Annotated in this window: 48 protein-coding genes (1 of these 48 only partly in view); 31 read left to right on the top strand and 17 right to left on the bottom strand. The window is 43.8% G+C overall.

What is annotated here, in order from left to right:
* Window positions 1-335: 335 nt before the first annotated feature.
* Window positions 336-2,555 carry a TonB-dependent receptor gene (locus ACW689_RS12460; RefSeq protein WP_476291794.1) on the bottom strand — a complete coding sequence of 740 codons (2,220 nt, stop codon included), beginning with the start codon at window positions 2,553-2,555 and terminating at the stop codon, window positions 336-338.
* 472 nt (window positions 2,556-3,027) lie between these two features.
* Window positions 3,028-5,355 (bottom strand): DEAD/DEAH box helicase, encoded by a 2,328-nt coding sequence (locus ACW689_RS12455; protein ID WP_476291792.1) that lies wholly within the window; start codon window positions 5,353-5,355, stop codon window positions 3,028-3,030.
* A 300-nt stretch (window positions 5,356-5,655) separates the two neighbouring features.
* On the opposite strand from ACW689_RS12455, the gene ACW689_RS12450 reads away from it, so the two are divergent.
* On the top strand, window positions 5,656-6,489 hold the full coding sequence (locus ACW689_RS12450) for a M90 family metallopeptidase (RefSeq protein ID WP_476291790.1): 834 nt from the start codon (window positions 5,656-5,658) through the stop codon (window positions 6,487-6,489).
* A 106-nt stretch (window positions 6,490-6,595) separates the two neighbouring features.
* Complete coding sequence (locus tag ACW689_RS12445) at window positions 6,596-9,772, top strand: amidohydrolase family protein (protein WP_476291789.1); 3,177 nt, start codon at window positions 6,596-6,598, stop codon at window positions 9,770-9,772.
* A gap of 162 nt (window positions 9,773-9,934) precedes the next feature.
* Here ACW689_RS12445 and ACW689_RS12440 read toward each other — a convergent pair whose 3' ends face one another.
* From ACW689_RS12440 to pspF, 10 genes are all read right to left on the bottom strand, one after another.
* The gene (locus ACW689_RS12440; protein WP_476291788.1) at window positions 9,935-10,534 is read right to left on the bottom strand and encodes a hypothetical protein; all 600 of its coding nucleotides are present in this window, start codon (window positions 10,532-10,534) and stop codon (window positions 9,935-9,937) included.
* 238 nt (window positions 10,535-10,772) lie between these two features.
* Window positions 10,773-11,027, bottom strand: coding sequence for a helix-turn-helix domain-containing protein (locus tag ACW689_RS12435; protein WP_476291787.1), 255 nt, complete (start codon window positions 11,025-11,027; stop codon window positions 10,773-10,775).
* A 344-nt stretch (window positions 11,028-11,371) separates the two neighbouring features.
* A complete protein-coding gene (locus ACW689_RS12430) occupies window positions 11,372-12,583 on the bottom strand; it encodes an ABC transporter permease (RefSeq protein WP_476291785.1) in 1,212 nt (403 codons plus the stop codon).
* An 8-nt stretch (window positions 12,584-12,591) separates the two neighbouring features.
* Window positions 12,592-13,914 (bottom strand): ABC transporter permease, encoded by a 1,323-nt coding sequence (locus ACW689_RS12425; RefSeq protein ID WP_476291783.1) that lies wholly within the window; start codon window positions 13,912-13,914, stop codon window positions 12,592-12,594.
* A gap of 386 nt (window positions 13,915-14,300) precedes the next feature.
* Window positions 14,301-15,062 carry an ATP-binding cassette domain-containing protein gene (locus tag ACW689_RS12420; protein WP_476291781.1) on the bottom strand — a complete coding sequence of 254 codons (762 nt, stop codon included), beginning with the start codon at window positions 15,060-15,062 and terminating at the stop codon, window positions 14,301-14,303.
* Window positions 15,047-16,054: a peptide ABC transporter ATP-binding protein gene (locus ACW689_RS12415; RefSeq protein WP_476291779.1), complete on the bottom strand. Its 1,008-nt coding sequence runs from the start codon at window positions 16,052-16,054 to the stop codon at window positions 15,047-15,049. Before ACW689_RS12415 ends, ACW689_RS12420 begins: the two co-directional genes overlap by 16 nt.
* The gene (locus ACW689_RS12410; RefSeq protein WP_476291777.1) at window positions 16,054-16,947 is read right to left on the bottom strand and encodes an ABC transporter permease subunit; all 894 of its coding nucleotides are present in this window, start codon (window positions 16,945-16,947) and stop codon (window positions 16,054-16,056) included. Before ACW689_RS12410 ends, ACW689_RS12415 begins: the two co-directional genes overlap by 1 nt.
* Window positions 16,934-17,968, bottom strand: coding sequence for an ABC transporter permease (locus ACW689_RS12405; protein WP_476291775.1), 1,035 nt, complete (start codon window positions 17,966-17,968; stop codon window positions 16,934-16,936). The genes ACW689_RS12410 and ACW689_RS12405 overlap by 14 nt, the downstream gene beginning before the upstream one ends.
* Complete coding sequence (locus tag ACW689_RS12400) at window positions 17,968-19,572, bottom strand: ABC transporter substrate-binding protein (RefSeq protein WP_476291773.1); 1,605 nt, start codon at window positions 19,570-19,572, stop codon at window positions 17,968-17,970. Before ACW689_RS12400 ends, ACW689_RS12405 begins: the two co-directional genes overlap by 1 nt.
* A gap of 2 nt (window positions 19,573-19,574) precedes the next feature.
* On the bottom strand, window positions 19,575-20,657 hold the full coding sequence (gene pspF / locus ACW689_RS12395) for a phage shock protein operon transcriptional activator (protein WP_476291771.1): 1,083 nt from the start codon (window positions 20,655-20,657) through the stop codon (window positions 19,575-19,577).
* Between the two features lie 187 nt (window positions 20,658-20,844).
* Here pspF and pspA point away from each other — a divergent pair, with 187 nt between their 5' ends.
* From pspA to ACW689_RS12350, 9 genes are all read left to right on the top strand, one after another.
* Window positions 20,845-21,507: a phage shock protein PspA gene (gene pspA, locus ACW689_RS12390; protein ID WP_476291769.1), complete on the top strand. Its 663-nt coding sequence runs from the start codon at window positions 20,845-20,847 to the stop codon at window positions 21,505-21,507.
* A gap of 73 nt (window positions 21,508-21,580) precedes the next feature.
* Window positions 21,581-21,814, top strand: coding sequence for an envelope stress response membrane protein PspB (gene pspB, locus ACW689_RS12385; RefSeq protein ID WP_476291860.1), 234 nt, complete (start codon window positions 21,581-21,583; stop codon window positions 21,812-21,814).
* Window positions 21,811-22,212 (top strand): envelope stress response membrane protein PspC, encoded by a 402-nt coding sequence (pspC, locus tag ACW689_RS12380; RefSeq protein WP_476291767.1) that lies wholly within the window; start codon window positions 21,811-21,813, stop codon window positions 22,210-22,212. The genes pspB and pspC overlap by 4 nt, the downstream gene beginning before the upstream one ends.
* Window positions 22,213-22,296: 84 nt before the next feature.
* Window positions 22,297-23,703, top strand: coding sequence for a YcjX family GTP-binding protein (locus ACW689_RS12375; RefSeq protein ID WP_476291765.1), 1,407 nt, complete (start codon window positions 22,297-22,299; stop codon window positions 23,701-23,703).
* On the top strand, window positions 23,700-24,734 hold the full coding sequence (locus tag ACW689_RS12370) for a TIGR01620 family protein (RefSeq protein WP_476291763.1): 1,035 nt from the start codon (window positions 23,700-23,702) through the stop codon (window positions 24,732-24,734). Before ACW689_RS12375 ends, ACW689_RS12370 begins: the two co-directional genes overlap by 4 nt.
* Window positions 24,735-24,874: 140 nt before the next feature.
* Window positions 24,875-26,053 carry a methionine gamma-lyase gene (gene megL / locus ACW689_RS12365; RefSeq protein ID WP_476291761.1) on the top strand — a complete coding sequence of 393 codons (1,179 nt, stop codon included), beginning with the start codon at window positions 24,875-24,877 and terminating at the stop codon, window positions 26,051-26,053.
* A 217-nt stretch (window positions 26,054-26,270) separates the two neighbouring features.
* On the top strand, window positions 26,271-27,068 hold the full coding sequence (gene phhA / locus ACW689_RS12360; protein WP_476291759.1) for a phenylalanine 4-monooxygenase: 798 nt from the start codon (window positions 26,271-26,273) through the stop codon (window positions 27,066-27,068).
* 11 nt (window positions 27,069-27,079) lie between these two features.
* Window positions 27,080-27,424 (top strand): 4a-hydroxytetrahydrobiopterin dehydratase, encoded by a 345-nt coding sequence (locus ACW689_RS12355; protein ID WP_476291757.1) that lies wholly within the window; start codon window positions 27,080-27,082, stop codon window positions 27,422-27,424.
* Between the two features lie 110 nt (window positions 27,425-27,534).
* Window positions 27,535-28,278 (top strand): pteridine reductase, encoded by a 744-nt coding sequence (locus tag ACW689_RS12350; protein WP_476291755.1) that lies wholly within the window; start codon window positions 27,535-27,537, stop codon window positions 28,276-28,278.
* 71 nt (window positions 28,279-28,349) lie between these two features.
* Here the strand turns inward: ACW689_RS12350 and dapD are convergent, their stop codons facing one another.
* From dapD to map, 3 genes are read right to left on the bottom strand one after another with little or no spacing between them, the layout of a single operon-like run.
* Complete coding sequence (dapD, locus tag ACW689_RS12345) at window positions 28,350-29,177, bottom strand: 2,3,4,5-tetrahydropyridine-2,6-dicarboxylate N-succinyltransferase (RefSeq protein WP_476291753.1); 828 nt, start codon at window positions 29,175-29,177, stop codon at window positions 28,350-28,352.
* 11 nt (window positions 29,178-29,188) lie between these two features.
* On the bottom strand, window positions 29,189-31,807 hold the full coding sequence (glnD, locus tag ACW689_RS12340) for a [protein-PII] uridylyltransferase (RefSeq protein ID WP_476291751.1): 2,619 nt from the start codon (window positions 31,805-31,807) through the stop codon (window positions 29,189-29,191).
* A 9-nt stretch (window positions 31,808-31,816) separates the two neighbouring features.
* Window positions 31,817-32,602 carry a type I methionyl aminopeptidase gene (gene map, locus ACW689_RS12335; RefSeq protein ID WP_476291749.1) on the bottom strand — a complete coding sequence of 262 codons (786 nt, stop codon included), beginning with the start codon at window positions 32,600-32,602 and terminating at the stop codon, window positions 31,817-31,819.
* A gap of 270 nt (window positions 32,603-32,872) precedes the next feature.
* On the opposite strand from map, the gene rpsB reads away from it, so the two are divergent.
* The 19 genes from rpsB (at window position 32,873) to ACW689_RS12240 (ending at window position 53,648) form a co-directional block, all read left to right on the top strand.
* On the top strand, window positions 32,873-33,601 hold the full coding sequence (gene rpsB / locus ACW689_RS12330; protein ID WP_070984234.1) for a 30S ribosomal protein S2: 729 nt from the start codon (window positions 32,873-32,875) through the stop codon (window positions 33,599-33,601).
* Between the two features lie 104 nt (window positions 33,602-33,705).
* Window positions 33,706-34,557 (top strand): translation elongation factor Ts, encoded by an 852-nt coding sequence (tsf, locus tag ACW689_RS12325; RefSeq protein WP_476291747.1) that lies wholly within the window; start codon window positions 33,706-33,708, stop codon window positions 34,555-34,557.
* A 148-nt stretch (window positions 34,558-34,705) separates the two neighbouring features.
* Window positions 34,706-35,443 (top strand): UMP kinase, encoded by a 738-nt coding sequence (pyrH, locus tag ACW689_RS12320; protein WP_476291745.1) that lies wholly within the window; start codon window positions 34,706-34,708, stop codon window positions 35,441-35,443.
* 23 nt (window positions 35,444-35,466) lie between these two features.
* On the top strand, window positions 35,467-36,024 hold the full coding sequence (frr, locus tag ACW689_RS12315; protein WP_476291743.1) for a ribosome recycling factor: 558 nt from the start codon (window positions 35,467-35,469) through the stop codon (window positions 36,022-36,024).
* 76 nt (window positions 36,025-36,100) lie between these two features.
* Window positions 36,101-36,874, top strand: coding sequence for an isoprenyl transferase (locus tag ACW689_RS12310; RefSeq protein ID WP_476291741.1), 774 nt, complete (start codon window positions 36,101-36,103; stop codon window positions 36,872-36,874).
* A 12-nt stretch (window positions 36,875-36,886) separates the two neighbouring features.
* Window positions 36,887-37,753, top strand: a complete 867-nt coding sequence (locus tag ACW689_RS12305; RefSeq protein ID WP_476291739.1) for a phosphatidate cytidylyltransferase — start codon at window positions 36,887-36,889, stop codon at window positions 37,751-37,753.
* Entirely contained in the window at window positions 37,750-38,943 is a 1,194-nt protein-coding gene (gene ispC / locus ACW689_RS12300; protein WP_476291737.1) for a 1-deoxy-D-xylulose-5-phosphate reductoisomerase, read from the top strand. The genes ACW689_RS12305 and ispC overlap by 4 nt, the downstream gene beginning before the upstream one ends.
* Window positions 38,944-38,945: 2 nt before the next feature.
* Window positions 38,946-40,298 (top strand): sigma E protease regulator RseP, encoded by a 1,353-nt coding sequence (rseP, locus tag ACW689_RS12295; protein WP_476291735.1) that lies wholly within the window; start codon window positions 38,946-38,948, stop codon window positions 40,296-40,298.
* 73 nt (window positions 40,299-40,371) lie between these two features.
* Window positions 40,372-42,843 (top strand): outer membrane protein assembly factor BamA, encoded by a 2,472-nt coding sequence (gene bamA, locus ACW689_RS12290; protein ID WP_476291733.1) that lies wholly within the window; start codon window positions 40,372-40,374, stop codon window positions 42,841-42,843.
* A 10-nt stretch (window positions 42,844-42,853) separates the two neighbouring features.
* On the top strand, window positions 42,854-43,372 hold the full coding sequence (locus ACW689_RS12285) for an OmpH/Skp family outer membrane protein (RefSeq protein WP_476291731.1): 519 nt from the start codon (window positions 42,854-42,856) through the stop codon (window positions 43,370-43,372).
* Complete coding sequence (lpxD, locus tag ACW689_RS12280; RefSeq protein ID WP_476291729.1) at window positions 43,372-44,412, top strand: UDP-3-O-(3-hydroxymyristoyl)glucosamine N-acyltransferase; 1,041 nt, start codon at window positions 43,372-43,374, stop codon at window positions 44,410-44,412. The genes ACW689_RS12285 and lpxD overlap by 1 nt, the downstream gene beginning before the upstream one ends.
* Before the next feature lie 14 nt (window positions 44,413-44,426).
* Complete coding sequence (fabZ, locus tag ACW689_RS12275; RefSeq protein WP_476291727.1) at window positions 44,427-44,879, top strand: 3-hydroxyacyl-ACP dehydratase FabZ; 453 nt, start codon at window positions 44,427-44,429, stop codon at window positions 44,877-44,879.
* 3 nt (window positions 44,880-44,882) lie between these two features.
* Window positions 44,883-45,653 carry an acyl-ACP--UDP-N-acetylglucosamine O-acyltransferase gene (lpxA, locus tag ACW689_RS12270; RefSeq protein ID WP_476291725.1) on the top strand — a complete coding sequence of 257 codons (771 nt, stop codon included), beginning with the start codon at window positions 44,883-44,885 and terminating at the stop codon, window positions 45,651-45,653.
* 81 nt (window positions 45,654-45,734) lie between these two features.
* A complete protein-coding gene (gene lpxB, locus ACW689_RS12265) occupies window positions 45,735-46,889 on the top strand; it encodes a lipid-A-disaccharide synthase (protein WP_476291723.1) in 1,155 nt (384 codons plus the stop codon).
* Window positions 46,879-47,475: a ribonuclease HII gene (gene rnhB / locus ACW689_RS12260; protein WP_476291721.1), complete on the top strand. Its 597-nt coding sequence runs from the start codon at window positions 46,879-46,881 to the stop codon at window positions 47,473-47,475. Before lpxB ends, rnhB begins: the two co-directional genes overlap by 11 nt.
* A gap of 2 nt (window positions 47,476-47,477) precedes the next feature.
* Window positions 47,478-50,969 (top strand): DNA polymerase III subunit alpha, encoded by a 3,492-nt coding sequence (dnaE, locus tag ACW689_RS12255; protein WP_476291719.1) that lies wholly within the window; start codon window positions 47,478-47,480, stop codon window positions 50,967-50,969.
* A gap of 16 nt (window positions 50,970-50,985) precedes the next feature.
* Window positions 50,986-51,942, top strand: coding sequence for an acetyl-CoA carboxylase carboxyl transferase subunit alpha (gene accA, locus ACW689_RS12250; RefSeq protein WP_476291717.1), 957 nt, complete (start codon window positions 50,986-50,988; stop codon window positions 51,940-51,942).
* A gap of 52 nt (window positions 51,943-51,994) precedes the next feature.
* A complete protein-coding gene (tilS, locus tag ACW689_RS12245; protein WP_476291715.1) occupies window positions 51,995-53,314 on the top strand; it encodes a tRNA lysidine(34) synthetase TilS in 1,320 nt (439 codons plus the stop codon).
* Window positions 53,307-53,648 carry a hypothetical protein gene (locus ACW689_RS12240; RefSeq protein ID WP_476291858.1) on the top strand — a complete coding sequence of 114 codons (342 nt, stop codon included), beginning with the start codon at window positions 53,307-53,309 and terminating at the stop codon, window positions 53,646-53,648. The genes tilS and ACW689_RS12240 overlap by 8 nt, the downstream gene beginning before the upstream one ends.
* A 41-nt stretch (window positions 53,649-53,689) precedes the next feature.
* Here the strand turns inward: ACW689_RS12240 and ACW689_RS12235 are convergent, their stop codons facing one another.
* A complete protein-coding gene (locus tag ACW689_RS12235) occupies window positions 53,690-54,586 on the bottom strand; it encodes a GGDEF domain-containing protein (RefSeq protein ID WP_476291713.1) in 897 nt (298 codons plus the stop codon).
* Window positions 54,587-54,730: 144 nt separating this feature from the next.
* Between ACW689_RS12235 and ACW689_RS12230 the strand changes: the two genes are divergently transcribed.
* Entirely contained in the window at window positions 54,731-56,698 is a 1,968-nt protein-coding gene (locus ACW689_RS12230) for a monovalent cation:proton antiporter family protein (protein WP_476291711.1), read from the top strand.
* Between the two features lie 17 nt (window positions 56,699-56,715).
* Here the strand turns inward: ACW689_RS12230 and ACW689_RS12225 are convergent, their stop codons facing one another.
* On the bottom strand, window positions 56,716-57,671 hold the 3' portion of the coding sequence (locus ACW689_RS12225; RefSeq protein WP_476291709.1) for a patatin-like phospholipase family protein. Its footprint extends 199 nt past the window's final position; 956 of the gene's 1,155 nt are visible here — the last part of the coding sequence; its start codon lies beyond the right edge, outside the window; its stop codon occupies window positions 56,716-56,718.

Genomic DNA, 57,671 nt, shown 5'->3' with positions numbered 1-57,671 from the left:
TAATACTCATTCTTCGATTTATTTTTTGGGAAGCGTACAGACTAAGGAAGATTAAGTAGAGCCTCCCGTTGCTCTCATTTACACCTTTTAAGAGTAAATGTGCAATTTGGCCCCAAAACAATACCACAAAAAACTATGAAATATTTTCATATTTCATAGTTTTTTGTTTATTGAATTGGTTTTAACTCAGTTAGCTGTGACAAGTAGTAACTAGGGCTGTTTTTATAACGACGAGCTTAGTAAAGGCTGCTTGGACTGAGAAGCGATAAGAGGCAAGTGCTTTTCTGAGCAAACTGCCGGTTCTGGTGAGTCGGCAGTTTGCTTTGTGACGTGAATTAGAAAGTTGCTTTGTAGCGCACACCAAACTCGCTGGCATCGTTACTCTTGATCACTAGGATGTAATCGCCAGTGTTCAAACGAGCATCATCATAGCGCTCATCAAAGATATTACGACCATACAAAGAGATGTCCCAGTTTGCATTCATTGGTGAGTAGGTAATATCGAAGTTAGTTGTTGTACGCGAGTCAATTTGCGTCATACGACGAGGATCTGAACTTGGCTCACCATACATGTCATCGCGGTATGAAATGTCCATACGCGCGTTCACTGTTGCGCCACTGTTTAATTCAAACTCATAAGATGGGCTGATTGATGCAGTCCACTCAGGTGTTAGCGGTGCCACAGGTTTAACCCCGTTTTGCTCTTCTACATCAACATCCATAAAGCCAAAGCTTGAGTGTAGCGTAAAGCGGTCTGTTACGTAGTACGTACTTTCAAATTCAACCCCGCGTGATGTTTGCTCAACAATCAAGTTGTTGGTATCAAAACCCGCGTCTGTGACGACGTTAACTTGGTATGGTAAATCGTCATATTCAGTATTGAAAAATGCCACACTCATGCTGAAGTCATCAGTTAACTGACCTTTGAAACCCGTCTCAAAGTTAATCGCACTGATGTTGTCACTTGCCATAAATGCATTGTTTGCACGTACCGCAGCAGCGGCTTCTTCTTGCTTATCAAAGCCACCAGCACCGAAGAACTGACCGATTAAGAAGTAAGGACGTGCAGGGTATTGACCTGATTGGTAACCCGTTTGTACTGTACCATACCAGTTTAAGCCATTTTCGAAGGTGTAGTTGGCCGCTAATTCCCAAGAGATTTCATCCCAATCACGGCTTGAGTAAATAGTACCTACCGGGTCGAATACATTGGTTGAAGCAGACTTTTCGTCTTCTGTATAACGCATACCACCTGAAATACGTAAATCGTCAGTGGCGTCGTAGCCTACGTTGATAAATACTGCTCGACTGGTTGTTTCTTGGTCGAGCTCAAGTTTAGTTGGACCACCATCAAAGCTTGCTTCAGAAGAATCTTGGCGGTTTGAACCTTCTTCATTAAACCAGTAAACACCCGTAACAAAGTCAGCACGGCCCAAGTAACCAGTTAATTGTAACTCAACAGAAGTCTGGTCCGCAGTGCCGCGCTCTGGGTAGTGGTCAAGTGCAACGGCTGTGCTGTCGTCATCAAGACCTGCTTTATATTCAGATGAACGCTTAGAGAAAATAAACTTAGTACCAAAATCAGCATTAATATCGTATTCAGCCGTTAAAGACACACCGTTAGCACTGTTAGAAACGGTAGATGTTGCCATTGTGCTTGTTGCACTGTCGTATGGGTCGATAGTTGTATCTGAATTGCGCAAACCACTTTGATATAAGCGACCATTTGGTAATTCATCAATCAATGTTGTGAAAGGGCGTGTGCCACCTTCACCATCGTTCGCGTCAGCAGTGAATACTAGGCGTAGGTCTTCGCTTGCGTTGTATTTAATTGACACACGACCGTGGAATTCTTGGTTTTCACCGACATCGTATTCGGCATTCGGTAAGTTAATAAACTCACCTAAGCCGCCACGGCGGTTAAAGCCCATGTTAAAGTTAAAAGCAAGATCTTCATTCACCGCTTGGTTTGTGAAAATACTGCCTTTTAAGCGACCGCGAGTACCAACTTCTGCACTTACTTTCGTGACGGCATCTTGATCTGGTTGCTTGGTGATGATGTTAATCGCACCACCAATTGAGTTACGACCATAAAGTGTCCCTTGAGGACCACGCAATACTTCGATACGTTCGATATTTGCAAGGTTCCAGTTTTGGCCAACTTGGCGGCCTAGGTAAACACCGTCAACATAAACACTCACGCCCGGATCCGTTGTGATAAGGTGATCTTGCAGACCAATACCACGAATAAATGGGTTAGCAGATGAGTTATGACCTGCTGAAAAACCTGTGATATTTAGGTTTGGAACAAATTTACCTACATCAGTGATGTCTGAGATACCTTGTGAATCTAGGTCATCACCAGAAAAGGCACTCATCGCAATTGGTACTTCGTAAATCACTTGCGAACGCTTAGTAGCGGTTACTGTGATTGCTTCAATTTTTGATTTTTCAGCTTGTGCTTCTTCTGCCATTACTGATGTAGAAGATAAGCTTGCTAGTGCTACTGCCAAAGCGCCGGCAATAGGGGATAAATTGCGTACAGTGATGCTCATATTTGTTCCTCAGAAACGGTTAAACTTTTAAATCTCGTGTGTTTGGTTTCATGCGAAGGAACTCGCTGCGCGTGACATCGCAGTGCGGGAACTCGCCAACCGTGAATGCAACCGCAGACCAATTAACTTTGTAAAACGCGCGCGCAAAAAAACGCAATCATCCAAGGGAGACTGCTATTTACTTTTTATTTTACGAAACGGCAATTACAAAAAATGAAAGGTCAGCAAAAAAGCTGCTATTCGATTGGGAGGGTATACTACTACGCGATGTACGAAAAAGGCAAATTTTTTTGCGAAAAACGGGGTGTTTTTAGTGCCTTTTTCAAAAACATCTGTTATAAATGGAAGGTTTGCTAGGTTTATAGTTAAGTTAAAGTTGCAAAACCCACCTTTGTAGGCTCCATACTAAGATGGAAGCAACGATGAGCATGATTTACCAAACGGCTCTCTGTGGTTTTTATGCTATTTTCAACTACTTTACATCCACAACTTTACTGGCTTTTTTATACCTAATTTTAAAGCCAGACCAGGCGGGGAGTTCCCATTTTTTTGGTGCGTCTTTTCTATTGCCACTGATATGAGTGAGTAGAATACGTTTACCTGTAAACGAGTATTCCACTTGCATGAGCATATCATTGAGCTGTACTTGCAACGGGTGCTTTTCGATAAATGGGTCTAGCTCCCAAGGCTCGACTTGTTGAAAGAACAAATCCTGTGGCTCTAGCAGGAGCAGATCATCTTGCTCAGCAATGCCGACTTCTTGCAGTTTTTGAGTGAGGTATTGCTGCGGTGTTTGCTCTCCAAATGGTATGTTTTGCGCTTGAAAATAAAGCTGGTGCTGCGCCAAAGACTGGCTAATTTGCTCACCTGCTGGCGCGAGTAATTCGCCCTTTAATATAAGTTCTACGAGGGCGGGGATGAGCAACTCTCCAGACGCTTCAACAAGCTGTTCATTTAACTCAAGGCCCGCGTAAACGCAGCGTATGTTCGCCATGACTCGCTCATCAATTAAGCATGCGCCTGTAAACTGCTGCTCACCCAAGCCAAGATTGGAGACGATATTTAGGCTCACAGGGGCATTTAAAGTGGCCAAGGTCATGGCTTGTTTGGTGCCTTTTCCCGCGAGTGCATAGGTATCAAGCACCAACATGGCTTGGCACTGTTCATTGATGCGTGTTTCTTTGGCTGGCACTACTTCGCTTTGGCCATTGCCAAACGCACCTCGGCGATTGGTCCGTTTTACATATAGCCAATCAGGTTTGGCTTTGGCGATGGCTTCAACAAGCAAGTTTCGGTCATAACTTGCGGCGTGTTTACGCTCAGGTAAATCGAATACAATGCGTAATTGGTCGCTAAACTGTTTCGCTTCGTTGAGCGCATCAGGCTCAGCTTTGACGCAGTCTAGTTGATCACGCACCAGCGCAATGACGAGTTCAAGGTCGCAGTGGTTGGGCAGTTGTTTATTTAACACATCTACGTGCTCTGGTGCATTAGGTAATTGATATACACGTGCGGGTACGCTCAGTACCGCAATGGCATCTATTATCGCTTGTTGCAAAGGTTTAGTCGGCATCGCTTGGATCAAATAGGCCAGTTCTGCATCGACGGGCAGCGGATAGAGCATTTTACCCAGCGCTGTTGCTTTTTGATTACTATCAATTGCTTTAATGCGTGTCAGCTTTTCAATGGCTTGCGATTTTGAAGCGCGGGGAAGCGGTTCTATAAACGTCAAGCTGTTGACCCCATCGCTTGAACAACCAGCGGCAAGTACCAGTTCGGTGAGGCTTTCTCGGTGTATTTCTGGCGGTGTCGTGTCAATCAACGGCGCATGTTCACCGTAAAGGCGAATACATAAACCTGATTGCGTGCGACCAGCTCGGCCTAATCGCTGTTTAGCTGAGTCTTTGGCGATGGCTTCAAGGTTGAGTACGGTTTTGCCCGCTCGTAAATGGGTGCGCCGTTCAAGACCCGAATCAATCACACAGCTGACATTGGGTATGGTTAACGAGGTCTCGGCAACATTGGTCGCGAGAATAATACGTTGCTGATCTTGAACATTGAGTGCCAGTTTTTGTTGCTCTGCACTACAGCCACCATATAAGCGCACGACCAATGCATCGAGATGAGAAAGCTGGCCCGCTGCGGCTTGAATTTCTCCTTTGCCGGGCAGAAACACCAAAATATCACCACTGGTATTGGCAAGCGCATAGTCGCACGCCTCACAAATACGTTCGCTTAAATCATATTTGCTTGGCATTGCACGGGTGTCATTGCTGAAAAAGCGCTCTTCAACTGGGTACATTTTGCCTTCGCTGTGCAGCGCTGTGGCGTTCAAATAGTTTAAAAGTGGGGCTGTATTCAGCGTGGCAGACGTTACAATTAAACGGTGTTGATTATGTGTTTTTAGCAGCGCGAGTAATAAATCCATATCCCATCGACGTTCGTGAAATTCATCCAGCATCACCACTTGATAGTCACTAAGTTGATTTTCAAAGTACCAGCGCAGCGCCACCCCTGGCGTGGCAAAGATCACTTGCGTACTGTCGTTAAAATGATGCTCAAAACGAATGGCATAACCAATACTTTCTCCCACTTTTTGTTTGGCTTGAAGGGCTAAAAATTCAGCGAGTGACGTACAGGCAATGCGCCTTGGTTCAATCACCAATACCTTACCTTGCTGATTTGCCCACAAAGGCAAACAGGTTGATTTACCTGAGCCTGTGGCCGCACTTACAACAACATTGTTTTGTTCGAGTGTGGTTAAAAATTCAGATTTAATGGCTTCAATGGGTAAGGTCATAATTCAAATACGGGTATACAAAAAGAAGACAAATATTATCAAAGCTATATTGAAAATGCCGCTGTTTGTACCAACTATGTTTAAAAAGATGAATAGGTAACCTCAACTTCGGATAAGCGAATTTGCCCAATAAAGCTATTTTGCCCATTCTCAGCGTTGTTTTCACTTGTAATAGACCGCTATTACCGCGTAAAAACGCCTTGATACTGAACAAAATATCATCATTGGATTGAAGTTAAGGCCAACTTGCAAAACATTGCTTGTTTCAAAACTCTTATCCAAACTTGAGGTTAAGTCATTATGATAAACGGTTTATTGTTGGTTGCGCTGGTGGCCTTTGTGGTGACGTATTGGCGCTGGCAAGACATCCAAAACATATTGTGGGCGAAGAAATATCAAGACCACGCCTTGTCTGATATGGACAAGCGAGTATTGCTCAACTACATGCCCATTTATAGGGCAATGACGGACGCCGATAGAGCGGCATTAGAAAAACACATTATTTGGTTTTTAGATCAAAAACGCATTGTTGGTCGTGATGGTTTAAAGGTAAACCGAGCGATGGCGTTGATTGTAGCTGCGGATGCCTGTTTGCTGGTGCTCAAACAGTCATGGCCGTTGTACCCGAATGTTAAAGAGGTGCTGTTGTATCCGAGTAGCTATTATGTGCCGCAAACCAATACTGACCAAGCAGGGTTAGTCAGCTACCACACGGCAGTTCGTCAAGGTGAGTCTTGGCCCGGGGGGACACTGGTGTTGAGTTGGCACGATGTTTTGGAAGGTAACCGCTTACCCGGAGATGGGCATAACTTGGTATTTCATGAGTTTGCCCATCAACTGGACCAACAAACAGGGCAAACCAATGGCACGCCTCAATTAGCAACTAAGCAAGACTATGCTGATTGGTCGCGTGTATTTAGCCGCGCATTTACCAATTTAAAAAGCCATGTTGCTTATCAAATGCCCCATGTGATCCATAGTTATGGCGCAACCAATGAAGCGGAGTTTTTTGCTGTATTAACAGAAACATTTATTGAAAAGCCAGCTCAGCTCAAAAGCTATGATCCAGAGCTTTATCGCTTACTCATGCGCTACTTCCAATTCGACCCAACCGCGTGGCAACCTCATGCTTAATCGGCCTAAGATCGCCGCGTAATTTCGTTATTGATGGCATTTTACTGGTAACTGAGCTGATTTTTTGTTGAGATGTGGCCACTTTAAGTTGAGAGTAATAAGAAATATGAAAAAACAGTTTTACAGCGCGCTGTCGCTCTCTATTGCATTAGCTTTGGGCACGGCTCAAGCAGAAGAAAAATCAGAAAAATGGCAAGTTGACGCACCGCAAGGTGAATTCACCGATGCCAAAATCTCGGTGTCACAAGGCACTTGGATGAACGTGGACATTAGCCCTGATGGCAAAACACTGGCATTTGACCTACTCGGCGACATTTACACCATGCCAGTTACAGGTGGCGAAGCCAAACAACTTACCAGTGACATTGGTTGGCAAATGCAACCACGCTTTAGCCCAGATGGCCAGTACATTGCGTTTACCTCAGATCAGGGTGGCGGCGATAATATTTGGATAATGAAGGCTGATGGTTCAGAGCAAAAAGCAGTGACCAACGAAACCTTCCGTTTGTTGAATAGCCCAGCTTGGAGCCCAGACGGTGACTTTATTGTCGCGCGTAAGCACTTTACGGCAACACGTTCATTAGGTGCTGGTGAAGTATGGATGTATCACAAATCAGGCGGTACAGGCGTAAAACTGACTGCCCGTGCGAACGATCAAAAAGATTTAGGCGAGCCTGCATTCTCACCAGATGGCCGTTATGTGTATTTTTCACAAGATGCGACACCGGGTAAAACGTTCCACTATTCAAAAGATTCTGTATCAGGCATTTACAAAATTAAGCGTTTTGACCGTGAAACGGGCGAAATTAAAGTGATTTTGTCAGGCATGGGTGGCGCGATTCGTCCAACGCCATCACCGGATGGTAAAACGCTGGCGTATGTGAAGCGTGATGATTTCCAATCAAGCTTATATCTATATGACTTAGAATCTGGCAAAGAAACCAAGCTGTACGGCAATCTTGAACGCGATATGCAAGAAACATGGGCGATTCATGGCGTATATCCAACCATGGCTTGGACACCAGATAACCAAAATATTGTATTCTGGGCGGGCGGTAAAATTCATCAAATTGACGTCGCAGACAAGTCAATTGACACCATTGAATTTAGCGTAAACACCACCAAAAAAGTGCAAAAAGCACTGCGCTTTGCGCAAAATATCGACCAAGAGCAGTTTGATGTAAAAATGCTTCGTAATGTACAGGTTTCACCAAACGGTGATACAGCCGTGTTTGAAGCCATGGGACATATTTACAAGCGTGATCTTGAGTCAGGTAAAGTGGCACGTTTGACCACACAAAATGACCATTTTGAGTTCTTCCCGCAGTTTTCTCGCGACGGTAAGAAGCTGGTTTACACCACGTGGGATGACAACAAGCAAGGTGATGTGCGTGTTATTTCTATCGGCGGTGGCAAAACCGGTAAGGCAATTACAAAAGAGCCGGGTAAATATGTAGAGCCAACCTTTAGCCCTGACGGAAAAGTCGTAGTATTCCGTAAAAGCAGCGGTAGCTCGTTACTTGCGCCTGAATGGTCATTAAAACCGGGCTTGTATCAAGTACCGAGCAAAGGGGGTGACGTACAGCTTATCAGTGAAACTGGTTATCAAGCCCAGTTTGCTGATAGTAACGACACCATTTACGTGATGGCGCAAGGCCAACATCCAGAGCTGCGTTCAATTGATTTAAAAACCAAAGAGTCAAAAACACTTTACGATGCTAAGCATGCGACGGAATATCGTGTTTCTCCGGATGGTAAATACCTTGCATTCGCAGAGCGCTTTAAAGTATATGTAACGCCATTAGTTAAAGCGGGCAGCAAAATCTCGATTTCTCCAACGGATAAGCAATTCCCAGTTGAGCAGTTATCTGTACGAGCGGGTGAAAATATTAGCTGGAGTGCAAAAGGCGACAAGCTATATTGGAGCTTAGGCCCAGAGCTTTATCATGCAAACTTAGATGGTGTGTTTAGCATCAAGCAAGATAAAGATGCCGACTTTAAAGTAAAAAGCGGTACCAACATTGGCTTTAAGCAAGATATGGCCAAGCCTCAAGGGATGATAGCCCTAAAAGGTGCAACCATCGTCACCATGCAAGGCGACAAAGTAATTGAAAACGGTGTGGTGTTGACCGATGGTAAGCATATTAAAGCGGTTGGCACAGTATCTGACGTTAACATTCCTAGCAATGCTAAAGTGATTGATGTAGCTGGTAAAACCATTATTCCTGGGTTGGTAGATGTGCACGCCCATAGCGGGCAGGGTAGTGAAGAAATTATCCCAGAGCAAAACTGGAAAAACCTTGCAGGATTGGCGTTAGGTGTCACCACGACTCATGATCCATCTAACGATACCACTGAAGTATTTGCGGCAAGCGAAATGCAAAAGGCGGGTAAAATTGTTGGCCCACGTATTTTCTCTACGGGGACTATTTTATATGGTGCCAACGTACCGGGTTACACCGCGCACATTGATTCGTTAGATGACGCTAAATTTCATATTGAGCGTTTACAAAAAGTGGGTGCCTTTAGTGTTAAGTCATACAACCAGCCGCGTCGCGAGCAACGCCAGCAAGTGGTTGAGGCCGCTCGTCAGCTGGGTATGATGGTTGTGCCTGAAGGTGGTTCGCTACTACAGCATAACTTGAGTATGGTGGTAGATGGTCATACGGGTGTTGAGCACTCTATCCCTGTTGCCAATATTTATGACGACATTAAGCAGTTATGGTCACAAACTGACGTGGGTTATACACCAACCCTAGGTGTGGCTTACGGTGGTATTTGGGGTGAAAACTACTGGTATGATAAAACCAATGTATGGCAACACCCAATATTGAGTAAGTTTGTGCCTAAAAAGCAGCTATTGCCTAGCTCTTTACGTCGCTCTAAAGCGCCTGATTATCATTACAATCACTTTAACAATGCACGTGTATCAAAAGAGCTACAAGACCAAGGCGTATTGGTGAACCTAGGTGCACACGGCCAGCGTGAAGGGCTAGCGGCGCACTGGGAAATTTGGATGTTTGCACAAGGCGGTATGTCTTCACTTGAAGCACTACGCGCAGCAACCCTAGACTCAGCGAAGTATATTGGCTTAGACAAGCACATTGGTTCAATCGAAGCGGGTAAACTAGCTGATTTAGTGGTCATTGACGGCGATCCGCTAGGCAATATTCGTGATACCGACAAGGTCACTTACACCATGATCAACGGCCGTTTATTCGACGCCGCGACCATGAATGAAGTGGGCCAAAAAGCACGCGATAAAATGTACTTCGAACAGTAATTAAAATGGTGTGAAGCACTTAAAGATTCTGGGTTTTGTCATCCTGACGAAGCTCAGGATTGTTTAAGCGCATACACAGAGGTAAAAGCCACAACGGGTGTTGTGGCTTTTTTGTGTGACTTTGGTTTTATGTGGGAAGTCGTAACTGAATGAGAGAGTTACTTATAATTGTTCAGTCTTTTGCTGATTACCTTTTTGCTCGGTGATGAAGACCATGGTAAGCAATAATGCGCAGGATACAGCCCAAGCGATATAAGTTAAAGATTCAAAATTGTAATAGATAATCGTAATATTTTGTAGGCCGAGTACATTTCGAGCAAGGTGTTCAAGGATTGCGAGTACATAAACTAACGATAGATAAATAAATACCCAATGAAATAAGCCATCAAAGTAGGTGAGCTCGATTTTACTTGAACGAGAAAATGCGCGGGATACTTGCACTCTTAAAAGCAATACAATAATTGAACTTATACTTATTACAAGTTGGATACCAAAGATTAAACTGCCATGGAGTGCTTTATTCTTTCCTGTACTATCCAAGTTTATGATGCCATAAGCAAAAATGATATATTCAATAAGATTAATAATAAGCAAGATTAAAGCTATATGTAGAACATTAGGGTCCTTTCTCATAACACCGTAAAAAGCAGTTAGAGCAATGGTTGTTATGTAAATTTCAGATGTTACCTTGGGATTTCCGACCATAATATAAAATATGGTTAGTGAAATAATGGTAAGAATAATAAGTTGTGAAAACTTCATACTTGTTACCCGCCTTGTGTATCAGATTTTGGCAACGGTGGTATATATTTAGCCTGAGTCGGCTGCGCGGGTTTCCATGGACCTGCACTTGCAATTAGAGAGCATTGTTCTTGGCTTAACTCTCTATATAAATGCGAGGAAACTAACCTACTATCCGTACAAGTAACCAGCTTTTTATTTATAACCTCAGTATTGACCGAACAGATATTCAAAATATTTTGGAAGTAGGCTCTTTTCATTATTCATCATCCTGTAATTTAGATTTTTCAGAGCTGCTAGCCTCATCGTTAAGGCCTCTGATTTGGTTTAGCAATGAGTCAACATCGATTTTACAGAAGAAAAACCATTTGAATAGTTCTTTAGAACGAATATCACTCACACCAAACTCGTAGTTGCTAATCGTTTTACGGTCACACTCTAGTTTTTTCGCCATTTGTTCTTGAGAAATGCCAGCTTTTAACCTCATCGACCTCAAGTCGTCACCATTAATCACGTTCTTTCCCTTTTTTATGATGATGGGGAGACTTTTACCCATCTAAATATACATAATTTTAACAATGGCGTGTTGTGCTAAAAGTTGAATTTGTCAGTAATATCAATGTTAGCAAGTAAAGTTTGCCTTAGCCGTGCAGGGCTAGAGGCTCATAAGATATTTTAAAACAGCAACAAAATCAACATTTGATTTACTTTTGGGGTTGTATCAGTACGACGTGTTATTTGAGCTAGGGGCCGCTCTTTTTGCTGAAGTAAAAGGCGTAGCGGTGTTTAATAGCGCTCATTGCGAGTATAAAACAATGAGCGCTATCAATTAAAACAACGATTCTTATCACGTGATGTTTAAGCCCCTCGTGTGGCTATCGCGGGTGATACGTTACTTGCTTTGGTTGCTGGGTAGACAACGGCCAGTTGGCCTAAAGCGATGATCATCAGTGTACCCGCTAACAAATAGTGCATGGGAACTGGGCTTATGGTGAGTAAAGCAACAAATTGGTTGTTTAAGATCACCGCCCCTATCCAGCCGAGACACACGCCAATGACCGATACAATAGCGTTTTCAGTCATAAAATAGCGGACAATATCCGCTTTATTTGCGCCTAATGCTCGGCGGGTGCCTATTTGCTTGGTTCGTCTGCTTACGTTGTAACGGGCTTGTCCAAATATGCCAAGTGCGGTGAAAAAAGTTAGGCTAATGGCAATCGCAGTTAAAACTTGGCTGGTGGCCAAATCTTCTTTGTAGGCTTTTTGCCTAACCTCATTCATGGTTGCGATACGCTCAATTTTTCGACCGGGGGTTTTTAATAGTAAATCAACGCTCTGAGACATCACTTCATCCAGTCGTCCCGGTTGTGTACGAATTGCAATATGGCTTGGTGCGGTCGCTAAAGCTTCATTCACACCTGCTAATACGGTTACATCAACCGCTGACCAAAATTGCCACGCATTTTGCAGCGTTTTTATTACCCCCTTAACGCGATGTGGTTGGTCGCTAAAGTAAAGGGTGGTACCGACAATATCTCGCCAATTGTTTGGATAGATTTTTTGTGCCAGAGCTTGGGTGACGACCACTTGAGAGGAAAGAAAGTTACCCTCATTGCTCGATTCGATAATATCACTGGGTTCAAACCACTCTCCGGCAATCAGCTCTAAATCAAGGGCCGCTAAGGCATGTTCATCGGCACTTAAATAGCCGCCATAGCCCATGCTATTGCCCTTAGGGTCAAGGTAAAAGTCGGTATGACGTCCCCAACCATCCAGTGGCATACTAGGTAGTGCGGTTGCAGCTAGCACCCCATCAACAGACCTAATTTGTCGTAGTACTTCGTTGTGCTCAGACAGTGCTTGGTGATGCTCACCCACTAAATTGGTAATAAGATAAAAGGTGTTTGGCTCATCAAGACCAGTTGGACGCTGCATTTTTTTACTGCGCTCGCTGATCATATACGCGGTATTAACCAGCACCATAAAGGTGATAGCCACTTGTAAAGCCAATAAAATAGGCGCCACCTTTTGCTTTTTAAAAGACTTTAGAATGGGTAATAGATCTTTCATGTTAACTCCTAAAGACTTTTAAGTTGGCTTGATGGCAAGGTTTGGCTGGCCTTGAGCACTGGGAATAAGCCAAAAATAAGGCTACCCGCAAGCGCTAACAGTAAGGTGAGCCCAGCCAATGGCAAATTCATTTGCATAATATCTGCGGGCATATAGTAGTAAACACGAGTGAGTGCTTTGAGGCCGAGCTGTGTTAAAGCAAGCCCTAATAAGCCGCCAAGCGCGCCGAGCAAAATGAGTTCAGTCGCAAATTGCATCAAAATATGTTGTTTGCTGGCACCAACGGCCCTACGTAAACCGACCTCTTTAGTTCGGCCAAAAAACTTGGCCATCATTAGGCTCATGCAATTGATGAGGCAAACCAAAAGAAATAACACCGCCAGCCAAACGCCTAACTTGCTATCGTTTGGGATCATGTCATCGTCTAACAAGCGCTCCTTTACATTGAGTAGTTTTGAGCGAGTGCTGTTTGGAAAGCGTCCGAGCCCTTGTTGCTGTTGCATATATTGCGTTAGAAAGTCTTTATATTGGGCTTTTGTTTGCGCATCGGGCAACTCTACCCACATGTTCATCATGGTACATTCGGAGGTGAGCAGTGCATCAAAAGAGCCGTCTGCGGGCTCTTGCAAACAGTAGGTGTCAGAAGTAAAAGAAGAGTACAGCTCATTTTTTATCTGTGTGTTGAGTGGAATAAATGCATCGTATGGCGCGTTATAAGTATCAACGGCGTTACTATAAAACTTGGGGATAGGAGACCAATGTTCAATGACGCCAATAACTGTAAACACTCGCTCGGCAAAGTGAACGATTTTGCCTACCGAGTTTTCGCCATTAAATAACAAGTCGTTGGTTTTTTTGCTTAAGACAATCACTTGTGCCGCATCTGTTTCAGCTTGTTGACCCCAGCCTGTACCAAATGCAAACGGTACATCAAAAATGTTAAAAAAATCCGGTGTGGTGGTACGGACCATGATATTGAGCGTATCTAAGTCTGAACGCTCAGGATTAGAAAGCATTTCTTTGGTTGAGTTCAGTGCCACCTGGTTGAGTGGTATGTCAGACTTGAGCAAGTTGACTGCGTCTTGGTAAGTAATTGTATAACCCAGCTTATCGCCCATTTGTATGGCATATTCTTTGGTGTAATTGTCCAATTGCACATTGAAAAGGGTATGACTTTTCGAGGGGATAGGATCTTTAGACATCATATAACTGACCGTGTAGGTGGTCATGGTTGCGCCAATTCCAACCGCTATCATGATAACGATTAAAAAACTTAATAGCGGGGTCTTACGCATCCCCAACAATGCAAGTTTAAAATAGTAAGCCAACATAGCAGTTACCCGTACATTGGTCTTTGTTGGGAGTTTAATAGATATGTCAAAATGTTATTCCTTTCATTTAGCAGGGTGACATCCTGCTTGGTTTCGTTCCATGCTTAGGCTGGTTAATCAATAGTTTGAATGTAGACAGAGTCAGAATATAAATTACCGATTTATAGTATGTAAAATTAACACAAAATAAACTGTTGTTAATTTTGTTTGCGGCGAGCGTATCAGGAGCACGCCGCATGTGAGTAAACTAAAGTAAAGGAATATTAAAAACTTAATATTTTTGATGGAAAAATATGGCGGCTGAACTTAGGGGTGAGCTTTATTGAAAATGGGTCAAGTTGGGAACAAGCGCCACCCGCTATGATGTCGAGTGGCAAAGTTACAAGCTAAACGTTTAAAAGCCTTTGCATGACACGGGATTTAGGTGATGCAAAGATAGCACGTGTATCACCGTATTCAGCAACCTTACCTTTATTGAGTACCAGCAATTGATCTGACATATGTTTCACCAAACTCAGGTGGTGGGTGATCAGAATATAGCTGAGGCCAGATTCACGTTGTAACTCTAATAGCAGGTTCACGGTTTGTGCTCGCACAGACGGGTCAAGCGAGGATAACGCTTCATCGAGTACAACTACTTTTGGGTCGAGTATTAACGCACGAGCTAGTGCAACACGTTGCAACTGTCCGCCACTGAACATATGGGGATAATAGTCATAATGTTCTGCCAATAGACCAACGCGAACCAAAGTAAGTTTGGTTTTACTATGGCGCTGCTGAGGTGTTAACTCAGTATTAAGGCTTAAGCAGTCATCGAGCATGTCACCAATGGTTAAACCTGGGTTGAGTGAACGAGTTGGATCTTGAAAAATAAGACGAATATGGCGGCATTGTGTTTTGCGAAGGCCGTCATCTTCTATGGTGTCACCGTCTAATAAAATTTGCCCTTTATCACCATGATCGGCGCCCGCCAACACTCTTGCTAAGGTGCTTTTTCCTGAACCTGTTTCGCCAATGATAGCCAGCGTTTCGCCGTGACCCACTGCAAAGGAAATATCTTGCAGTACTTGTGCATGTTTACGTTTAAACACACCGGCACGGGTACAAAATGATTTGCTGAGAGCCTGTACTTTTAAGAGCGGTTGCATTTCTTTGGCTCCTTAATGAGTGGGAAATGGCAGGCATAACTATGGCCATGGATACGAATTTGCGGCGGTGTCACAACGCATTGCTTTTGTGCTTGAGGGCAACGAGGACCAAGCCTGCAGCCGATGGGTAAATGCTGCAGTGGCGGAATAGTGCCTTTTAGGGCGTAAAATGGCTCTTTATGAGCAAGCCCTTGTGCGTAATCAGGTAAGCTTTTCACCAACGCTTGGGTGTAAGGGTGCCTTGGTGAGTGAAAAACCTTGTTTGTTGGTCCAGCCTCTACCATCTGCCCGCAATAAAGTACATGCATGGCGTGAGACCAGTCTGTGATCTCTTCTAGTTCATGTGAAATCATCAGTACTGACATGTTTTTCAGCTGATTAAAACTTTTCAGCAAGCGAAATACTTGTGCGCGCGCCACACTTTCAAGAGCAGTGGTTGGCTCATCGGCAATGAGTAACTTAGGGCTGCGCGCGATTGCCATGGCGATCATCACCTTTTGACATACGCCTTCAGAGAGCTCGTGTGGGTAGCTGCTGGCGACCTTTTTATCATCGCGAATGCCCACTTTGTGCAGTAAGGCTTTTACTTTCTCTTTGCGCTCAAGATTACGGGAGAAAAAGCCTTTTTTGAAACAGTTATCGGGTAGCGACTCTGCCACTTGTTCATAGATTTTGGCTGTTGGATCGAGGCTTCGGCTTGGCTCTTGGTAGATCATTGCGATATCACGGCTGACTACTTTACGGCGTTTCTCGGGACTTAAGCGCATTAAATCTTCGCCTTGCCAATGCATTCTGTCAGCGGTTACCGTCCAGCGCTGATTTAATACGCCAACGATCGCTTTTGCTATCAAACTTTTGCCAGAGCCTGACTCACCAACCAGTGCATGCACTTCACCTTCTTTTAGGCTCAAATTGATTTTATCAACCGCTTTGATCACGCCGTCTTCGGTGCGCAGCTCTATCGTTAAATTTCTAATATCGAGTAACTGCATTAGTCCACCTTTCGTCCTTTTAGCACCTGGCGCAAGCCATCACCGACTAAGTTGGTTGATAACACGGCAATGAACAGTAACACTCCTGGTAACCCTACGGTCCAAGGTGCAAGATAAATTAGACTCAAATTTTCCGCCAAAATTGCCCCCCATTCAGTCGTTGGGGGTTGTGCGCCTAGCTTTAGAAAGCCCAAAGCGGCGATATCTAATATTGCGGTAGACAGCGCCATGGTAAAAATGACCACAATATGCTCGTAAATATTGGGCAGCACACCCCTTGTTAATATTTGCCAATGTGACGCGCCATCTAGACGAAATGCGGTAATATGATCTTTGCTCAGCTCTTCTACCACTAAGTTACGCACAGAATGCACATGCTGTGGTAGTAATGCTAAAATAATTGCCCAAACGGTATTTAAAAGCCCAGGCCCAAGTACGGCAATAATAATGATCGCCAACAATAAAGAGGGTATTGAAAGCGTAATATCTAAAACATGATTGAGCACGCTAGAGCGTACGCCTTTACTGATCCCTGCAAAGGTGCCAAGTATCACGCCAATCAAGGTGGTGACCAAAGCGGCGATGATAGACAAGCCAAACGTGTAAGTTGCACCATTCATAAGTCGAGAGAGTACGTCGCGGCCTAAATCATCGGTACCAAGAATGAAACGTACATCCCCCAGCTCATGCCAAGAGGGGGGTAATAAGAGCGCGTCACCATGCTGCTGATTGATGCCATAGGGGGCTATGAATGGCGCTGTGATGGCAAGCAAAGTAAGCGCAACAAACACCCATAAGCCAACTAAAGCAGGGTGATTAGATTTAAACTTACGCCATAATCGAGATAACGGAGAGCGGTTTGACTCTTCACTGAATAAATTAAACTTTGCCATGGGCCTGATTTCTCGATAATGGGTCAAATAAGGTATGGCTGAATTCAGCCAACATATTCGCCAAAATTACAAACATAGAGATGGCAAGCAAGCCCCCCTGTATAGCAGGGTAGTCTCTTTGATAAATGCTATCTATCAACCAACGGCCTATACCCGGCCAAGAAAAAATCACCTCAGTCACCATAGCCAGCGTGATCAAAGTACTGAATTGCAAACCTATTTGCTTAATGACGGGCAATAAAGCGTTACGAAGTGCATGGTGCATGACCAATTGACGTCGATTAAGCCCTTTGGCTCGTGCGGTTTTGATGTAGTTTTGCTCCATAACATCTAGCATGGAGTCACGGGTGAAGCGGATCAAAACAGTTGTTGGGTACATTGCAAGTACAATTGTGGGAATCGTTAAATGATGCAATGCATCAACAAAGGCTAAACCTTGATAAGGAAAACCCTGTAAAACAATATCTAATAAAATGAAATTGCTGATCGGCTCTACCTCGTAAAGTAGGCCAATACGCCCTGACATCGGGAAAAGACCCAGGCCTAAGCAAAACACCATAATTAGCAACAGGGCTAACCAGAATATCGGAACGGAAAAGCCAAGTAAGCTCATCGTATTGATAAATTTCTCAGGCCATTTTTTATGGTAGGCTGAGGCGATGATCCCCCCCGGAATACCAAACATAATAGCAACAGCCAGTGCGTATACGCATAGTTCTAAAGTGGCTGGAAATAGCGTGACCACATGCTCAAATACAGGTTGGCCTGAAGACAAGGAGAGCCCCCAGTCGCCATGTAATATTCGATTCAAAAACGCCGCGTATTGAATCATTATTCCATCGTCTAAGTGGTATTTTTGTTTGAGCAGTTGGTTTTGTTCATAAGTTGGATGCAAAATACCACTGACGTTACTGAGTAATTCGCCAGGAAATAAATAACTGAGCGAAAAGGTAAAAACGGTTAAGGTGAAAACCATAAACAGCAGTAAGCTAAAGCGTCGTAGAAGATACTCAAGTAGCATTATTGGCGCCTCGCTTTGCCTAAAGAAATACCGCCGAATGGACGTAATGAGATATCGGCAAGGTCGGTACTTGTTGCTTGATAACGCATACCGTGTGCGATTGGAATTAGGGGGAGTTTCTCTATGATCATTGCCTGCGCCTGTTGATAATACACTTTGCGTTGTTCAACGTCAGTGGTGTCTAACGCTTGTGTCAGCAATAAATCAAACTCAGGATCACACCAGTTAGCCGGGTTTTTACCACTAAACGTGGCCGTGCAACTCAGTAATGGACTAAAAAAGTTGTCAGGGTCGGGTGTATCTGCGGCCCAGCCAAGCAGTACGCTATCGTGCTCGTGTTGGCCAACGCGTTCTAAAAAAGTATTCCATTCATACTCAACAATTTGTGCGGTAATGCCAATTTCTTTAAGATCGCTTTGAATAAGCTCAGCCATTTTTCGCGCATTTGGGTTATAAATGCGCGATACCGGCATGGCCCATAGTGTCATGCTAAAACCTTGTTCATAACCGGCTTCAGTGAGCAGCTGTTTTGCATAATCTGGGTTGTACGTTGGCATGTTTGGCTGTGCTTGATATGCCCATGAAGAAGGCGGCAAATGTGAACGTGCTTGAACACCATTACCATAAAAAACCGCTTGCATGATTTTTTCAAAATCGACGGAATGAGCCAGCGCCTTGCGAACAAGTGGATTGTCAAACGGTGGTCGCTCCGTATTGAAAGCCCAGTAGCCGATATTGAGATTAGGTGCTTTGTCAACGCGAATGTCTTCACGTTCATTAAGCACACTGAGTTGAGTGGCGCTTGGGTGTGCTGTGATATCACATTCTTTTGTAAGCATTTTTGCAATGCGACTAGTACCATTGGTGGTAATATCAAATACCAGTTGTTGCATAGGGACCTTATGCTTCCAGTAATGTTCATTGCGATGGTAACGAATGAGATTATCACGTAAAAAATCTTTATATTTGAAAGGCCCTGTGCCAACAGGGTACATATCGAATAACGGCTTTTGTTCTAGCGTTGTGAGATGATCCGCATATTCTTTTGATAAGATCACGGCAAAGTCAGTCGCTAGATTAGACAGAAAGCTACTCTCTGCATTGAACAATTCGAATCGAACTGTGTAATCGTCTACTTTAACAATTTTTCTTATGAGTTGATCGAGTCCAACACTTTGAAAGTAAGGATAATTTGCATCACCCACAAAGTGATATGGATTGTACACGTCAAATAAGCGGCTAAATGAAAATACCACGTCGTCGGCGTTAAGGTAGCGAGTGGGCGCAAAGTAATCAGTATGATGAAATTGTACGTCTTTTCTAAGGTAGAAAGTCACCGCTTTGCCGTTTTCGCTGACTTCCCAATGCTGGGCTATTTCTGGTTGAAATTCAGCCGTCTCCGGATCGATGCTAAGCAAGGTGTCGTATAATTGGCTGGCAATAATATCAATCGTTGACCCGGTAGTGGTTACTTGTGGATTGAACGAGACTGGGTTTGCCTCAGCACAATACACCAACCCTTGTGTTTTCTTGATTGTTTGTTGGCTAGCATCTACACAGCCTAGCAAGTAGATGCAATACGCACCCAACAGCAAATTACGCACACCTATGCCTCTTGTTTTTGACCCGAGTCTAATAGATTGTATTTTTTCAAATATCCACGTAGCTGATGATACGTCAAACCAAGAATTTGTGCAGTTTTCTTTTGGTTAAATTGGCTATGTTCTAGTGCTTTTTGTAATAAATCGATCTCGAATTCGTTAGAGAGGGTTTTCAAATCACAAGGAAACTCAATTATTGTGCTATTTTCAATCGTTTCTACCGTGTTGTTGTGAGCTTGTGCAATGGGCGCTTCAACCACTGCTGTCGTATTTTGGGTTTGTGCCTTGACACGTTGAGTTGGTCGATGTGGGCTTTCAAAAGGGTCTAAAACAATATTATGTACAGGTAGGCTTTCGCTGCCATGGCGATATAAGCTTCTTTCTATCACATTCTTGAGCTCACGAATGTTGCCGGGCCAATCATATTCAAGCAATTTATCAGTGGCTTTACGGGTAAAACCGCTAAATAAAGACCAATCTAAGTCACGTGCCATGTTGATGGCAAATTGCTCGGCAAGCAGCATAATGTCTTCTTGTCTTGATCTAAGTGGTGGTAGTGTGATCACGTCAAATGCCAATCGGTCGAGTAAATCATGACGAAACTCACCATTGTCAGCCAGAGTTGGTAAGTCTTCATTGGTTGCACACACAAGTCGTGTATCGACTTTAACTGTGCTTTTACCACCGACACGTTCAAATTCGCCATACTCAATGACGCGAAGCAGTTTTTCTTGCACCATGGCTGAGGTATTGGCTAATTCATCCAAAAATAAAGTGCCGCCATTGGCGCGTTCAAAGCGGCCTTCATGACGTTTGCTAGCTCCGGTAAATGCGCCACTTTCGTGACCAAATAACTCGCTTTCTAACAAGTTTTCGTTGAGTGCTGCGCAATTTAGCTTAATATAGTTTTGTTCCCATCGTTCTGACAGGTAATGTAAGCGCGCAGCGATAAGCTCTTTACCGGTTCCTCGCTCGCCAATGATGAGGACGGGTTTTTCTAATGGTGCGAGCTGAGAGACTTGATCTAACACGGCTAAAAAGCTATCAGATTGACCAAGTAAATTATCCTGTTGGCGGAATTGGCTCATATTGCCTAACTCTTAGTTATTTTTGCTAACTGTTAGTGTATTTCAAAAATGAGTGGAACTAAAGGGATTTTTGTTTTTAGTTAACTTTATGAATTTTAATGGTTTTATGTGTTTTTAAAAGTTGGCAAGCAATTTGATAACAGTATTGTCAGCGATTTAAATTTATAAACCAAAAGAGGTAAAGATTATGGGAATTTTTTCTCGTTTCGCAGATATCGTGAATTCTAATATCAATGCCATTTTAGATAAAGCGGAAGACCCAGAAAAAATGGTTCGCCTAATTATCCAAGAAATGGAAGATACATTAGTAGAGGTACGTTCTACATCAGCAAAAACATTGGCTGAAAAGAAAGAGTTAACGCGTCGTGTTGAGCAGTTAGAAGCGCAAACACAAGAATGGCAAGAAAAAGCCGAGTTAGCGCTAAGCAAAGAACGTGAAGATTTAGCCAGAGCGGCACTGCTTGAAAAGCAAAAGTCAGCAGATGCAGTACAAAGCGTGAAATCAGAGCTTGAGCATGTAGATACGCACATCGAAAAGCTGCAACAAGAAGTTGCGACACTGCAAGAAAAACTGGCAGACGCAAAAGCAAGACAAAAAGCGATTGTATTACGTCAACGTTCAGCAGAGTCTCGTTTGGAAGTGAAAAAGGCGCTGGATAGCTCAAAAGTTGAAGATGCTTTGAATCGTTTCGAACGTTACGAAAACAAAATTGATGGTCTAGAATCTCAGGTAGAATCTTATGATTTAGGTAAGAAATCTCTAGCTGATGAAATCGCTGACCTGCAAAAGAATGAAAAAATCGATGATGAGCTAGCAGAACTTAAAAAGAAGTTAGCAAAAGATAAATGAACTTAAGTGGCATCTACAGCACTCAATCTGTAGATGCCAATAAACCGCATTTGCCCCATGTTTGGAGTACAAGATTATGGACTTAGAAGTTTTAGTTGCACCTTTCATTATATTTATGATTGTTGTTGCGCCATTATGGTTAGTTTTGCACTATCGCAGCAAAAAGCAGGTAAGCCAAGGCTTAAGCGAACACGAGCACCGTCAGCTTTTAGAGCTTGCAAGTAAAGCTGAAAAAATGGCAGAGAGAGTCGAAACGTTAGAGCGCTTATTGGATCAAGAGGCACCTGAATGGAGACGTAAAGTATGAGCAGCGTAAAGCGAGAGCTATTTCGAGACCCTAAACGAGGCAAGATAGCGGGCGTGTGTGCAGGCTTGAGTGACTACTTTAATATGGAGTTATGGCTGGTAAGAATATTGGTGATCACCGCTGTACTTTTATCTGGTGGTCCTTTATTTATCGTCGCTTATATCGCCTGCTGGTTTATTTTAGACACGAAACCCGTGTCTGCAACGCACACAAAAACGACACTTGAAGAAGATCCAATCTCGGTAAAATTTAAAGTATGGCAAAAAGGTGAGCCGCCAAGACGTGCATTATTTGACTTAAAAGACAGATTGACCCGCTTGGATGATCGTATTCAAAGCATGGAAACGTATGTCACATCGGCTGAATTTACAGTTAGCAGAGAAATCAATAAGCTGTAACGCATATCCTCCATATTTTCTAAGCAATTGTGGCGTTCTAGCGCCACAGCGCTTAATTTCTTTCTAGAGGGACCCAGAATAAAAATGAAAGCAAAATTTCTTACCCAAAAAGCCCTCAATACACTCAAAGTTAATACCCAAAAAGCGCTCAATCGCACCCTAGATAAACATATTAAGCTTGCTGTTACAGGTTTTAGTGGCAGTGGTAAAACAGCCTTTATCACCGCACTTGTTAAGCATTTAACAACTCAGGCCAACCGTGAAAACTTACCGTTTTTTGATGTGGTGAGAGAAGGGCGCTTGATAGCGGCCAAACAGGTGCCACAGAGTGCGTTAGATATTCCCACCTTTGAATATACAAAAGCCGTAAATTGTTTGCTCGATGAAGTACCGCATTGGCCAGAGTCAACGCAGCGCATCAATACATTAACTCTGGCGATCAAATTCACAACGGATCATGGCCTTAAACAACACTTGTCGCCAACCAGTACTGTTTATTTAGAATTAATTGATTATCCAGGTGAATGGCTAGTCGATTTGCCTATGTTGGCACAGGATTTTCGGGCATGGAGTGAGCAAACACTGACTTTACTTAAGCATGACGCATATCGTGCTTATAGCAATGAATTTTTGAGCCAGCTCGCGCAATTCAATCCTGAAGATGATGTTGATGAGAGCGCATTAAATGCCTTGGCACAAAGTTATCAAAAACTGTTAGTCACTTTGAAAAATAAAACAAAGTTGGCACAACTGCAGCCCGGTAGAATGCTGATCCCCGGAGATCTTAAAGGTGCGCCGATTATTCAGTTCTTTCCAATTGAGCCAGAGAAACAAGGCGGGGAAAACAGCCAGTACCAGCAATTAAAATCTCGCTTTGAAGCATATCAGCAGCAAGTTGTACAACCGTTTTATAAGCAGCACTTTTGTCAATTTGATAGGCAACTTGTATTAGTTGATGTGCTCAGTGCGCTTAATGACGGACCGCAAACTTTACAAGCGCAGCGAGAAGCCATTGAGCATGTAATGCAAGTATTCAACTATGGTAAGTCGGGTTTTTTGAAGCGTCTATTTTGGCCAAAAATAGACAAAGTATTGTTCGCGGCTAACAAATGTGATCATGTGAGTGCCGACCAACAAGCAAACATGGCTTTGCTGCTTAATGATATGTTAGGTCATGCCACAAATGATTTGAGGTTTGCGGGGGTCGAAGTAGATACGATGGCCGTTTCTTCAGTACAAAGTACTCATGCTAAACAAGTCAATGATGGTGGGGAATTACTAAACTGTATTTACGGCAAGGTGTTAGGGGAAAAGGCATGGACAACTTACTTGCCACCACAGCCACCCAATCATGTCTTGAGTGCTGCAAACTGGCCGAAGCAAGGTTTTGACTTTTTACCATTTAACCCAGCTCATGCGCTACATGGTAATTTAGAGCATGTGCGACTGGACCACGCCTTGCAGTTTTTAATTGGAGATAAATTGGTATGAGTGAACAAAACCAATTAAAACCGGGGCGACGTATCGAAACGACAGACACGCAGCCAGCAGAACAAAACCCACAACAAGCGGGTGGTAAGCGAATTGAAGGCGAATTAGTTGATGGTTTGGCTGATTTATCTTTAATGGAGCAAGTTGATGATGTGCAGTTAGAGCAAGCGTTAAAACAAAAAGGGAAATGGAGTATCATCAAACTGTTTTTATTAAGCTTTTTGATTTTAATATTGGTAGAAACGGTTTATAGCATTATTGATGCATTGCAAAGCTCATGGCTCTTGGCTGTACTTTACAGCACTGTTTTGGGGTTGGCTCTGCTCAGTGTTGGCGTGTTTATCATCAAAGAAGCAAAAGCCTTAAGACAGTTAAAACGCCATGAGCACCATCGTCAGGATGGTGAAAGATTACTAAACAGCACGCAAATCGGTGAAGCTGCATCTTGGCTAAAGCCTTTACTATCGAGTCATCCAAAGCAGCAAGTGGCAGAGTTTAAAGCCAGTATAAAGTCTCATCATACCGACAAAGAAGTGCTGCAATTGTATGAGGCGACCTTACTTGAAAGTCAGGACAGTCAAGCGAAAAAGCTCATCAACCAACATGCTACCACAAGTGCCATGCTGGTGGCGATGAGTCCAATGGCCCTGCTAGATATGTTGGCTGTTTTGTGGCGAGGTGTGCATTTAATTGAAGCTATCAGTCAACATTATGGTATTCGACTGGGTTATCAAAGCCGTATCTCTTTGTACAAAATGTTACTTAAACAAATGGTGTTTGCAGGTGCAGCGGAGCTTGTATCTGATTTGGCAGCGACCAGCTTAGGTGCGGAGCTACTAGGTAAGCTATCAGCGCGTGCAGGACAAGGTTTGAGTGCGGGTGTGTTTACCGCTCGTTTAGGTTACAAAACAATGGCTCTATGCCGCCCATTACCGCAGTTGCAACAGCAGCCAAATTTACTTAAATCAACGGTAGAGCAGGTATTTAGTACTTTATTAACTCGCACGCAAGCTAAACAGCAACCAAAGTAGTGACAACAATTATGTACACCTACCTTAGTACGAGTTTGCTAAGGTAGCCGTCTTAGCGTCTGGCTTGCTTGTTAAATTGTTCTTGCTGACTTATTTATTAGATAAATCAATTTAAGAATAATAAGTTAACAGGTTAATTTATGAAGAAGTACCATGACAACACGCAATGTATTCACGGCCCAGAGCATTTCAACGATCCGCACGGCGCATTAACGGCGCCACTATATCAAACTTCAACGTTTCAATTTAAAGATGCGGCTCAGGGCGCGGCGCGTTTCGCTGGTGAAGAAGCTGGATACATTTATACACGCCTAGGTAACCCAACTACACGTGAGCTTGAGCAAAAGCTAGCACAACTGGAGCAGATGGAAGATGCGGCTGCAACGGCTACTGGGATGGGCGCTGTCTCAGCATCTGTGCTGAGCTTTTTGCAGCAAGGCGATCATCTGATTGCTTCAAGTGCGTTGTATGGGTGTAGCTTTGCATTATTTGCGCACATGCTGCCAAAGTTTGGCATTGAAGTCACATTTGTTGATATGACCAATGAAGATGAGTTGAAAGCGGCTGTGAAGCCAAACAGTAAAATGCTGTTTGCTGAAACGCCTATTAATCCAAATATGACCGTTTTAGACTTAAAAATGTTGGGAGACTTCGCACAGCAGCATAACTTGCTGAGTGTTATCGACAATACGTTTATGACGCCTTTGCTTCAAAAACCGAAGCATTTTGGCATTGATATTGTGATCCATAGCGCAACTAAATACTTAAATGGTCATGGCGATGTGGTTGCAGGTATTGTATGTGGAAGCAAAGAACATATTGAGTTGATAAAGCTGACTGTTTTGAAAGACATTGGCGCGACAATCAGCCCACATGATGCGTGGTTGATTAATCGTGGCTTGAAAACCTTATCGGTACGAATGGCTCGCCACTGTGAAAGTGCGCAAAAAGTGGCGGAGTTTTTAGACAGTCACCCAAAAGTGAGCCAAGTATTCTATCCTGGTTTGCCATCTCACCCGGGCTATAAGTTCCTTGGTGAGCAAATGAAAGGTGCCGGTGGTGTAATTGCGTTTGAAATTGCTGGTAGCCTGCAAGATGGTGAAGCATTTATTAATGCTACAGAGCTTTGTACCCTTGCGGTGAGCTTGGGGGATCCAGAAACGTTAATTCAACATCCTGCATCAATGACCCACTCTCCATATACACCAGAAGAGCGACAAGCCGCCGGAATTTCAGATGGTTTGATCCGTATTTCCGTTGGTCTTGAAGATGCAGATGACATTATAGATGATCTGAAAAACGCTTTTTCTGCCTTCTAGTGTAATAAAAAAATTACACTAGCATCTCCACACCCACCAATATGGTGGGTGTTTTGTTTTAAACCCAAAAGTGTACATTTTGGATTACATATTGACATAATGTGTCAGTGTTGTTGTTTGGACTAGCTATTACACTTTTCCTCACTTTTACATAGTATCTAGATCACAAGTTGAAGTGCGATCTTGTTAGGTCGACAGATGTAATAAGAAGGTTAAAATGGCTAAATCAAGCAAATATATTTCAAAGCAGCCAGATGCCAATGGCATCATTGCTTGGAGTGATGAAGAGAACCAAATATGGTCAGAGCTCGTGGCTCGTCAGCTCAAGTGTATTGAAGGCAAAGCCTGCGATGAGTATATGGAAGGCCTAAAAAAAATTAACCTTCCCCATGACCGAATTCCACAACTACACGAGCTTAATGAAGTGCTCGGTAAAGAAACGGGCTGGCAAGTCGCGCCTGTACCCGCTCTAATTGATTTCGACGAATTTTTCCGCCTGTTAGCCAACAAGCAGTTTCCAGTTGCAACGTTTATTCGTTCACGTGAAGAGTTTGACTACTTACAAGAGCCTGATATCTTCCATGAGATCTTTGGTCACTGTGCAATGCTTACTAACCCCGATTTTGCAGAGTTTACGCACAAATATGGTCAGCTTGGCTATGCTGCAGCGAAAAAAGACCGTGTGTATCTTGCGCGTTTATATTGGTTTACCGTTGAATTTGGCTTGATGCAAACCAAAGACGGGTTGCGTATATATGGCGGCGGTATTCTATCAAGTCCAGGTGAAACTCAGTATGTTTACTCAAATAAACCTGAAATTACACCGCTTGAGGTGCTAGATGTTCTACGTACGCCATATCGCATTGATATTATGCAACCCGTGTACTACACCATAAATTCAATCCATGATTTGTTCGATATTTCACAAATGGATATCATGTCGTTGGTTGAAGAAGCAAAAGAGTTAGGCTTGTTTGAGCCAAAATTTCCCCCTAAAGAAAAATTAGCAAGTTAAGGATTTATTAAATGTCTGATTTAAGTGCACAAAAATGTGAAGCGTGTCGTGCGGATGCGCCTAAAGTGTCAGATGAAGAACTAGCGGTACTTATCAAGCAAATTCCAGATTGGGTGCCAGAAGTACGAGATGGCATTATGCAGCTTGAACGCGTATTTAAATTTAAAAACTTTAAGCAGGCGCTTGAGTTTACAAATAAAGTTGGCGCAATGGCTGAAGAAGAGGGCCATCACCCAGGATTACTTACCGAATGGGGTAAAGTAACAGTGACTTGGTGGAGCCACTCTATCAAGGGCCTACACAAAAATGATTTTGTGTGTGCGGCTAAAACAGATGATATATTTGCTGCGTTATAAGCACTTTATTTTATAAAAAACAGGGCCTCATATCAGGCCCTTTTTTATTGCCTTAGAGTAAGCCACTTAGTTAAGCGGATTAGTATGAAATAATTATATGAGGTTGAGTCGTGGATAGCGATAGTAGTCGAAAAGTTGTGTTAGTTACGGGCGGCGCAAAGCGTATTGGTGCGTATCTGTGTGAGTATTTTCACGCTCAAGGGTGTAATCTTGTTATTCATTATCAGCATTCAAAGTGCGAAGCCCAACAGCTTGAAGTACGCTTGAATGGGCTTAGAGCAAATAGTGCCGTTGCCATACAGGGCGCGTTTACAACGGACAATGACTACAGTCAATTTGCTTCTAAGGTAAATGCCATTTGGGGACGCCTCGATATACTCATTAATAATGCATCAAGCTTTTATCCAACGCCCATAGGCTCTGCTCGCTTATCGGATGCAGAAAATTTACTGCACAGTAATTTGGTTATGCCTACATTTTTGATCCAAGTATTGGCCAAACAGTTACAAAAAAACGTCGGGTGTGTGATTAATATTCTAGATATTTATGCTCAGTCGCCATTAAAAGATCACATGCTTTACTGTGCGGCTAAAGCGGGTCTTGCCAGTATTACCAAGTCGGTTGCGGTGGAATTAGCGCCGCAAGTGAGAGTCAATGCAATCGCGCCAGGCAATATTATGTGGCCGTCTGCGTGTTCATTGAATGAACAAGAAAAAGCAAGTTTACTCGCGAAAATCCCATTAAATAAGCAAGGTTCACCTGAAGATATTGCCAAAGCGGCTTATTTTTTAGCTTTTGAAGCTGACTATGTTACAGGCCAAGTGTTGAATGTGGATGGTGGTAAGAGTTTATAGGTGATATTGGAGAAGCTAACGGAGTGTATGAGAGGGCTAACTCACGTAGCCCTCAATTAAAATGTTCTCAACTACTCGTCAATTGAGCGAAGTAGGGCATTGATCCCCACTTTTTCACGGGTTTGTTGGTCAACCTTTTTGACAATAATCGCTGCATACAAGCTGTGCGAGCCATCTTTGCTTGGCAGTGAACCTGGCACAACGACAGCGCCAGCAGGTACGCGACCGTAATGTACTTCACCTGTTTCACGGTCGTAAATACGCGTGCTTTGTGAGATGTAAACACCCATTGAAATCACCGCACCTTCTTCGACGATCACGCCTTCTACAATTTCAGAACGCGCACCAATGAAGCAGTTATCTTCAATAATGGTCGGGTTAGCCTGTAGCGGCTCTAGTACGCCACCAATACCTACACCACCAGATAGGTGCACATTTTTACCAATTTGCGCACAAGAGCCGACAGTCGCCCATGTATCGACCATGGTGCCTTCGCCAACGTAAGCACCAATGTTCACGTACGACGGCATCAGCACCACGTTTTTGCCAACAAAGCTGCCCTGACGGGCGACCGCGTTAGGCACTACGCGCATACCACCCTGTTGGAATTGCTCTGGAGTGTAGTCGCTAAACTTAAGCGGCACTTTATCAAAGTACTGACTCACACCATCGTGTAAAGGCTGATTATCACGGATACGGAACGACAGTAATACCGCCTTTTTAAGCCACTGATGAACGACCCATTCACCGCTGATTTTTTCTGCTACTCTGGCTGCGCCTGAATCCAATAAATCCAACGCTTGAATAATGGCATTTTTTACAGGCTCAGACACTTGAGAAGGTGTAATGCTATCGCGCTGTTCCCAAGCCTGTTCAATGATTAATTTAAGATCTGACATAGTGTCCTCATTTATTCTGTTTCTGCGTTTAATTTTTTCATTAAGTCACGATGCAAACCAGCCTTATGCTCTTCGCTTAAAGCTTGGTAATTGTCATCGGATACAACAAAGAAATCTTCTGCACGCTCGCCAACGGTTGTAATGCGAGCGGCATGAATATGAAGTGAATTGGCCTGAAAAACCTCGGCAATTTTGGTTAATAAGCCTGGTATATCAATGGCCTGAATTTCAATTAAGTTTCTATCTTCGCGCGCGTGTGGGCGTACGATGACTTTAGGCTTGATATTAAAGTCTTTAAATCTTTGCGAGCGATTTTTCTTCAAGCGGATCTTTTTCTTTGGATCTTGCAGTATCGCTTCAAGCCCTTTTCGAATTGTATTGGCGCGTGCGCTTGCGATGGGGTTACCGTTTACCTCCAAGATCACAAAGCTGAACACCACATAACCGTCTTTTGTTGTCATCACCTGTGCATGTTGAATTTGCGCTTTCTTAGAGCCGATAACGCTAACCAATTTGGCAAATAGCGATGCTTCGTAAGGACTGTATACAAATACTTGTGTGCCACCATGCATGGGTTTTTCACTTACCACCACGCTGGCTTGGCTTAAATCGCTGGCCTTGAGTAAATGTTCGCTATGAAACGATATTTGCTGTTCACTGAAAGCGGTGAAATAGTTGGCTTTAAATCTTGACCAGCTCAAATCAATCAGACCTTCATCAAACCCTTTGTTGATAAGGCGTTGTTTAGCTTGATGCTTTTTATCACGAATTTGATCGCGCATATCCATTGGGTTTTCAAGCCCCAGACGTAATGCACGCTGCGCATGGAGATAAAGCTCTCTTAGCAGGGTGTTTTTCCAGTCATTCCACAGGTTATCATTGGTGGCGCGAATATCGGCAACGGTTAGGCAATATAAATAATCTAGCTGGCGCTCATTTTTAACTTGCGTAGCGAATTCGTTGATCACATCTGGGTCGTTGATGTCTTTGCGCTGTGCAGTCACTGACATCAATAGGTGACTTTGCACCAGCCAAGCAACAAGGCGAGAATCTGATGTGGTAAAGCCATGCATTTTGCAAAATGCCTGTGCATCAACGGCACCTAGCTCCGAGTGGTCGCCACCACGTCCTTTGGCGATGTCATGAAATATGGCGGCCAAATACAACAACTCAGGTTTATCCATGCGAGTGACTATCTCACTACAAATTGGAAAGTCGCTCGGCTGTGTTTTATCAAAATATTGGTAGATATTTTTTACCAGTTTATGGGTGTGCTCATCCACGGTGTAGGCATGAAATAAGTCAAACTGCATTTGCCCAAATATATTGCGCCACTGGGGTAAATAAGCTGCGATCAGGCCATGTTTGTGCATTAAAGTAAACGCGCGTCCCATACCATTAGGATGTTTGAGTAAGCGTAAAAATGCATCTCTACAACCCGCATAATCTTGCAAGTCGCCTAATAATCGCCGACGAACTTGGCGCATGGTGCGAATGGTGCTTGGGTCAATGTTAACGATTTCTGGGTTGTCGGCAATATGCTCGAACAACACAAATAATTGTTCACGTCGAAAAAACACCGATGGGTTTTTTACGCGAATTTTATTGCCAACACGTTCAAAATTTCTATCCAGTGGAACAGCTGTTTGCTCTGCTTGATCTGGCAAAATGCTTTGTTCAAAGTATGACAGCAACATCTGATTCATTTCCCGCACACGACTCATAATACGAAATAGTCGCTTCATCATGCGTTCAACAGAGGCTTTACCCTCAGCGCCAAAGCCCAGTAGTTCAGCCGCATTCGGTTGGTGATCAAATAAGAGGCGGTTTTCGTTTCGACCTGCCGCTAAGTGCAAGGCAAAACGAATGTTCCATAGGTTTTCAATACACTCTAGAAGCTCTTGATATTCTTCATGGGTGAGATAGCCGTGGTTAATTAACTCTTCCAATGTCTCTGCGTGAAAATGCTTTTTTGCTACCCAAAAAATGGTTTGTAAATCGCGCAGGCCGCCAGGGTTTTCTTTTACATTAGGCTCTAGGTTATAGGCCGTACCGTGACACTTTTTGTGACGTACTTTTTGTTCATTCACTTTGGCAATAAAAAAGTCGTCAGAGCGCCAGATAGGCGTTTCAACAATGTGGCTTTTTAAGCGCTCAAATTCTATATGATTACCACAAATTAAACGGCTTTCAAGTAAACTCGTGGTGAAGTGAACATCTTGTTGCTTTTGTTCAAGCACCTGCTCATGCGTTCTGACACTGTGACCAATTTCTAGGTTAAGATCCCACAACATGGTGACAAATGCTTCGATTTTACTTTGTAGTTGCTCATCGGGAGGTGTTTGAACAAGTAATAAAAAGTCAATGTCAGAGTAGGGGTGAAGCTCTCCTCGGCCATAACCGCCAATGGCGATTAATGCTATTTCAGGTACAAGTGCAAGCTCAGTATCATTGAACAACTTGATCAGTAAGCGGTCGATAAATTCGGCGCGGGCGTTGATCAAGTTGCGAACAGGTTGTTTAGAAAATTCGTTGTTAAGCCATTTATAAAAATAAGCAGAACAATCTTTATAATCATGAAGCTGCTCGGCGGTATCGAGCAGCTTTTTTACTTTGTTAGGCAGTGCCACTTAAGGCTCCTAGTGTTCGATCACTCTGTCAATTGACTCGTCGCTGCGAAGTGTTAGGATTTCAACGCCATTGTCGGTGACTAGTAGTGTGTGCTCCCATTGAGCGGATAGACTACGGTCTTTAGTGACAACAGTCCAGTCGTCTTTCAATAACTTACAATGACGCTTTCCGGCATTAACCATAGGTTCAATGGTTAAACACATACCTGCTTTTAGTACATCGCCAGTACCTGGTTTGCCGTAGTGCATGACTTGCGGCTCTTCGTGGAACTCGCTGCCAATACCGTGACCACAGTATTCACGAACGATGGAGTAGTTAAAGCCTTCCGCAAATTTTTGAATTGCAGCGCCGATATCGCCTAAACGAACGCCAGGCTTAACCATTTTAATCGCAAGGTATAGACTTTCTTGTGTGATTTCGCTCAGGCGCTTACCTTGAATACTAGGGGTGCCTACATAAAACATCTTTGAAGTATCACCATGGTAACCGTCTTTAATGACTGTCACGTCGATATTAATGATATCGCCTTCTTTAAGCGGTTTGTCGTTTGGAATACCATGGCAAATCACATGATTCACAGAGGTACAAATCGACTTTGGAAAGCCGTGATAATTTAGCGGCGCAGGTATCGCATCTTGTTCATTCACAATGTAGTTGTGACAAATTGTATTTAGCTCATCTGTAGTGACCCCAGGCTTCACATATGGCCCAATCATTTCCAATACTTCCGCAGCTAAGCGCCCGGCAACACGCATTTTTTCGATTTCTTCAGGGGTTTTAATCACTGCACTCATTGAGACTCCATGTAGGTATTTTTAAGTTAGCAATAACGCACAAATTTTGTACTTATCGTTGAGTTCTACGCTTTTATATGGTATAAAGCGCGCCGTCTTTTTACAAATAAATCTTATTAGGTTGTTTGTAGTTAAGGCAAACACATTTATTCATATTAACACACACACATATCGACACATACACTTGGGTGCATGTCTCGGTCAATTACTGAGCATGTTGGTGCTATGGGATATGTGGAGGCTTAACCCTAACTATTAGAGGAAATTAAAATGGCAAACGTTTCAATGCGCGATATGCTTCAGGCTGGTGTTCACTTTGGTCACCAAGCTCGTTACTGGAACCCTAAGATGAAGCCTTTCATCTTCGGCGCTCGTAACCGTGTACATATCATCAACCTAGAAAAAACTGTTCCTATGTTCAACGATGCACTTAAGTTCCTACAGAACACAGCATCTAACAAAGGTAAAATTCTTTTCGTAGGTACTAAGCGCGCTGCAAGCGAAGCAGTTAAAGAAGCAGCTCTTCAAAGTGATCAGTATTTCGTAAATCACCGTTGGTTAGGTGGTATGTTGACTAACTGGAAAACAGTTCGTCAATCAATCAAGCGTCTTAAAGACCTTGAAACTCAAAGCCAAGACGGTACTTTCGAAAAACTAACTAAGAAAGAAGCGTTAATGCTAACTCGTGAAATGGAAAAGCTTGAAAAGAGCCTTGGCGGTATCAAAGATATGGGCGGTCTTCCAGACGCTATCTTCGTTATCGACGCTGATCACGAGCACATCGCAATCCGCGAAGCTAACAACCTAGGTATTCCAGTAGTATCTGTAGTTGATACTAACTCTAACCCAGATGGTGTTGATTTCATCATCCCAGGTAACGACGACGCGATCCGCGCTATCCAGCTTTACACTGGCGCTGTAGCGGCTGCTATCACTGAAGGTCGTGAAAGCAACATCGTTGCTCAAGCAGAAAGCGACGATTTCGTAGAAGCTGAGTAATTAGCTGTCATCAAGTCTTCATCTTAATGAGATGAAGACTTGATATTCTTGAAGAGCGGTTATTCCGCTTCCCTAAAACAGAATTCATATTTGAGGATATTCTAATGGCTGTAACTGCTGCCCTAGTAAAAGAATTACGCGAGCGTACTGGCGCTGGCATGATGGATTGTAAAAAAGCGCTAACTGAAACCAATGGTGACATTGAGCTAGCGATTGAAAACATGCGTAAGAGCGGTGCTGCAAAGGCTGCTAAAAAAGCGGGTAACATCGCTGCTGAAGGTACAATCCTTATTAAAGAAGGCGAAGGTTTCGCTGCACTATTAGAAGTTAACTGTCAGACTGACTTCGTTGCTAAAGACGAAAACTTCCTAGCGTTCGCTAACTCTGTACTAGAAGTTGCTGCTGCATCTAAAACAACGATTGCAGACTTACAAGCACAATTCGAAGAAGCACGTGTTGCACTAGTTGCTAAAATCGGTGAAAACATCAACGTTCGTCGCGTTGAGTACATCGACGGTGCAAACCTTGCTGCTTACCGTCACGGTGAGCGTATTGGTGTTGTTGTTGCTGGTGAAGCTGACGAAGAAACACTTAAGCACGTTGCAATGCACGTTGCTGCGTCTAAGCCTGAGTTCGTAAACCCAGAAGACGTACCAGCTGACGTAGTTGAAAAAGAAAAAGCGGTACAAATCGACATCGCGATGAACGAAGGTAAGCCTGCTGAAATCGCTGAGAAAATGGTTATTGGCCGTATGAAGAAGTTCACTGGTGAGATCTCTCTTACTGGTCAAGCTTTCATCATGGAACCTAAGAAAACTGTTGGCGAAATTCTTAAAGAGAAAGGCGCGACAGTATCTAACTTCATCCGTTTAGAAGTTGGTGAAGGTATCGAGAAGAAAGAAGAAGACTTCGCTGCTGAAGTTGCTGCACAAATCGCTGCTGCAAAAGGCGAATAATTTTGTTCAGTAGCAAAAGCAAATACCGATGGCAGGTCCTCGATTTGCTTTTGCGTCGATGCTGAAAATTCTTTAAAATAACCGCGCATTTATGAATATCATAAGCGCGGTTATTTTTTATCTCACTTTCACAAATGGCCCGGAAAATATGACTATCAATCGAAAACCTGTTTTTAGACGCGTTCTTCTTAAATTAAGCGGTGAAGCTTTAATGGGAGATGAAGGCTTTGGTATTGATCCAAAAGTGTTGGATCGTATGGCTCAAGAAATCAAAGAACTTGTAGAGCTCGACGTAGAAGTGGGTTTAGTTATCGGTGGTGGTAACTTCTTGCGCGGAGGCTCTTTGGCTGAAGCGGGTATGAACCGCGTTGTGGGTGACCACATGGGGATGCTCGCAACGGTAATGAATGGCCTTGCAATGCGTGATGCGCTGCACCGTGCTTTTGTAAACGCACGCTTGATGTCTGCAATACCACTCAATGGTGTGTGTGATGCGTACAACTGGGCAGAGGCAATTAGCCTATTAAAATCGGGTCGCGTTGTGATTTTCTCGGCCGGTACTGGTAATCCATTTTTTACAACAGATTCAGCGGCATGCCTACGCGGTATTGAAATTGAAGCTGATACCGTGATCAAAGCGACGAAAGTAGATGGCGTGTTCAGCGATGACCCTGTGAAAAACCCAGACGCCACACTTTATCGTCATTTGACGTATAATGAAGTGATTGATCAAGAATTAAAAGTCATGGACTTAGCGGCGTTTACGCTAGCTCGTGACCACAATATGCCGTTGAGCGTATTTAACATGAACAAACCTGGCGCGTTGAAACGCGTAATAATGGGCGAAGAAGAGGGCACTTTGATCTCTTCAGCCGCTTCGGAATAAACAGTCAAGACTAGGATTGAATTGTGATTAACGATATTAAAAAAGATGCGCAGGAGCGCATGCAAAAAAGCGTAGCAGCACTTGCGAGCCAATTATCAAAAATTCGCACAGGTCGTGCACACCCAGCATTGCTAGATGGCATTACTGTATCTTACTACGGTGCTGATACACCACTTAACCAAGTGGCTAACGTATCAACTGAAGATTCACGTACATTGACTATCAGCGTATTTGATAAGTCATTGGCGCAAGCTGTTGAAAAAGCAATTATGTCTTCAGATTTAGGTCTAAACCCTATGTCTGCGGGTACGATTATTCGTGTTCCACTTCCTCCGCTTACAGAAGAGCGTCGTAAAGATCTTATCAAGATTGTACGTGGTGAAGTAGAAAGTGGCCGTGTTGCTGTACGTAACATTCGTCGTGATGCAAATGGCGATATCAAGTCGTTGTTAAAAGACAAAGAAATCTCTGAAGACGAAGCACGTCAAGCAGAAGACGAAATTCAAAAGCTAACAGATAAATTTGTTAAAGAAATGGATACACAATTGAGCGCCAAAGAAGCTGAGTTGATGGAAATCTAAGCAGTTCAAAACTATTAGTTTTGCAACGCCGTCTGGGGTATACTAGGCGGCGTTTTTTTTTATCTAAATTGGAATTATGGTTTTAAACGCTGAAACGATTTCACAGCAATCTTTGCCTAAGCATGTTGCCATCATTATGGATGGAAATGGGCGCTGGGCACAGTCGCGTAATCGACCAAGAACTTACGGCCACAAAAAGGGTGTAGACTCGGTTCGTAACGCGGTCCAATTTTGTTCTAGGCTGGGTATTGAGTCGCTCACACTTTTCGCATTTAGCAGCGAGAATTGGCGCCGCCCAGAAGATGAAGTCAGTACATTAATGGAGTTATTTCTGTTTGTATTGACTAAAGAGGTGAAGAAACTACATAAAAATAACGTTATGCTGACAGTGATTGGTGACTTGTCGCGCTTCCCTGACTCACTGCAAGAGCGAGTAACGGCAGCACATCAGTTGACGGCAAATAATTCTGGACTACAACTTAATATTGCTGCTAATTACGGTGGCCGTTGGGATATTACTCAAGCGGCTAAGAAAATGGCTCAGCAGGTAGCTGCTGGTGCATTGGAATTGGAGCAAATCACGGAAGATGAATTATCAAAACATCTTACAATGGCAAACCAGAGCGAATTAGACCTACTTATTAGAACCGGTGGTGATTGCCGGATCAGTAACTTTTTGCTTTGGCAGGCAGCTTATGCTGAACTTTATTTTACAGATACTTTATGGCCTGACTTCGATGATGAAGCATTTTCACAAGCCATCGCATGTTATGTATCTAGAGAAAGGCGCTTTGGCTGCACCGGCGATCAAATAAAACAACTACTCGCTGCGTCCAAAACAACAAGTTAAAGGTAAATTAGTTTGCTAAAACAACGAATTTTAACCTCAGTGGTCCTTGCACCACTGGCATTGCTGTTGGTGTTTTATACACCTTTAGCGCTTTTTAGTTTCATTGCTGGTGCCATTGTATTGCTCGGCGCATGGGAATGGTCAGCTTTCATGGGTCTGTCATCGTTTAAACAGCGTGGTGGTTTCGTCACTTTTGTAGCTGGTGTGTTGTTATTACTTCATATCCATTGGCCTATTACGCATTTATGGCAAAACGGTTTGCTGCAAGCCGACGCAAATTACGTTTTCACTTTGGCTTTTGCTTGGTGGCTAGTGGCAACTTTCCTTGTATTCAAATATCCTCGTATGGCTAAAGCTTGGAGCGACGGGATTATTATGCGTGCGGTAGCTGGCTTATTAACGTTGGTGCCTTTATGGCTCGCGTTAAACGTATTGAGAAGTGCTGAATATCAGCAGGCACATCAATATGGTTCTACCTTGATCATGGTGGTGCTGGGGATTGTATGGAGCGCTGATATTGGTGCCTACTTTGCGGGCAAAAACTTCGGTAAACGTAAGCTAATGCCGAATGTCAGTCCGAACAAGACCATTGAAGGTTTAATTGGTGGCGTGATCACGGCGATGATTTTTGTGGTGACATTTTGCTACTTTGCGCAGGTTGAACAAAAACTATGGCCTGTGTATGCGTTCATGACGATGTTCATTGCGCTGTTTTCGGCAATTGGTGACTTGCTTGAAAGTATGTTTAAGCGAGAAGTGGGCCTTAAAGATTCTGGCTCATGCTTACCTGGCCATGGTGGTATTTTAGATCGCATTGACAGCCTGACCGCAGCGGCGCCTATATTTGCATTGTGTTATGCTTGGACGGTGACTTTATGAGTGCAAAAGCACAGGTTGTCATCTTAGGCGCTACGGGGTCCATCGGTTTATCAACGCTAGATGTGATTGTTCGTAATAGTGAGCGCTATCAAGTGTTTGCTTTGGCAGCGGGGCGCAACGTAGCGTTAATGACTAAGCTGTGTTTAGCGCATAAGCCAAAGTATGCCATAATGGACTGCGAACAAGCAGCTAGACAGCTGAGTGAAAATCTGCAAGGTCAAGCAACGCAAGTCTTAAATGGTGCGAAAGCCATGGCTGAGATTGCCGGTCACGCTGATGTTGATATTGTGATGTCAGCGATTGTTGGCGCTGCTGGTCTCATTCCTACATTGTCGGCAGTAGAAGCTGGCAAAAAAGTGCTATTAGCCAATAAAGAATCTTTGGTGATGTCGGGGCAAATATTTATGGATAAAGTGGCGCAGCATGGCGCTACTTTGTTGCCGATTGATAGTGAACATAACGCCATTTATCAATGTTTACCGGTAGTATTACAGCAAGATAGTCAGCAAGCGCTGAACAAGTACGGCGTAAGCAAGATTTTACTTACTGGTTCAGGTGGTCCGTTTTTAACGCGCGATTTAAATACCTTGAAAGATGTCACGGTAGAGGAAGCTGTGGCACACCCTAACTGGTCTATGGGGCAAAAAATTTCAGTTGATTCGGCAACTATGATGAACAAAGGCTTAGAGTTTATCGAAGCTAAGTGGTTATTTGGTTGCCATGCAGATGATATTGAAGTGGTCATACATCCTCAGAGCATGATCCACTCGATGGTTCAGTACATTGATGGATCGATTATTGCCCAAATGGGACAGCCGGACATGCGCACGCCAATTGCTTATGGACTCGCTTACCCTGAGCGAATAGATGCAGGCGTCGCGCCACTTGATTTTGCGGCCATTGCTGATTTTACGTTTACCAAGCCTGATTTTACCCGTTATCCGAATTTAGCGTTGGCAATTGATGCGTGTAAAGCAGGACAAGCAGCAACAACTACAGTGAATGCTGCAAACGAAGTTGCCGTAGCGGCTTTTTTGAATAAACGCATTGGCTTTACTGATATTTATCGTGTCAACGCTGAAGTACTTGAAAAGACGAGCTTACATTCTTTAAACTCGGTACACGAGATCATGGCCCAAGATGCCCAAGCAAGGCAACTGGCCAATGAATTCGTTAACCGAATAGGATAAATATGTTTGAGTTTTTCTGGAATTTAGCGTCATTTGTACTTGCACTCGGTATTTTGGTTACCGTACATGAATATGGACATTTTTGGGTTGCACGCCGAGCTGGTGTTGAAGTGCTGCGTTTTTCAATCGGTTTTGGTAAACCGCTTTGTCGCTGGCAAGATAAACAGGGGACCGAGTACGTCATTGCGATGATCCCGCTTGGTGGCTATGTAAAAATGCTCGATGAACGAGTAGATGAAGTGCCGCTTGATAAACGACATCTCGCTTTTAATAATAAACCCGTTCTGTCTAGAATTGCCGTCGTTGCGGCAGGTCCCATTGCCAATTTCTTATTTGCTATTTTAGTGCTCGCAGCCATGTACATGATAGGTGTGCAAAGTGCAAAACCTATCGTCGGCGAGGTACAGCCAAGCTCTCGCGCTCAACAGGCCTATTTACAAAGTGGTGACCACATCCTATCGATGGCAGGCCAAGAGGTACATACTTGGCAAGATGTGACTTTTAGCTTAATGCGCCATTTAGGCGAACAACGCCTTGAAGTTAAAGTAAAAGATGCTCATCAGCAGATAGCGATACGAGAGATAAATCTCAATGGTTGGAAGCTTGATAAACAAGACGAAGCGCCATTGACCAGCATCGGTATTACCCCGTATAGACCGCCATTAACGCTTACATTGGGTCATATTGCTGAGGATTCGGCAGCCCAACAAGCGGGCTTGCAGGTAAACGATACGCTCCAAGCACTAGAGGGCGAACAGATTAATAACTGGCAGCAGTTTGTAACGGCCATACAAAATTCGGCTAATACACCTTTATCGCTGAGCATAGAACGAGACAATCAAAATCTTGATGTCACAATAACTCCACAGGGGCGTGTTAATGCTAACGGTGTCACACAAGGATTTTTAGGCGTTATTCCGTTGATGGAAAAGTGGCCAGACGGATACATTGAAACTAGACATTACGGTCCCTTGGATAGTATGGTGCTTGGCGCTGAAAAGACCTTCGAGTTGATCCGCTTGAGCTTTGATATGATTGGTAACTTACTAACAGGCCAAGTATCGGTAAAAAATTTAAGTGGTCCGGTAGGGATCGCAGTGGGCGCTGGAAACAGTGTAAGTTATGGCATAGTTGCATTTTTGAGCTTTTTGGCTTTAATCAGCGTTAATCTTGGTGTTTTTAACTTATTGCCACTGCCAGTCTTAGATGGCGGGCACTTAATGTATTACTTAATTGAACTAATTCGCAAAAAACCAGTCTCTGAAAAGACACAAGAGTTGGGTTTTAAGGTGGGTGCGTTACTCCTTATTGCTTTAACTTGTTTTGCATTATTAAACGATGTCTCGAGACTGTAGCTCGAATATGGCGTAAGCGACGCCCATCAAAGCGCGAAGTGCGCTAACTGTTGTAAAGGATAAAGATAATAAAATGCCTATAAAAAAACATCTTGCAGTAACTAGTTTACTTGGCGCTAGTTTTGCCACTTTGGGGCAAAACTCCTTTATCGTTGAAGATTTGAAAGTTGAGGGGTTACAGCGTGTTGCACTTGGTGCAGCGTTGACGCATATTCCAATTAATGTTGGTGACTCTGTTGACCAATATACGATTTCTCAAACAATTAAAGCTCTGTATAAATCGGGTCATTTTGACAATATTGTTGCCTATCGTGATGGCGCACAAGTTATCTTCAAAGTGCAAGAAAGGCCGACCATTGCCGGTATTGAATTTGATGGTAACAAAGACATAAAAGATGAACAGCTTACGGAAAGTTTAGAGCAGCAAAATATCCGCACGGGTGAGCCGTTAGACAAAACTGTTATTGATAATATTGAAAAAGGTTTAATTAACTTCTTTCATAGCATCGGTAAATACAACGCTAAGATTGATGTAAGCATCATTGAGCTACCTCGAAATCGAGTGCGCTTAATGCTGAAATTTGACGAGGGTGATGCAGCATCAATTCGTCAAATCAACTTGGTTGGCAATGAACTATTTTCTGATGAAGAGTTATTAAAGTTAGTTGAGTCGCAGCAGGATCTACCGTGGTGGAAGTTTATGTCAAACGACCGCTACCAAAAGCAGACGATAGAAGGTGACTTGGAGAAGATCCGTAGCTTCTATCTTGATAGAGGTTACCTACGCTTTAATATTGACTCTACCCAAGTATCGGTGAGCCCTGAACGTGAATCGGTTTACGTGACGGCAAATATCACTGAAGGTGATACATACACAGTTAAAGGTTTTGACTTTATTGGTGATTTACTTGGTCGTGAAGAACTAATTAAAAGCGTGGTTCCATTGCGTGCAGGCGAGTTATATAACGGTTCAATTGTCACTTCATCAGAAGAGTTTATTAAAGGTTATTTAGCACGCTTTGGTTATGCCAATGCAGAAGTACGCACGATACCTGAAATTGACGATGAGAAAAAAGAAGTCCAACTAACTCTGTCGGTAAACCCAGGTAAACGTGTATATGTGCGACGCATTCTTGTAAACGGTAACCAAGTAACCGCAGACGAAGTGGTTCGCCGAGAGATGACGCAGCTTGAAGGTGCATGGTTATCAAATCAAAGCCTTGAGCGTTCTAAACTACAAATTCAGCGTTTACCGTATATGGAAAAAGTTGAGTTCGAAGTGAAGCCATTGGCGGGCGTTGACGACATGGTTGATGTTGACTTTACCGTTAAAGAACAGCCAGCAGGTAGCTTCCAAGCGGGTGTTGCTTATGGCTCATACGGTGGTTTGCAGTTTAATGTGGGTGTGAGCGAGTCTAACTTTCTGGGCACAGGTAACCAGCTTGCATTTAATATCAGCACGTCAAAAAGTTCTGACAGTTATAGCGTTTCCTATACAGATCCTTATTTCACGCCTGATGGTGTGTCGCAAGGTAGCAGCATTTTTTACACCAGCTTTGATGGTAGTAAAGTCGGTCTGATTGGTTATGACTCACGTCAATATGGTGTAGGTACGACCTTTGGGTTCCCAATCAATGCGATTAACCGTATTAATTTCGGTGCTCGATGGATAGACGAAAAACTCGATTATATTGCTGACTACGAGCAGACCCGTATTATGCGTTTGGCCTTCTTAAACCCTGAAGACCCAGATGGCGCATATGACTTTACGAAATATGAACTAAGCGCAGGTTGGTCACGAGTGACAGTAAACCGTGGTATGTTCCCAACAGATGGTTCTCGCCAGAGTGTTACACTGAGGGCGACAACGCCAAACTCGGATTTAAATTACTTTAAAATAGACTACGACTCACGTTTTTACTGGCCAATTAGCAATGACCACCAGTGGGTGTTCTCAACACGAGCAGCATTTGCATATGGTAATGGTTACGGCAAAACTAATGGTTTCGAGCAAACATTGCCGTTCCAAGAGTTCTTCCGAATTTCGGAGAACGAGCTACGTGGTTTTGAAAGAAACACGATTTTACCGCGTGCTGTGCAGCGTCGCATGACTGAAATTCCGGGCTCTACTTTGCCAGATGGCACAACCACAGGAAATATCGGTGGTGAGACTGAGTTTGACTCTTTAGTTGCTGGCGGCCGTATCGGTGGTAACGCAAAAGCAACGCTTGGTGCTGAGTTGATTGTACCAACCCCGTTCCTTGATGAAGAAAATACCAGTTCAGTACGTACGAGCTTGTTTGTGGATGCTGCAAACGTATGGGACACTGAATTTGATGTGGATCGATACTCACATTTACATGAAGACCAATATAAAAAGCTATCGGATTATTCGGATCCAACCCGTTTTAGGGTTTCGACAGGTTTATCTGTCCAATGGATTTCACCGATGGGCCCAATGCTGATCAGTTTTGCTTACCCTCTGCAAAAAGAGGATGACGACGAAACGAAGAGAATCAGCTTTAATATCAGTAATACATTCTAAGGAGTTAATTGTGAAAAAACTTATAAAAACAACGGCAATGGGTTTAATGGCAGCGCTTATGATGGGCTCGTCAGCCAGTGCATTTGCTCACAAAGTGGGTGTTGTAGACATGCAGAGCATCTACAAAAGATTACCGCAAATGGCCAAGATTGAGCAGCAACTTAAAAATGAGTTTGCAGAGCCTCGTCAAGCTCTTGAGAAGTTACAAGGTGATATTCGTTTCGAAATGGAAAAATTCCAGCGTGAAGGCGCGACGATGAGCGATGAGCAAAAAACGTCATTACGCGACAAAATTCAAGGCATGCAAAAAGAACTTGCTGAAAAAGGTCGTCCGTTAGAGGCGCAAATTAAGCAACGTCAAAATGAAGAGCTGGCGAAAGTTCAGAAGCTCATTATTGATGCAATTGAAGATGTTGCTAAAAGCGGTAAGTTTGACGAAGTGAAAGTAAAAGATACGACAATTTACTTCAATCCTGATAAAGTAGCGGACCTTTCTGACAAAATTGTTGAAGCGGTAAGCAAGAAATAATGACCAAACATTATAGTTTAGCCGAGCTAGCAACATCAATTGATGCCAAGCTAGTTGGCGACGGTGAGTGTCAAATTGTAAAAATTGCGACGCTCATCCAAGCGACAGATAAAGATATTAGCTTTTTAGCAAACAGTAAGTATCGCTCTCAGTTGAATACCACTGAAGCGGCTGCTGTTATCTTATCTGAATCTGATGCTGAGTATTTTGACGGCAATAAATTGGTAGTAAAAGATCCGTATATTGCCTATGCCAAGCTTGCACAGCTAATGGATACGACGCCACGAGTGGGTGAAGGCATTCATCCCAGTGCAGTTGTTCATGAGTCTGCGGTGCTTGGAAAGAATGTTGCGATAGCTGCGAATGCAGTCGTTGAAGCGGATGTAGAGCTTGGTGACAATGTTCAAATTGGTGCCGGCTGTTTTATCGGTAACAGCGCAAAAATTGGTGCGAACACAAAACTTTGGGCCAATGTCAGTGTTTATCATGAAGTAGAAATTGGCAAAAACTGCTTGTTCCAATCAGGTGCCGTGATTGGTAGTGACGGTTTTGGTTATGCGAATCAAGCTGGCAAATGGGTTAAGATCCCACAGGTTGGTCGTGTGATCATAGGCGATAGTGTCGAAGTAGGTGCTAATACGGTAATAGACCGTGGCGCTTTGGATGATACGGTTATTCACGATAACGTGATTTTAGATAACTTGATCCAGATAGCACACAATGTTGAGATTGGTGAAGGCACCGCAATTGCAGGTGCAACAGTTGTTGCCGGTAGTGTTAAAATTGGCAAACATTGCCAAATTGCAGGACTAGTTGGTATTAACGGCCATATGGAAATTTGCGATGGTGTGATGATCACGGGTATGTCGATGATCACTAAAGCAATCAAATCGCCAGGCGTATACTCTTCAGGGATGCCACACAGCACCAATAAAGAGTGGCGACGCAATATGGCACATTTACGCAATCTTTCTGATTTTAAAGAACGTTTGAAAGCATTAGAGTCTCTAACAGAACAGCTAAAAACGACAGACGAATAAAAAAGGACGCTATTTTGGCAAATGAACTGAATGGTTTTGATATCCAAGAAATCTTAAAGTTACTACCTCACCGCTATCCTATGTTGTTAGTAGATAAAGTAGTTGATTACAAAGCGGGTGAATATTTGCATGGCATTAAAAATGTCACGGTCAATGAGCCTATTTTCACAGGGCACTTCCCTGAACAGCCAATTTTTCCTGGTGTTATGATTTTGGAATCTATGGCACAGGCAACAGGCTTACTTGGCTTTAAAACAGTCGAGAACCGTAGCGAGAACGAGCTATACTTATTTGCAGCAATTGATAATGCACGTTTTAAGCAACCAGTACTGCCAGGCGATACAATGCACCTTCACATTGATTTTGTGAAAGAGCGCCGTGATATCTGGAAGTTTTACGGAGAAGCTAGGGTTGATGGCAAAGTAGTATGTAGTGCTGACCTTATGTGTGCAAGAAGAGAGTTTTAAATAGTGATCCATCCTACTGCGATTATTGAATCAGGTGCACAGCTAGGCGATAACGTCTCTGTGGGTCCTTACAGCTACATCGGGAATGATGTAGTGATTGGTGATAACTGTATCATTGAATCTCACGTGGTAATAAAGGGACCTTCAACCATTGGCTCAGGTAATCATATTTACCAGTTTGCGTCAGTGGGAGAAGCTTGCCAAGATAAGAAGTACAAGGATGAGCCAACTCAATTAATTATTGGCGATAACAATATCATACGTGAATGTGCAACGATCCATCGTGGCACTATCCAAGATCAAGGTATCACCAAAATTGGTAGCAATAACCTATTTATGGCATATACGCATGTCGCACACGACGCGGTCATTGGTAGCAATGTTATTTTTGCGAACAACGCGAGTGTGGCAGGCCATGTCCATGTTGGTGATTGGGTTATTCTGGCTGGGAATACAGGCGTTCACCAATTTTGTAAAATTGGTGCACATGCGTTCATTGGTATGTACTCGGGCGTGAATAAAGATGTTCCTCCATTTGTTACAACCACTGGCACGCCAGCAAAGCCTGCGGCAATCAACACGGAAGGTATGAAGCGAAGAGGCTTCTCAAGTGAAGAAGTGATGGCCGTGCGCCGTGCATATAAAACTTTGTATCGTAAAGGCCTAAATTTAGAAGAAGCTGTTGCGCAAATGCAACAAGACGCTTCTGAGTTTGCTGCTGTACAGCAAATGATAGACTTTTTAGATACATCAGATCGCGGTATTATTCGTTAAAAATATCTGCGGTAGCAAGATGCTGATGAACGCCATACAGATTTTTTGTATGGCGTTTTTATTTATAAATAGATTAGTGCAATGACCAATAACAAAAAAATGACCATAGGCGTGGTAGCGGGTGAGCTATCTGGAGACATTTTAGGTGCAGGCTTAATTGCAGCATTAAAAAAAACCTATCCAAATGCTGAATTTGTTGGGATAGCTGGGCCGAAGATGCAAGCGGCAGGTTGTCGTACCTTGTTCGATATGGAAGAGCTGGCCGTGATGGGCTTGGTTGAAGTACTTGGGCGATTACCTAAGCTCCTCAAGATCCGTAAGCAGCTGGTTCAGTATTTCATTGATAATCCGCCTGATGTCTATATTGGTATTGATGCGCCCGACTTTAACCTTCGAGTTGAAAAGCCATTAAAAAAGGCAGGCATTAAAACGGTTCAGTACGTCAGTCCATCTGTATGGGCTTGGCGTCAAAAGCGTATATTTACCATCGCTGAAGCCACAAACTTAGTGTTGTCATTGTTGCCGTTCGAAAAAGCTTTTTATGATAAGCATGAAGTACCTTGTACGTTTGTTGGCCATACATTGGCTGATGAAATAGCCCTTGAACATGACAGCAGTGCAGCAAGAGCTGAGCTTGGTCTTAGCGATGAGGATTTAGTGCTGGCGTTGTTGCCGGGTAGTCGTGGTTCAGAAGTTGGTTTATTGAGCGAAACCTATCTACAAACAGCGCTTAGGCTAAAAAATAGAATCCCTCAGTTGAAAGTCCTTGTTCCATTGGTTAATGCAAAACGTCGTACACAGTTTGAAAGCATTTTGCAAAAAGTAGCTCCCGACCTTAAGCCGATTTTATTAGATGGACAATCGAGTACCGCCATGTCGGCTGCAAATGCAGTGCTACTGGCATCTGGCACGGCGACTTTAGAAGCTATGCTATATAAAAAGCCGATGGTGGTTGGCTATAAATTCAAACCATTGAGTTATTGGATATTTAAAAACTTTTTCACCTTCAATATCAAATATTTCTCTTTACCCAACTTGTTGGCTGATCAGCGTCTAGTGCCCGAGTTTTTGCAAGACGAATGCAATGCAGATGCACTGGCAGATGCCTTATATCCGATGTTAAAGGGTGACAATACACAATTGTTGAACAAGTTCCACGAAATTCACAACAACATTCGTCTAGATGCCAGCACACAAGCTGCCAAAGCGGTAGAGGAGTTAATAAATGCAGATTGAGCGCCCTAATGTAAAACTAATTGCCGGTGTAGATGAAGTGGGTCGAGGCCCGCTTGTGGGTGATGTCGTGACGGCCGCTGTGATCCTTGACCCTAATAATCCGATTGAAGGGCTCACAGACTCGAAAAAGCTTTCAGAAAAAAAGCGTATAGCGCTGGCTGAAGAGATCAAACAAAAAGCCTTGTGTTACTGTATTGCTCGCGCGAGCGTTGCAGAAATTGACGAACTTAATATTCTTCATGCCACCATGTTGGCAATGAGCCGAGCGGTGGAAGGTCTGAGCATTCAGCCTGAGTTTGTATTTGTAGATGGTAACCGTTTACCCAAGCTTGAAATGCCAGCACAAAGTGTCGTGAAAGGGGATAGCTTGGTTGCTGAGATAAGTGCCGCGTCAATTATCGCCAAAGTGGCTCGCGACCAAGAGATGTTAGACCTAGATGCGCAATTTCCAGAGTTTGGTTTTGCAGGGCACAAAGGCTATCCGACTAAAGCACATTTCGCGGCGCTTGAGTTACACGGTGTTACGCCGTTTCACCGCAAGAGCTTTAAGCCCGTACAGCGGATTTTGGCTATGAGGGAAAGCTAAAAATGGCTGCCCCAGAATTTGTACATTTACGCGTTCACAGTGATTTTTCTATGGTGGATGGCTTGGCGAAAACTAAGCCAGTCGTTGCGCGTGCGCAGGAGTTAGCACTGCCTGCCTTTGCCATCACAGATCAAATGAACTTATGTGGCTTGGTGCGCTTTTATGGTGCCGCACATGGTGCTGGGATCAAACCCATTGTTGGCGCTGATATTTGGCTAAAAAGCGATGAATTTCCCGATGAGCCAAGTCGTCTAGTCGTGCTGGCCAAAGACAATGAAGGCTACAAAAACCTGACTTTGCTTATTTCTAAAGCGTATCAGCGAGGTCACGTATTCCATCGCCCTGTAGTTGATAAACAATGGCTTGCAGAGCATAAAAGTGGCTTGATTTTACTCTCTGGTGGCAAAGACGGGGATGTGGGTAAAGCGCTACTTAAGGGCAACCATCAGCTTACCTTAGACACCTTGGCTTTTTATGAGCAACACTTTGCCGACCATTTCTTCTTAGAGCTTATTCGCACCGGTCGTGCACAAGAAGAAGAATACTTGCACGCTGCGGTCGCGCTTGCCAGCGAGCGTGATTTGCCTGTTGTCGCCACCAATGAAGTGGTGTTTTTACACGAGCATGACTTCGAAGCGCATGAAATTCGTGTGGCTATTCACGACGGGTACACGTTAGAAGATAAGCGTAGACCAAAACGTTTTTCAAAAGAGCAATATTTAAAAACGCCTGAACAAATGCAGGACTTGTTTAGTGACATTCCTGAAGCATTGGAAAACTCCGTTGAAATTGCCAAACGTTGTAATGTCACCGTGCAACTTGGCACGTACTTCTTACCTGATTACCCAACAGGGGATCTAAAAATTGAGGACTTCCTCGTGAAAGTATCGCGAGATGGTCTTGAAGAACGTTTGCAGTTTTTATTTCCTGATGAGCAAGAGCGACAAGAAAAGCGTAAAGAGTATGATGATCGCTTACAGATAGAACTCGATGTAATCAACCAAATGGGATTCCCAGGTTACTTCTTGATCGTTATGGAGTTCATCCAGTGGAGTAAAGATAATAATATTCCTGTAGGCCCAGGACGAGGCTCGGGTGCGGGCTCCTTGGTTGCTTATGCACTGAAAATTACTGATCTAGATCCACTCGAATTTGACTTACTTTTCGAACGTTTTTTGAACCCTGAACGTATTTCGATGCCTGACTTCGACGTTGACTTCTGTATGGACCGACGCGATGAAGTAATTGACCACGTTGCCATGTTGTATGGCCGCGATGCGGTATCGCAGATCATCACCTTTGGTACCATGGCGGCCAAAGCTGTAATTCGAGATGTGGGCCGAGTGCTCGGGCACCCTTACGGTTTTGTTGACCGTATTTCTAAACTGGTTCCGGGCGATCCCGGCATGACGCTAGCCAAAGCGTTTGATGTGGAACCCAGATTACCAGAAGCCTACGACGGTGATGAGGAAGTGCGTGATCTGATAGACATGTGTCGGATCTTGGAAGGTTGTACACGAAACGCCGGTAAACACGCCGGTGGTGTTGTTATCTCGCCTACCACCATTACCGATTTCGCCGCTTTGTATTGCGATGAAGAAGGTAAGTTTCCCGTTACTCAGTTTGATAAGAACGACGTAGAAACCGCGGGCTTGGTTAAGTTTGACTTCTTAGGCCTCAGAACCCTGACTATTTTGCAGTGGGCGCTGGATATGACCAACGAGCGCTTGGCAAGAGAGGGCAAAGAGGCAGTCGACATCAATGCCATTCCACTCGATGACAGAAAGAGTATCGAGCTGTTGCTACGCGCGGAAACCACGGCGGTGTTCCAGCTTGAATCACGCGGTATGAAAGATCTGATCCGTCGTCTAAAGCCTGACTGTTTTGAAGATATGATAGCTTTGGTGGCACTGTTCCGCCCCGGTCCTTTGCAATCAGGCATGGTAGATAACTTTATCGACCGTAAGCATGGTCGAGAGGAGCTTTCTTACCCTGATGCCCAGTGGCAGCATGATAGCCTTATTCCAATTCTAGAGCCTACCTACGGTATTATCTTGTATCAAGAGCAAGTAATGCAGATAGCGCAGGTTCTGGCTGGTTATACCCTTGGTGGCGCAGACATGCTGCGTCGAGCCATGGGTAAGAAAAAGCCAGAGGAAATGGCAAAGCAGCGTTCAACCTTTGAAGAAGGGGCAATTGCAAACGGCGTAGACGGCGAACTTGCAATGAAAATCTTCGACTTAGTTGAGAAATTTGCGGGATATGGCTTTAACAAGTCTCACTCAGCTGCATACGCACTCGTTTCTTACCAAACCTTGTGGATGAAAACACATTATCCAGCTGAGTTCATGGCTGCGGTTATGTCGGCGGATATGGATAATACCGACAAAATTGTGACCTTGGTGGATGAATGTGAAAACATGAAGTTGACCCTTCTGCCACCCGATGTAAACGCAGGCTTGTATAAGTTTACGGTAAACCGTCAAGGCGAAATTGTTTACGGTATAGGTGCGATTAAAGGAGTGGGTGAAGGGCCTGTTGACGCCATTTTAGAAGCGCGTGAGCAAGGCGGTGAGTTTAAAGACCTATTCGACTTTTGTGCGCGAGTTGATTTAAAACGCCTTAATAAGCGGGTGGTTGAAAAGCTCATTTATGCGGGTGCGCTGGATAAGCTAGGGCCAGAGAAAAATCAGCCCGGCAGAGCTATCTTGCTCGCCAGCTTGACGGATGCAATGAAGTCAGCAGAGCAGCACCATAAAGCGGAAGCATTAGGGCAATCTGATTTATTTGGTTTACTTGCGGTTGAGCCAGAGCAAGTTGAGCAAGCTTTTTGCACAGCATTACCATTGACAGATAATCAATGGTTGGAAGGGGAAAAAGAAACGCTCGGCTTGTATTTAACTGGCCATCCAATCAATCAGTACCGAAAAGAGCTTAAATACTACACATCTGGTCGACTTGTTGACTTACAACCAACAAACCGTGATGTGCAGTGTACGGCAGCGGGTTTGGTGATTAATGCAAGAACCTTAATAAACAAAAAAGGTAATCGTTGGGGCTTGATAACTTTAGATGACAAGAGCGCCCGAATTGATGTACGCTTGTTCCCCGAACAGTTTGAAATGTACCAAGAATTGCTGCAAATTAACCAAATCTTGGTAATAACAGGACAGGTCAGCTTTGATAACTTCTCCGGTGGCATTACAATGACCGCTAGAGATGTCTGTACCATAGCTCAAGCACGTGAAAAACGTATTAGAGCAATAAAAATGACGCTAAATATGGTGCAAATTGAAGCTAACTTCTTCGATAATTTACGAAAAGTCCTAGAACCTTATAAATTTGGTACATGTCCGATAAAGATCATGTATCAGCGTCCTGATGCATTAGCTGAGCTAACGCTAGGAACCCAATGGTGTGTGACGCCAACAGATGACCTACTTACGCGGTTGTCGCAGTTGGCGGCGCAAGAAATAGAATTAGAATTTAACTAAACAGGTAGTTTAGCGCATGAGCCTCAATTATCTTGAATTTGAACTTCCGATTGCAGAGTTGGAAGTAAAAATCAAAGAGTTACAAAATGTTAGCCGCTCGGGCAGTTTAGATCTGAGCCTTGAAGAAGAAATTACGCGATTAAAAGAGAAAAACGTAGAGTTAACTCAAAAAGTCTTTTCAGGCTTAGGTGCTTGGCAGGTTTCTCAATTAGCGCGTCATCCTCTTCGTCCATACACTCGCGATTATATCGAGCGCATTTTTACCGAGTTCGACGAGTTTGCAGGTGATCGTACTTTTGCAAACGACCCCGCTATTCTTGGTGGTGTAGCACGTCTTGATGGCAAACCAGTTATGGTGATCGGTCAGCAAAAAGGGCGTGATACGGCGGAAAAAATTAAGCGCAACTTTGGTATGCCAAAACCAGAAGGTTACCGTAAAGCTTTGCGTCTGATGGAAATGGCTGAGCGTTTTAAAATGCCAATCATCACTTTTATCGACACACCAGGGGCGTATCCGGGTGTTGGCGCTGAAGAGCGTGGTCAAAGTGAAGCGATTGCTCGCAACCTTAAAGTCATGGCGGCGCTGAAAGTGCCAACCATTTGTACCGTTATTGGTGAAGGTGGTTCTGGTGGTGCGTTAGCAATCGGTGTAGGTGACCGCGTTAACATGCTGCAATACAGCACTTACTCAGTTATTTCACCAGAAGGTTGTGCATCAATTCTTTGGAAGAGTGCTGAAAAAGCGCCATTGGCAGCAGAGGCGATGGGTGTATCGGCACAGCGTGTTAAAGAGCTAGACTTAATCAATAATATTATTGATGAGCCGCTAGGTGGTGCACACCGTGATTACGACACCATGGCTAAAAACTTAAAAGTACAGCTAAAGCGCGACCTTGCTGACTTGGAAGCACTGGGTGTTGATACTATGCTTGAGCAACGTTATCAAAGACTGATGTCTTTCGGTTACTGCTAATTAAGTGATACACTAAAAAGCCGCATTTTGCGGCTTTTTTACGTTATGGACCATGATAAATACGACACTTTATAAGCAGTTTTTAGCCGCGCTCAATCAACTTAATCCTGAATACTCGCCAATGAGTGTCGCGCTTTCTGGTGGCGTTGACTCCGTTGTATTACTCCATTTGTGTCATGCGTTGAGACAGCAACAACCGAGCTTAGAACTCGAAGCCATTTATATTGACCATGGACTGTCGACAGATTCCGTGAGTTGGCAACAGTTTTGCGCGCAGTTGTGTGAAAGTCTGAAGATTAGATTTAAAACCACACGCGTGGCCATTGAGCAAAAAAGTCGTCATAGCCTTGAAGCACAAGCGCGAGAAGCACGTTATCAAGCGTTAGATGCGTTAGCTAAACCGGCTAGCATGATAGTGCTTGGGCAACACGGTGACGATCAATTAGAAACCTTTTTATTGCGTTTAAAGCGCGGATCAGGTCTAAGTGGGTTAAGTGCAATGCGTGCTCGTCGAGTGCTTAACGCAAATCGAGTATGTATTCGCCCGCTGTTGTCGGTGAGTCGTCAAGACATAGAGGCATTTGCGCAGCAATTTGCATTGAAAAATATTGAAGATGGCTCAAACCAAGACAACCGTTTTGATCGTAACTTTTTGCGCAACCAAGTCGTGCCACTGCTCAAAAATCGCTTTAATGGCTTTTTGGGGAGTGCTTTGCGCAGTATTGAGCTGCTACAGCAACAACAAGCCTTGATTGACGAAATCACACAGCAAGATCTCAAACAGTGTTTGCACAAGTACCAATGCAGTATTGATATTGATAGTTTGTCAAAATTCAGTTCGCTGCGACAAGCCAATGTGGTTCGCGCCTGGCTGGCACAGCATCAGGTAGAAATGCCATCGAAGGTTCAGCTTGAGCAGTTACTTCATCAAGCGCTTACGAGCAAAGAAGATGCGCAGTTACGCATGGTATTTAAAGGTGCTGACGTAAGAGGTTTTAGAAAGCAGCTGTTTTGCGTAAAAGAAATGCCTGTGCGACAAGCGCAGAACAACGTAGGCCTTGAGTCGCTAGAACTTGAAGAGGGCACGCAGCTCACCGTTGTGGCAGGCGAAGGTATTCAGCCTCCAGAACCGATGCAAAAGATCTCTATTCGGTTTGGTTTACTGAATGAGAAGATCCGTCCTCGTAATAAACCGGGTCGTAATACGGTAAAACATTGGCTGAAAGAAGCAGGCGTGCCAAGTTGGCAACGAAACCACATTCCGTTGGTTTTCTATGATGACACCTTGGTACAAATAGTGGGTTACTTTTTTGAACATACGCTTTATACGCGAGAAAATGGCATAAAGTGGGAGTTATGTAGTGATGAATAATCAAAAAATAGGTGAGTCGTTAGCGAATAAAGCCCCTTGGGCGGTGTTATTTACCACTTTCATACTGGCGGTGGTATTGGCCGTTGATGCCGCACCTGTGTACAGCAACATACTAAATGCGATTGGGTTTGGTTGTGCAAGTGCAGCGTTACTTCTGTGCTATTGGCATGGTAAAGGAGGAAGTTTCTTCATTTTAGGGTTACTCATGCCTCTGTTTTTAATTGTGCAGAGCGAATTACCAAGCTTTTTGGCTTTACTATTGGTGGTGAGCGGATTTTTTGCCGGCTTTGCGCTGCTGCTAAGTGCTTATCGCTTTATTTGGCTAAGAAAATAGGAATGGCTCAGCTAGGGAGGCTGAGCCAATGTTTATCACTTTTAAATGGTGCGAGCGCAGTCTCTGCCTGCGGCTTTGGCTTTATATAGCCCTTTATCTGCGCGGGCGAAAATACTGTTTTCACAATCTTGCACGTTCGACAAAGTAAAGCCAATACTCGTTGTGACATCATATTTAGACAGTAAATGACACTGACGTACTGTATTCATTATGCGCTCAGCAATCACTTTGTTGGTGGTAAACTGAGGATCATCGATGATCACCGCAAACTCGTCACCACCAAAGCGGAATACGGTATCTGTGCTTCGAACCGACTGCTTTAAGATATCTGCAAATTTGATCAGAACTTCATCACCTACGCTGTGCCCCTGTCTGTCATTCACCTGTTTAAAGTTATCTAAATCTAGCAGCATTAAGCTAAAGTTGCTGTGCAGGCGACGGTTCCGCTCAATTAACTGCGTTAAGTTGTCGGTAAATTGGCTGCGGTTATTGAGTCCGGTTAGCGCATCTTTTGTTGCGAGTTTTAAAACGCGGTTATAAGTCAGCGCATTTCTAAGCGGGTAAAGCAGCGCTTTATGCAGGCGGCATAATTTTGCCATGACACCATCGCCTAGTTGATATTGGCAAAAATACACAAGCTGACCAAGATGTTCACCATTAAGTTCTAAATCGAACTTAAACGGCGTATGTTGATTATCACTTTGGTTCATTTGTGCCACACCCAAAGGCGAGTGAAATTGCAAGCCTGACAACTTAATAATACGCTGCGCATGATCTGCAAATACCGTCAGTAATTCGTCAAGATGCAGCGTTGTTTGCAGCTGCTCAACTAATTTATGGATCGGATCAATATCGCGCTGAATAAACTGTTCGGTATCGAACGGCAAGAAATCGCCGCGCGTTGATACTCTCTGGGCCAAAATATGGACATTTTCCATCTAGCAATCCCCTAAACTACTACTTTGTTATTGCTTAAGCGAGAAATGTGCCAAGAAATTAAACTGGCTGAAAAACAGCTGCTTGCTATATTTAATGACGAGCATCTTCACCTATTCCCAAGTTTTTGACACCTTGGAGGCCATTTGCAGAGTATTTTTGCTGAGGTTTTTGCCCTATTGCTTGCCGCTGTCGTTTTAGTGTGGCTGTTTAAGCGCGTTGGCTTGCCAGCGATTTTGGCCTATTTAGTCACTGGCATTTTGGCAGGTAGCCATGGTATTGGCTGGATGAGCTCTAGCTATGAAATGCACTTTATTGCCGAGTTAGGGATCGTATTTTTATTATTTAGTTTGGGCTTGGAGTTTTCAGTGCCCAAACTCATGGCGATGCGCCACCTCGTATTTGGCTTGGGCAGTTTACAAGTGGTTATTACCTCAATCGTTGGCATGTTTGTGGTTAAAGCGTTGGGCTATGATTGGCTCAGTGCATTTATTATTGCCAGCTTAATGGCGCTCTCGTCTACTGCGGTGGTGGTCAAAATGCTCAAAGAGAGTGGTAAGCTAAATCTCAGGCGCGGCCAGCTTGCGATTGGTGTGCTTTTATTTCAAGACATCGCCGTGGTGCCACTGCTTATTGCGCTGCCACTGATTGCCCAGTCTGACAATCAAGTACTGGTTGGGGCGCTTGCATTTGCTTTAGCCAAAGGGGCATTTGTGTGCTTGCTGCTTTGGGCAATAGGGAAGTGGTTGTTACCAAAAATCTTTAACGAAGTGGCCTCGGTAAGAACCGATGAGCTGTTTGTATTGACGACCATTGTTGTAGCGCTCTGTGCAGGTGGGCTGACATACTTGTTTGGCCTTTCGATGGCACTTGGCGCATTCTTAGCAGGCATGATGCTGGGGGAAAGCCAATATCGTCATCAATTAGAAGCCGAGATAAGACCGTTTCGCGATATTCTCATGGGTCTTTTTTTTGTTACCGTAGGTATGCAGTTAAATATTCCATACGTGATGAATAAAATCGGCTACATACTTTTAGCGTTGGCGGTGTTGTTATTACTCAAAGTGTTGATTATTTCGCTGCTCGCTCAACTAATGGGAGAGAGCAAAAAGGATGCGTTGGCTGCGGGTATTTTGCTGTGGCAAATGGGAGAGTTTGGCTTTGTGCTGGTGGCGCTTGCCAGCAAACATAATCTATTAGACTTAAACAGTGCCTCATTTTTAATTGCGCTGGGTGTGTTGTCTATGGCGCTCACCCCTTACCTGATTGAACGAACACCGCAAATTTTACGCAAGTTAAACGTGAACGGAGAGCAATATCGTCAAGCACGTGACAACATTATTCAAGGTGAATCATTAACCGATCATGTCGTGATTTTAGGCTATGGCCGTGTTGGGCAAACCATTGCACGTTTTTTAAAACCAGAGGCGATCCCGTATGTGGCGATTGAGCGCAATCCGCGCATCGTTGAGGAGGCTCAAACCGCCGCTGAGCCTGTTATGTTTGGCTACTCGGGCTCACAAGCGCTGCTGAAGTCTGCCAATGTAGATAAAGCCCGTTTAGTGATCATTACCTGCTCTGACTTTAATCAAAGTCATGAAGTAATAGACGCGATAAAGCGCGTTGCGCCAGAGGTTAAAATACTTGCTCGTTCAACGGATGATAGCTATTTAGATGCACTTAAAGAGTTGGGTGTTACGGAAGTGGTACCAGAAGCACTTGAAGCGAGCTTAATGTTGGTGTCGCATGTATTGCACATGTCGGGCGTGCCAATGCGTCGAATATTTCGTCGTGTGAGTAAAGAGCGGCATAATCGTTATGAGTACTTACACGGCTTTTTTGCGGGTGACGAGCAAGATGCAAGCGAAACAGCCTCAGATAGACTGGAGTATTTGCACGCGATTGCCTTGCCAGACTCTGCCTTTGCAGTAAACAAACGCATTGATGAACTTGAGCTAGACAAACAAAAAGTGGTGATCACCGCACTGCGCAGAAACGGCCAAGAGCTTGAAGCCCCTGAAAAAAGCATTGTGCTATTGGCCAATGATATTCTGTTGCTTAAAGGTAAGCCAAGGAGAGTAGAGCGGGCTGAGCAGTTTTTACTAAAAGGCTAGCGGCGCATTGGCTCTTTTTACTGATCAAGCTCCAAAAATGCGCGGATCTCATCAAGGCGCTCTAAACCATCTTGATAACCAATATCAATTAACCGTTGGGTGTAGTTTTTCTCAAACAGTAAGTAACTGGTTAAACTTGAAGACGAGTGTCGCTTAACACCAATACTACGTAACAGTAACTTAATGGCCAATGGCATGTCGTCGTAATACTGCTCAGCAATGTCTCTAAAATTAACGGTTGGGTTAATAACCAGCGTTTGAATGGGCTTTAGCTCTTTGTGTTTATCTTTTGCTTTGGTTGGTAACAAGCCAATGGTGCGATTAACCCGTTGCAAGCGCTCTAGATCTGACTGTAAGGTGTCGCTAAATACACTGTCTAGCAAGTGACCGGCAATGGCCGACATACCCGGAAAATGAGGTTCATAACCCAGTGGTGCGCGTATTTTTGGCTGCTCTACACCAATCACAAAAATCTTCTCAGCCCCTAAGTGAATCGATGGACTTAAAGGAGATAATTGGTGAATGGAGCCATCACCGTAGTAATGATGCTTAACGCGCACACTAGGAAAAACCATAGGAATCGCGCTGGATGCCATTAAAACATCAAGCGAAATAGGCCCAGGTACGCCCTCACGTTTTGCTCTTTGCCACGGTTGTGCATCTTTAGCTTGGTAATAAGCCACCGAACGGCCCGTGGAATAACTAGATACCGTGACCGATACCGCATCTAAAAACTCTTTATGAATATTGCGTTCGATACGGGTAAGATCCAACACCTCATTGAGTAATTTACGCAAAGGCGCATTGTCTAGCATACTGGCTGGTGGGTGATTGATATGACTCGATTGAAAACTGCGCATGGCATTGGCAAGTAAGTAACCAAAAGCGCCTAAAAAGTCGCTTCGATACACCATGTGCGAATGAAAGTTACGCCATACCCACTCAATTTTGCGAACAGCCAAGTGCATACAGG

The organism is Pseudoalteromonas sp. ABE4_541 (genome assembly GCF_056312285.1).
The sequence above is the reverse complement of the archived record's forward strand: the minus strand, read 5'-3'. Positions and strand labels throughout refer to the sequence as shown.

Bases quoted from the DNA above. Each gene is read 5' to 3' on its own strand.
- ACW689_RS12355 (WP_476291757.1), top strand. From the start codon at position 27,080: ATGTCTGATTTAAGTGCACAAAAATGTGAAGCGTGTCGTGCGGATGCG.
- ACW689_RS12415 (WP_476291779.1), bottom strand. From the start codon at position 16,054: ATGCAGTTACTCGATATTAGAAATTTAACGATAGAGCTGCGCACCGAA.
- pspA (WP_476291769.1), top strand. From the start codon at position 20,845: ATGGGAATTTTTTCTCGTTTCGCAGATATCGTGAATTCTAATATCAAT.
- rpsB (WP_070984234.1), top strand. From the start codon at position 32,873: ATGGCAAACGTTTCAATGCGCGATATGCTTCAGGCTGGTGTTCACTTT.
- ACW689_RS12420 (WP_476291781.1), bottom strand. From the start codon at position 15,062: ATGCAACCGCTCTTAAAAGTACAGGCTCTCAGCAAATCATTTTGTACC.
- dnaE (WP_476291719.1), top strand. From the start codon at position 47,478: ATGGCTGCCCCAGAATTTGTACATTTACGCGTTCACAGTGATTTTTCT.
- ACW689_RS12405 (WP_476291775.1), bottom strand. From the start codon at position 17,968: ATGCTACTTGAGTATCTTCTACGACGCTTTAGCTTACTGCTGTTTATG.
- ACW689_RS12440 (WP_476291788.1), bottom strand. From the start codon at position 10,534: ATGAAGTTTTCACAACTTATTATTCTTACCATTATTTCACTAACCATA.
- ACW689_RS12455 (WP_476291792.1), bottom strand. From the start codon at position 5,355: ATGACCTTACCCATTGAAGCCATTAAATCTGAATTTTTAACCACACTC.
- lpxD (WP_476291729.1), top strand. From the start codon at position 43,372: ATGACCAAACATTATAGTTTAGCCGAGCTAGCAACATCAATTGATGCC.
- ACW689_RS12460 (WP_476291794.1), bottom strand. From the start codon at position 2,555: ATGAGCATCACTGTACGCAATTTATCCCCTATTGCCGGCGCTTTGGCA.
- ACW689_RS12425 (WP_476291783.1), bottom strand. From the start codon at position 13,914: ATGTTGGCTTACTATTTTAAACTTGCATTGTTGGGGATGCGTAAGACC.
- megL (WP_476291761.1), top strand. From the start codon at position 24,875: ATGAAGAAGTACCATGACAACACGCAATGTATTCACGGCCCAGAGCAT.
- ACW689_RS12235 (WP_476291713.1), bottom strand. From the start codon at position 54,586: ATGGAAAATGTCCATATTTTGGCCCAGAGAGTATCAACGCGCGGCGAT.
- rnhB (WP_476291721.1), top strand. From the start codon at position 46,879: ATGCAGATTGAGCGCCCTAATGTAAAACTAATTGCCGGTGTAGATGAA.
- pspC (WP_476291767.1), top strand. From the start codon at position 21,811: ATGAGCAGCGTAAAGCGAGAGCTATTTCGAGACCCTAAACGAGGCAAG.
- tilS (WP_476291715.1), top strand. From the start codon at position 51,995: ATGATAAATACGACACTTTATAAGCAGTTTTTAGCCGCGCTCAATCAA.
- pspF (WP_476291771.1), bottom strand. From the start codon at position 20,657: ATGAGCCAATTCCGCCAACAGGATAATTTACTTGGTCAATCTGATAGC.
- ACW689_RS12310 (WP_476291741.1), top strand. From the start codon at position 36,101: ATGGTTTTAAACGCTGAAACGATTTCACAGCAATCTTTGCCTAAGCAT.
- ACW689_RS12240 (WP_476291858.1), top strand. From the start codon at position 53,307: ATGAATAATCAAAAAATAGGTGAGTCGTTAGCGAATAAAGCCCCTTGG.
- map (WP_476291749.1), bottom strand. From the start codon at position 32,602: ATGAGTGCAGTGATTAAAACCCCTGAAGAAATCGAAAAAATGCGTGTT.
- pyrH (WP_476291745.1), top strand. From the start codon at position 34,706: ATGACTATCAATCGAAAACCTGTTTTTAGACGCGTTCTTCTTAAATTA.
- ACW689_RS12375 (WP_476291765.1), top strand. From the start codon at position 22,297: ATGAAAGCAAAATTTCTTACCCAAAAAGCCCTCAATACACTCAAAGTT.
- ACW689_RS12450 (WP_476291790.1), top strand. From the start codon at position 5,656: ATGATAAACGGTTTATTGTTGGTTGCGCTGGTGGCCTTTGTGGTGACG.
- accA (WP_476291717.1), top strand. From the start codon at position 50,986: ATGAGCCTCAATTATCTTGAATTTGAACTTCCGATTGCAGAGTTGGAA.
- tsf (WP_476291747.1), top strand. From the start codon at position 33,706: ATGGCTGTAACTGCTGCCCTAGTAAAAGAATTACGCGAGCGTACTGGC.
- dapD (WP_476291753.1), bottom strand. From the start codon at position 29,177: ATGTCAGATCTTAAATTAATCATTGAACAGGCTTGGGAACAGCGCGAT.
- ACW689_RS12430 (WP_476291785.1), bottom strand. From the start codon at position 12,583: ATGAAAGATCTATTACCCATTCTAAAGTCTTTTAAAAAGCAAAAGGTG.
- ACW689_RS12410 (WP_476291777.1), bottom strand. From the start codon at position 16,947: ATGGCAAAGTTTAATTTATTCAGTGAAGAGTCAAACCGCTCTCCGTTA.
- phhA (WP_476291759.1), top strand. From the start codon at position 26,271: ATGGCTAAATCAAGCAAATATATTTCAAAGCAGCCAGATGCCAATGGC.
- ispC (WP_476291737.1), top strand. From the start codon at position 37,750: ATGAGTGCAAAAGCACAGGTTGTCATCTTAGGCGCTACGGGGTCCATC.
- lpxB (WP_476291723.1), top strand. From the start codon at position 45,735: ATGACCAATAACAAAAAAATGACCATAGGCGTGGTAGCGGGTGAGCTA.
- ACW689_RS12445 (WP_476291789.1), top strand. From the start codon at position 6,596: ATGAAAAAACAGTTTTACAGCGCGCTGTCGCTCTCTATTGCATTAGCT.
- bamA (WP_476291733.1), top strand. From the start codon at position 40,372: ATGCCTATAAAAAAACATCTTGCAGTAACTAGTTTACTTGGCGCTAGT.
- rseP (WP_476291735.1), top strand. From the start codon at position 38,946: ATGTTTGAGTTTTTCTGGAATTTAGCGTCATTTGTACTTGCACTCGGT.
- ACW689_RS12370 (WP_476291763.1), top strand. From the start codon at position 23,700: ATGAGTGAACAAAACCAATTAAAACCGGGGCGACGTATCGAAACGACA.